Annotated in this window: 39 protein-coding genes and 1 pseudogene; 18 read left to right on the top strand and 22 right to left on the bottom strand. The window is 68.9% G+C overall.

The annotated features are described in order from the left end of the window. Window positions 1-75: 75 nt before the first annotated feature. Window positions 76-1,155, bottom strand: a complete 1,080-nt coding sequence (gene hppD, locus ASC93_RS17085) for a 4-hydroxyphenylpyruvate dioxygenase (RefSeq protein ID WP_056444680.1) — start codon at window positions 1,153-1,155, stop codon at window positions 76-78. 78 nt (window positions 1,156-1,233) lie between these two features. After that, window positions 1,234-2,139 carry a LysR family transcriptional regulator gene (locus ASC93_RS17080; protein ID WP_056444677.1) on the bottom strand — a complete coding sequence of 302 codons (906 nt, stop codon included), beginning with the start codon at window positions 2,137-2,139 and terminating at the stop codon, window positions 1,234-1,236. Between the two features lie 132 nt (window positions 2,140-2,271). On the opposite strand from ASC93_RS17080, the gene hmgA reads away from it, so the two are divergent. The 8 genes from hmgA to ASC93_RS17040 all read left to right on the top strand — a co-directional run bounded on the left by hmgA (window position 2,272) and on the right by ASC93_RS17040 (window position 9,148). Further along, complete coding sequence (gene hmgA, locus ASC93_RS17075; protein WP_082548112.1) at window positions 2,272-3,552, top strand: homogentisate 1,2-dioxygenase; 1,281 nt, start codon at window positions 2,272-2,274, stop codon at window positions 3,550-3,552. Between the two features lie 337 nt (window positions 3,553-3,889). Further along, a complete protein-coding gene (locus ASC93_RS17070) occupies window positions 3,890-5,200 on the top strand; it encodes a hemolysin family protein (protein WP_056444671.1) in 1,311 nt (436 codons plus the stop codon). 95 nt (window positions 5,201-5,295) lie between these two features. Next, window positions 5,296-5,616, top strand: coding sequence for a metalloregulator ArsR/SmtB family transcription factor (locus ASC93_RS17065; protein ID WP_056444668.1), 321 nt, complete (start codon window positions 5,296-5,298; stop codon window positions 5,614-5,616). 2 nt (window positions 5,617-5,618) lie between these two features. Beyond that, window positions 5,619-6,059 (top strand): YeeE/YedE family protein, encoded by a 441-nt coding sequence (locus tag ASC93_RS17060; RefSeq protein ID WP_056444667.1) that lies wholly within the window; start codon window positions 5,619-5,621, stop codon window positions 6,057-6,059. Further along, complete coding sequence (locus tag ASC93_RS17055) at window positions 6,056-6,526, top strand: DUF6691 family protein (RefSeq protein ID WP_056444664.1); 471 nt, start codon at window positions 6,056-6,058, stop codon at window positions 6,524-6,526. The genes ASC93_RS17060 and ASC93_RS17055 overlap by 4 nt, the downstream gene beginning before the upstream one ends. Next, entirely contained in the window at window positions 6,527-7,228 is a 702-nt protein-coding gene (locus ASC93_RS17050) for an MBL fold metallo-hydrolase (protein ID WP_056444660.1), read from the top strand. A gap of 220 nt (window positions 7,229-7,448) precedes the next feature. Then, a complete protein-coding gene (locus tag ASC93_RS17045; protein ID WP_056444657.1) occupies window positions 7,449-8,819 on the top strand; it encodes an amino acid permease in 1,371 nt (456 codons plus the stop codon). A 62-nt stretch (window positions 8,820-8,881) separates the two neighbouring features. Next, window positions 8,882-9,148 carry a cupin domain-containing protein gene (locus ASC93_RS17040; RefSeq protein WP_056444654.1) on the top strand — a complete coding sequence of 89 codons (267 nt, stop codon included), beginning with the start codon at window positions 8,882-8,884 and terminating at the stop codon, window positions 9,146-9,148. Here the strand turns inward: ASC93_RS17040 and ASC93_RS17035 are convergent. Both ASC93_RS17035 and ASC93_RS17030 read right to left on the bottom strand, forming a co-directional pair. Further along, complete coding sequence (locus ASC93_RS17035) at window positions 9,145-9,690, bottom strand: hypothetical protein (RefSeq protein ID WP_056444651.1); 546 nt, start codon at window positions 9,688-9,690, stop codon at window positions 9,145-9,147. The genes ASC93_RS17040 and ASC93_RS17035 overlap by 4 nt on opposite strands. 24 nt (window positions 9,691-9,714) lie before the next feature. Then, window positions 9,715-10,632 (bottom strand): PLP-dependent cysteine synthase family protein, encoded by a 918-nt coding sequence (locus tag ASC93_RS17030; protein WP_229412761.1) that lies wholly within the window; start codon window positions 10,630-10,632, stop codon window positions 9,715-9,717. A 267-nt stretch (window positions 10,633-10,899) separates the two neighbouring features. Between ASC93_RS17030 and ASC93_RS17025 the strand changes: the two genes are divergently transcribed. Then, window positions 10,900-13,740 (top strand): pitrilysin family protein, encoded by a 2,841-nt coding sequence (locus ASC93_RS17025; RefSeq protein ID WP_056444644.1) that lies wholly within the window; start codon window positions 10,900-10,902, stop codon window positions 13,738-13,740. A gap of 100 nt (window positions 13,741-13,840) precedes the next feature. Next, window positions 13,841-14,215: a group III truncated hemoglobin gene (locus ASC93_RS17020; RefSeq protein WP_056444641.1), complete on the top strand. Its 375-nt coding sequence runs from the start codon at window positions 13,841-13,843 to the stop codon at window positions 14,213-14,215. Window positions 14,216-14,230: 15 nt separating this feature from the next. On the opposite strand, the gene ASC93_RS17015 is transcribed toward ASC93_RS17020, so the two are convergent. After that, on the bottom strand, window positions 14,231-15,469 hold the full coding sequence (locus tag ASC93_RS17015) for a hypothetical protein (protein WP_056444637.1): 1,239 nt from the start codon (window positions 15,467-15,469) through the stop codon (window positions 14,231-14,233). A gap of 119 nt (window positions 15,470-15,588) precedes the next feature. After that, on the bottom strand, window positions 15,589-17,988 hold the full coding sequence (locus ASC93_RS17010; protein WP_056444634.1) for a TIM-barrel domain-containing protein: 2,400 nt from the start codon (window positions 17,986-17,988) through the stop codon (window positions 15,589-15,591). 189 nt (window positions 17,989-18,177) lie between these two features. Here ASC93_RS17010 and xth point away from each other — a divergent pair, with 189 nt between their 5' ends. Then, window positions 18,178-18,963: an exodeoxyribonuclease III gene (xth, locus tag ASC93_RS17005; protein WP_056444631.1), complete on the top strand. Its 786-nt coding sequence runs from the start codon at window positions 18,178-18,180 to the stop codon at window positions 18,961-18,963. A 3-nt stretch (window positions 18,964-18,966) separates the two neighbouring features. Here the strand turns inward: xth and ASC93_RS17000 are convergent, their stop codons facing one another. Continuing rightward, window positions 18,967-19,605: a TetR/AcrR family transcriptional regulator gene (locus ASC93_RS17000; RefSeq protein ID WP_056444630.1), complete on the bottom strand. Its 639-nt coding sequence runs from the start codon at window positions 19,603-19,605 to the stop codon at window positions 18,967-18,969. Between the two features lie 141 nt (window positions 19,606-19,746). Between ASC93_RS17000 and ASC93_RS16995 the strand changes: the two genes are divergently transcribed. The 5 genes from ASC93_RS16995 (at window position 19,747) to lpdA (ending at window position 25,990) form a co-directional block, all read left to right on the top strand. Further along, complete coding sequence (locus tag ASC93_RS16995; RefSeq protein WP_056444628.1) at window positions 19,747-20,727, top strand: alpha/beta fold hydrolase; 981 nt, start codon at window positions 19,747-19,749, stop codon at window positions 20,725-20,727. A gap of 217 nt (window positions 20,728-20,944) precedes the next feature. Beyond that, window positions 20,945-22,177 (top strand): 3-methyl-2-oxobutanoate dehydrogenase (2-methylpropanoyl-transferring) subunit alpha, encoded by a 1,233-nt coding sequence (locus ASC93_RS16990; protein ID WP_056444625.1) that lies wholly within the window; start codon window positions 20,945-20,947, stop codon window positions 22,175-22,177. 4 nt (window positions 22,178-22,181) lie between these two features. Further along, window positions 22,182-23,222, top strand: coding sequence for an alpha-ketoacid dehydrogenase subunit beta (locus ASC93_RS16985; protein ID WP_200958351.1), 1,041 nt, complete (start codon window positions 22,182-22,184; stop codon window positions 23,220-23,222). A 4-nt stretch (window positions 23,223-23,226) separates the two neighbouring features. Continuing rightward, on the top strand, window positions 23,227-24,585 hold the full coding sequence (locus ASC93_RS16980) for a dihydrolipoamide acetyltransferase family protein (protein ID WP_056444623.1): 1,359 nt from the start codon (window positions 23,227-23,229) through the stop codon (window positions 24,583-24,585). 10 nt (window positions 24,586-24,595) lie between these two features. Beyond that, entirely contained in the window at window positions 24,596-25,990 is a 1,395-nt protein-coding gene (gene lpdA / locus ASC93_RS16975) for a dihydrolipoyl dehydrogenase (protein ID WP_200958353.1), read from the top strand. Window positions 25,991-26,112: 122 nt separating this feature from the next. Here lpdA and ASC93_RS16970 read toward each other — a convergent pair whose 3' ends face one another. Further along, a complete protein-coding gene (locus tag ASC93_RS16970; protein WP_157201973.1) occupies window positions 26,113-26,442 on the bottom strand; it encodes a hypothetical protein in 330 nt (109 codons plus the stop codon). 162 nt (window positions 26,443-26,604) lie between these two features. Here ASC93_RS16970 and ASC93_RS16965 point away from each other — a divergent pair, with 162 nt between their 5' ends. After that, the gene (locus ASC93_RS16965) at window positions 26,605-27,192 is read left to right on the top strand and encodes an NAD(P)H-dependent oxidoreductase (RefSeq protein WP_056444613.1); all 588 of its coding nucleotides are present in this window, start codon (window positions 26,605-26,607) and stop codon (window positions 27,190-27,192) included. After that, a complete protein-coding gene (kefC, locus tag ASC93_RS16960; protein ID WP_056444608.1) occupies window positions 27,182-28,990 on the top strand; it encodes a glutathione-regulated potassium-efflux system protein KefC in 1,809 nt (602 codons plus the stop codon). Before ASC93_RS16965 ends, kefC begins: the two co-directional genes overlap by 11 nt. Before the next feature lie 129 nt (window positions 28,991-29,119). On the opposite strand, the gene ASC93_RS16955 is transcribed toward kefC, so the two are convergent. The 14 genes and pseudogenes from ASC93_RS16955 to ASC93_RS16890 form a co-directional block, all read right to left on the bottom strand. Next, entirely contained in the window at window positions 29,120-30,073 is a 954-nt protein-coding gene (locus tag ASC93_RS16955; protein ID WP_056444605.1) for a glycoside hydrolase family 43 protein, read from the bottom strand. Window positions 30,074-30,075: 2 nt separating this feature from the next. Next, entirely contained in the window at window positions 30,076-32,805 is a 2,730-nt protein-coding gene (locus ASC93_RS16950; RefSeq protein WP_056444603.1) for a TonB-dependent receptor, read from the bottom strand. A 94-nt stretch (window positions 32,806-32,899) separates the two neighbouring features. Then, on the bottom strand, window positions 32,900-33,943 hold the full coding sequence (locus ASC93_RS16945; RefSeq protein WP_229412760.1) for a LacI family DNA-binding transcriptional regulator: 1,044 nt from the start codon (window positions 33,941-33,943) through the stop codon (window positions 32,900-32,902). Between the two features lie 81 nt (window positions 33,944-34,024). Then, a complete protein-coding gene (locus ASC93_RS16940) occupies window positions 34,025-35,128 on the bottom strand; it encodes a sulfotransferase (RefSeq protein WP_056444597.1) in 1,104 nt (367 codons plus the stop codon). A gap of 9 nt (window positions 35,129-35,137) precedes the next feature. Beyond that, the gene (chrA, locus tag ASC93_RS16935; protein ID WP_056444594.1) at window positions 35,138-36,307 is read right to left on the bottom strand and encodes a chromate efflux transporter; all 1,170 of its coding nucleotides are present in this window, start codon (window positions 36,305-36,307) and stop codon (window positions 35,138-35,140) included. Then, window positions 36,297-37,286, bottom strand: a complete 990-nt coding sequence (locus tag ASC93_RS16930) for a DHHA1 domain-containing protein (protein ID WP_056444591.1) — start codon at window positions 37,284-37,286, stop codon at window positions 36,297-36,299. Before ASC93_RS16930 ends, chrA begins: the two co-directional genes overlap by 11 nt. A gap of 2 nt (window positions 37,287-37,288) precedes the next feature. Further along, window positions 37,289-37,933, bottom strand: a complete 645-nt coding sequence (gene cysC, locus ASC93_RS16925) for an adenylyl-sulfate kinase (protein WP_082548110.1) — start codon at window positions 37,931-37,933, stop codon at window positions 37,289-37,291. 63 nt (window positions 37,934-37,996) lie between these two features. Next, complete coding sequence (locus ASC93_RS16920; protein WP_056444588.1) at window positions 37,997-39,691, bottom strand: methyl-accepting chemotaxis protein; 1,695 nt, start codon at window positions 39,689-39,691, stop codon at window positions 37,997-37,999. A 222-nt stretch (window positions 39,692-39,913) separates the two neighbouring features. Continuing rightward, the gene (locus ASC93_RS16915; protein WP_056444585.1) at window positions 39,914-41,032 is read right to left on the bottom strand and encodes an ABC transporter ATP-binding protein; all 1,119 of its coding nucleotides are present in this window, start codon (window positions 41,030-41,032) and stop codon (window positions 39,914-39,916) included. A 15-nt stretch (window positions 41,033-41,047) separates the two neighbouring features. Continuing rightward, window positions 41,048-41,872, bottom strand: coding sequence for a carbohydrate ABC transporter permease (locus tag ASC93_RS16910; RefSeq protein WP_056444582.1), 825 nt, complete (start codon window positions 41,870-41,872; stop codon window positions 41,048-41,050). Further along, on the bottom strand, window positions 41,869-42,774 hold the full coding sequence (locus ASC93_RS16905) for a carbohydrate ABC transporter permease (RefSeq protein ID WP_056444579.1): 906 nt from the start codon (window positions 42,772-42,774) through the stop codon (window positions 41,869-41,871). Before ASC93_RS16905 ends, ASC93_RS16910 begins: the two co-directional genes overlap by 4 nt. A 7-nt stretch (window positions 42,775-42,781) precedes the next feature. Next, the gene (locus ASC93_RS16900; RefSeq protein WP_056444577.1) at window positions 42,782-44,089 is read right to left on the bottom strand and encodes an extracellular solute-binding protein; all 1,308 of its coding nucleotides are present in this window, start codon (window positions 44,087-44,089) and stop codon (window positions 42,782-42,784) included. 131 nt (window positions 44,090-44,220) lie between these two features. Then, window positions 44,221-46,242, bottom strand: coding sequence for a glycoside hydrolase family 2 TIM barrel-domain containing protein (locus ASC93_RS16895; protein WP_229412759.1), 2,022 nt, complete (start codon window positions 46,240-46,242; stop codon window positions 44,221-44,223). A 105-nt stretch (window positions 46,243-46,347) separates the two neighbouring features. Further along, window positions 46,348-47,251 (bottom strand): annotated as a pseudogene (locus tag ASC93_RS16890) (hypothetical protein); the annotation flags it as partial.

The raw sequence follows: 47,251 nt of genomic DNA, 5'->3' as shown, positions 1-47,251 counted from the left end.
TCAGTTAGTGGTAGCTAATCACCAACACGCTCAAGATACAAGGGTGGGCTCCCCGAGCCCACCGTGCCTAAGCGTTTACGCGGCGGTCTTGAGCGCCCCGCGCTTCAGCTGGTCGCGCTCGATCGATTCGAACAAGGCCTTGAAATTGCCCTCGCCAAAGCCCTCGTCGCCCTTGCGCTGGATGAATTCGAAGAACACGGGACCCAGCTGCGTTTCCGAGAAGATCTGCAGCAGCAGGCGCTGGCTGCCGTCCTCGGTCGTGCCGTCGACGAGCAGGCCGCGCGCCTTGAGCGCTTCCACGTCCTGGCCGTGGCCCGGCAGGCGCGACTCCAGCATCTCGTAGTACGTGGCCGGCGGCGCGGCCATCAGCGGCACGCCGGCGGCGCGCAGGCCGTCGACGGTCGCGAAGATGTCTTCAGTCAGCAGCGCGATGTGCTGGATGCCTTCGCCGTTGTACTTGAGCAGGAATTCCTCGATCTGGCCGCCGCCCGCCTTGCCTTCCTCGTTCAGGGGGATGCGGATCTTGCCGTCCGGCGCCGTCATCGCCTTCGACGTCAGGCCCGTGTACTCGCCCTTGATGTCGAAATAGCGGATCTCGCGGAAGTTGAACAGCTTCTCGTAGAAGCCGGCCCAGTAGCTCATCCGGCCGCGATAGACGTTGTGCGTGAGGTGGTCGATGAGTTTCAGGCCATGGCCGGCCGGGTGGCGTTCGGTGCCGTCGATCCATTCGAAATCGATGTCATAAATCGATTTGCCGTCCTCGAACCGGTCGATCAGGTACAGCGGCGCGCCGCCGATGCCCTTGATGGCGGGCAGGCGCAGCTCCATGGGGCCGGTCGGGATGTCCAGCGGCTGGGCGCCCAGTTCGAGCGCACGCGCATACGCCTTGTGTGCGTTCTGGACGCGGAACGCCATGCCGCAGGCCGACGGGCCGTGTTCCGCGGCGAAGTAATAGGCCGCGCTCTTCGGCTCGTTGTTGACGATGAAGTTGATGTCGCCCTGGCGGTACAGCACGACGTCCTTCGAGCGGTGCACGGCGACTTTCGTGAAGCCCAGCGCCACGAACACGGGTTCCAGCACGCCCGGGGCGGGCGAGGCGAATTCCACGAATTCGAAGCCCATCAGCCCCATCGGATTGTCAAACAGGTCGGCCATTGTGTTGTCCTCTTTCATTAAGTTGTCAGCTCCTCCACGCGCCGCTCGTGGCGGCGCGCCGGCGACGCGTCTGCGGGATCATTCGGCAAACACGTCGGCAATCAGCCCCCGCAGCCACTGGATGCCGGGGTCGTGGTTGAAGCGCCGGTGCCAGAAGACGTTCGTCTGCAACGTCGGCAAGGCGAGCGGCGGTTCGATCCACTTCAGGCCGAACGGGCTTGCCGCGCTCTCGGCCAGTTTCTGCGGCACCGTCACCACCAGCTCGCTCGTGCTGACGATGTACGGGACCGCGGTGAAATGCGGCACCCGGAACCGGGCGCCGGCCGTCACCCCGGCCTTTTCCAGCAATCCATTGATGCGGTCATAAGGGCTCTGGGCCGCATCGACGATCAGGTGCGGCGCCGCCACGAAGCGCGCCAGGTCCACCTTGCCCTTCGCCAGCGGATGGTCCTTGCGGAACATGCTCACGAAGGGCTGCCGGAACAATGCCCGGTGGTACAACGCTTCCGACACGTCCCCGAACGCGCCGATGGCGAGATCGACCCTGCCCGTCTCCATGTCGTCCTTCAGGGTGAGGCCGTTCGCCCGGACCGAGGCGATCTCCACGTTCGGCGCACCCGACCGGCAACGCTCGATCAGCACCGGCATGAAGTACACCTCGCCCACGTCCGTCATCGCCAGCGTGAAGCGGCGGCTGCTGGTGGCCGGGTCGAACCGGCTGCGCTGCGACAGGGCCAGCGCCACCTGGGCCATCGCGGCGCCGATCGGCTCGGCCATCTGCTGCGCGAGCGGCGTCGGCTGCATGCCGTACGCCGTGCGCACGAACAGCTCGTCGCCGAACGTGCGCCGCAGCCGCGCCAGCGCGTTGCTCACCGCCGATTGCGTCAGGCCCAGGCGCCTTGCGGCGGCCGAGATCTGGCGTTCGCGGTAGACCTCCTGAAATACCGACAACAGATTCAGGTCGATGCTAGAGGGTTCGATCATGCACGAGATAGTGTTATTGATGATCTAAATATTCTACATTTCTGTATTCACCTCGTAAAATCGGCCGCACTCCTCTAGAGTGTCGTAAACACCACGGATTCTGGAGATCTCTTGACTGCTTCGACCGAGTACATGTCCGGCTTCGGCAACGAATTCGCCACCGAGGCCCTGCCCGGCGCCCTGCCGGCGCACCGCAATTCGCCGCAGCGCGTCGCCTACGGCCTGTATGCGGAGCAACTCTCGGGCACGGCGTTCACGGCCCCGCGCAGCCACAACCGGCGCTCCTGGCTGTACCGCATCCGGCCCGCCGCGATGCACGGCGCGTTCGAGCCCATGAGCAACGGCCGCATCGCCGCCGGATTCGAGGGCGTCGCCCCGTCGCCCAACCAGATGCGCTGGAGCCCGCTGCCGATGCCCGACGCACCCACCGACTTCATCGACGGCCTCGTCACCATGGCCGGCAATGGCGCGCCGGCCGCGATGTCCGGCTGCGCCATCCACGTGTACGCGGCGAACCGCCCCATGCGCGGGCGCTGGTTTTACTCCGCCGACGGCGAGCTGCTGATCGTGCCGCAGCAGGGCCGGCTCGCGCTCGCCACCGAATTCGGGTGCATCGAGGTGGAACCGCAGGAGATCGCCGTGATCCCGCGCGGCGTGCGGTTTGCCGTCGACCTGCCGGACGGCGCGGCGCGCGGCTATGTCTGCGAAAACTTCGGCGCCCTGCTGCGCCTGCCGGACCTCGGTCCGATCGGCTCGAACGGCCTGGCCAATCCGCGCGACTTCCTCACGCCCGTCGCGCGCTACGAGGACGTCGAGGGGGATTTCGAACTCGTCGTGAAGTTCGGCGGCAACCTGTGGCGTGCCGGCATCCGCCACTCGCCGCTGGACGTCGTCGCCTGGCACGGCAACTACGCGCCCTACAAGTACGACCTGCGCCATTTCAACACGATCGGCTCGATCAGCTACGACCACCCGGACCCGTCGATCTTCCTCGTGCTGCAGGCGCCGTCCGACACGCCCGGCGTCGACACGCTCGACTTCGTCATCTTCCCGCCGCGCTGGCTCGCCGGCGAGGACACGTTCCGTCCGCCCTGGTTCCACCGCAACGTCGCGAGCGAGTTCATGGGTCTCGTGCACGGTGCCTACGACGCGAAGGCGGACGGTTTCGTGCCCGGTGGCGCCAGCCTGCACAATTGCATGAGCGGACACGGCCCGGACGCCGCCACGTTCGACAAGGCCAGCAGCGCCGACACGAGCCGCCCGCACAAGGTCACGGACACGATGGCGTTCATGTTCGAGACCCGCACGCCGCTCGTCGCCACGCCGTACGCGCTGCAGTCGCCCCAGCTGCAGGGCAATTATCAGGACTGCTGGGCGGGGATCGCGAAGCATTTCGATCCAGGGCAGCCCTGAAAGCCCGGCTGCAAGGCACTGTCGCCCGCGCGGCGCACCGCAGCCCCGCAAAGTACCGTCGCCCCCGCGGCGCACCGTCGCCCCCGCGGAGGCGGGGGTCCAATTTCGCTCGCCACCCCGCTGCGCCAGGGAACTTGGGTTCCCGCCTCCGCGGGAACGACGTAAAACCGGTCCGGGAACGAAATAAGCCGGTCCGGGAACGACGTAAACCGGTCCGGGAATCACGCTGGTTTGTCCGGTACATGGCTCGTCCTGTGCGACCTCCCCCGATTCCCCCATGCGATGATCGACCCGCCGGCAGGCGGCACGGGCCGTCCCGGCGGAGTTCGGGAAACGCATGGTCGACGTCGTCATCATCCTCGCCCTCATCCTGCTCAACGGCGTGTTCGCCATGTCCGAGCTGGCCATCGTCTCGGCCCGGCGCCTGCGCCTCGACCAGATGAAGGCCGGCGGCAATGCCGGCGCCGGCAGCGCGCTCGACCTGCATGAAGACCCGAGCCGCTTCCTGTCCACGGTGCAGGTCGGCATCACCCTCATCAGCATCTTCAACGGCGCGTACGGCGAAGCGTCGCTGACGGCACGCCTGACGCCCAGGCTGGCCGGGCTCGGCGTGGCGGACGGGTATGCGCGGTCCGTGTCCCTGGTCATCGTCGTGTTCGGCATCACGTTCGCCTCGATCGTGCTGGGCGAACTGGTGCCCAAGCGCATCGCGATCCTGTATCCGGAACAACTGGCGGCGGCGAGCGCGCGGCCGCTGCAGTTCCTGGCGCGCCTCGCGCACCCGTTCGTGCGGCTGCTGGCGATGGCGACGGACGGCATCATGCGCCTGCTCGGCATGCACCACCGCAAGGACGATACGCCGACCGAGGAAGAAGTGACGGGCATGATCAAGGAAAGCGCCGAGGCCGGCGTGTTCGAAAAGGCCGAGTACGACATCGCCGCGCGCGCCCTGCGGCTGGACGACTGGCACCTGCGCGCGCTGATGACGCCGCGCGTCGACCTGGAATTCCTCGACCTCGACCAGCCCCTGGAGCGCAATCTCGCCCGCATCGCGGACTCCCCGTACAGCCGCTTCCCCGTCTACCGCGGCGACCGCTCGCAGGTGCTCGGCATCGTGCGCGCGCGCAACCTGTTCGGGCAGGCCATCCGCGGCCAGTGCTTGCCGTGCATCGACATCGGCGCGGCCGTCGAGCCCATCCTGTACGTGCCGGATTCGAGCAGCGCCATCGACCTGCTGGAACAGCTCAAGCAGGGCCGGGTGGAACTGGCGATGATCGTCGACGAATACGGCGACATCCAGGGCATGGTCACGTTGACGGACGTGATGAGCGCGCTCGTCGGCGATGTGACGCCGACGGGCGACCACGGCGAACCGGACGCCGTCAGGCGCGAGGACGGCAGCTGGCTGGTGGACGGCGGCATGGTGCTCGACCGCTTCCGCCACCTGACCGGCACCGGCGTGCGCTTCCCCGACGAGGACGGCGGCGCGTACCACACGCTGGCCGGCTTCGTGCTGTACCAGCTGGCCGTGATCCCGCACGCCGGCGACCGGCTGGACTGGGACGGCTGGCGGTTCGAAGTCGTCGACATGGACGGCAACCGCATCGACCGCCTGCTCGTGGCGCAGCTCGCGGACCGCCGCGCCTGAATCCGGCGGAACCCTTGGCCGGTTTGGCGATCCTACGAGCGCAGGACGCCAAACAATCTATTGAAATATATATTGTAATCTTATAGACTGATTGCATGGACATCGCCACCACACCCGCGCCGGACGCCATGCGCGCCGCCGCCCTGCAGGCCGGGGGGCTGCTGAAGGCCCTCGCGAATCCGGACCGCCTGCTGCTGCTGTGCCAACTCACGCAGGGCGAGCAGCCCGTCGGCGCGCTGGAAGCCGCGCTCGACATCCGCCAGCCGACGCTGTCCCAGCAACTGGGCGTGCTGCGCCAGGAGGGCCTCGTCGCCACGCGGCGCGAGGGCAAGCAGATTTTCTACCGCGTGGCCAGTCCGGAAGCGCTGGCCGTGCTGCAGCTGTTATACCGGCTTTATTGTCCCAAGGAGGACTGATCATGCGCATCGACTGGCTTCACTTCACACCGTGGGCATCGCTCGCGGGCGGCATCCTCATCGGCCTGGCGACGGCGCTGCTGCTGCTCGCCAACGGCCGCGTCGCGGGCATCAGCGGCATCCTCGGCGGCCTGTTGCGGCCCGCGCGCGGCGACGTCGCCTGGCGCGTGGCGTTCGTCGGCGGCCTGTTCCTGGCGCCCGTCGTCTGGCTGGCCCTGCGCGCGATGCCGCCGGCGCAGATCGACCACTCGCCCGTCCTGCTCGCCGCCGGCGGCCTGCTCGTCGGGATCGGCACGCGTTTCGGTTCCGGCTGCACGAGCGGCCATGGCGTGTGCGGCATCGCGCGCCTGTCGCCCCGGTCGCTGCTGGCGACCGCCTGCTTCATCGGCGCCGGCGTCGCCACCGTCTTCGTCGTGCGCCACGTGTTCGGAGGCGCGCCATGAACGTCGTCACCGCCCTGCTGGCCGGCCTGCTGTTCGGCGCGGGCCTGATCCTGTCCGGGATGAGCAACCCGGCCAAGGTGCTCGCCTTCCTCGACGTGGCCGGCGTCTGGGACCCGTCGCTGCTGTTCGTGATGGCGGGCGCGATCCTCGTCGCCGCCATCGCCTTCCGCTTCGCGCGCACGCGCGTGCGGCCCCTGTTCGGCAGCGTCATCCACGTGCCGGGCGCGGGCCGCATCGACGTCCCGCTCGTGCTGGGGAGCGTGACGTTCGGCGTCGGCTGGGGCCTCGTCGGCTACTGTCCCGGCCCGGCGCTGACGGCGCTGGCCGTCGGCGGCCGCTCCACGCTGCTGTTCGTTGCGGCCATGGTGGCCGGCATGGCAATATTCGAGGTAGCCGAGCGTATCCGCGCCGGCACCGAGGCCAATCGTGGCGCTACCCGCGCCGCGGCCGGTCCACCAGGAGACTGAATGCAGACCAATCCGATCCAGTTGTTCGACCCCGTATCGTCGACCTACACCTACATCATCGCCGGTCCGGGCAGCGACGCCGCCGTCATCATCGACCCGGTCGACCACCATTGCGAGCGCGACCTGGCCCACATCGCGCGCCTGGGCCTGCGGCTGGAATACATCCTCGAGACGCACGCCCACGCCGACCACGTGACGTCGGCCGGCCGCCTGCGCCAGTTGACGGGCGCGCACGCCGCCGTGCCGAGCGGCTGCGGCATCCCGCCCGCCGAAGTGCAACTGCACGACGGCGACGTGATCCGCTTCGGCGCCGGCGAAACGGTCGCCGTGCTGCACACGCCGGGCCACACGGCCGGCAGCATGTGCTACGTCTGGCGCGGCAACGTGTTCACGGGCGACACGCTGCTGATCGACGGGTGCGGCCGCACGGACTTCCAGGGCGGCAGCGCAGGCGCGCTGTACGACAGCATCACCCATCAACTGTTCGCGCTGCCGGACGCCACGCGCGTATGGCCGGCGCACGACTACAAGGGACAGGCCGTGTCGACCATCGGCTGGGAAAAGGCGCGCAATGCGCGCGTCGCCGGCCGCAGCCGCGACGAATTCATCGCCTTGATGGACAACCTGCGCCTGCCGCAGCCGAAGCTGATCGACATCGCCGTGCCCGCGAACCGCAATCTCGGGCTGCCGCACGGCGTTTGAACGCTTGCGCGGTGTTGCAACCTGGCCAGTAGGGTGGGCACCCCGTGCCCACGCGGACGTCGGCATTACGCAAGCGTTCGCGTGGGCGGAGGGCCGCCCACCCTTGTATCTTGACTGCCGCGACAGGTTCTTTCGCACATACGGCCACAGTAAAACCGGCCGCGTGGTCACAGCCGCCACCGTTTCCATTAAAATCCTTGTCTTTTAGCAAGCGGACATCATGGCCTCCGACGACACCCGACTCCACCGCGGCCTCAAGAGCCGGCACATCCAGCTGATGGCCCTCGGCGGCGCCATCGGGACCGGGCTGTTCCTCGGCGTCGCGGAGACGGTCCGCCTGGCCGGGCCGTCCGTCCTGCTCGGCTACGCGATCGCGGGCCTCGTCGCCTTCCTGATCATGCGCCAGCTGTCCGAGATGATGGTCGACGAGCCCGTCGCCGGCTCGTTCGGGCACTTCGCCGACAAGTACTGCGGCCGCTTCGCCGGCTTCGTCTCGGGCTGGAATTACTGGGTGTTGTACGTGCTCGTCAGCATGGCCGAACTATCCGCCGTCGGCATCTACGTGCAGTACTGGTTCCCGGACGTGCCGACGTGGGTGTCGGCGCTGGGCTGCTTCCTGCTCGCGAACGGCATCAGCCTCATCAACGTGCGCGCGTTCGGCGAAAGCGAATTCTGGTTTTCCGTCATCAAGGTGGCGGCCATCGTCGCGATGATCGTCTACGGCGTGTTCCTGCTGGCCAGCGGCGGCGCCGGACCGCAGGCGTCGGTCGCGAACCTGTGGACGCATGGCGGCTTCTTCGCCCACGGCATCAAGGGCCTCGTGATGTCGATGGCCATCATCATGTTTTCGTTCGGCGGCCTCGAAGTCATCGGCATCACGGCGGCCGAGGCGGCCGATCCTGCGCGCTCGATCCCGCGCGCGACGAACCAGACGCTGTGGCGCATCCTCGTCTTCTACGTCGGCGCGCTGGCCGTGCTGCTGGCGCTGTACCCGTGGGACCAGATCGTCCCCGGCGCCAGCCCGTTCGTCCTGATCTTCAAGGCGCTGGACGCCGGCATCGTCGCGCACGTGCTGAACGTCGTCGTGCTGACGGCCGCGCTGTCCGTCTACAACAGCTGTGTGTACTCGAACAGCCGCATGCTGTACGGCCTTGCCGTGCAGGGCCATGCGCCGCGCGCGCTGCTGCGCGTGAACGAACGCGGCGTGCCGCTGGCGTCGCTGGGCGTGTCGGCGGTCGCCACCGCGCTGTGCGTCGGCGTCAACTACGCGGTGCCGGGCAAGGCGCTGGGCCTGTTGATGGGTCTCGCCGTCGCCGGCATGCTGATCAACTGGGCGATGATCAGCTGGTCGCACCTGCGCTTCCGCGCCGCCAAGCGCGCGGCGGGCGTGCCGACGGCGTTCCCGAGCCCGCTCTACCCGTTCACCAACTGGGCGTGCCTGCTCTATCTCGCCGGGATCGTCGCGATCATGTATGCGACGCCCGAACTGCGGCCGTCCGTGTGGATGATCCCGGCCTGGCTCCTCGTGCTGGCGGTGGGGTATCGCATGGCCGAGGGCCGGCGCGCGCGGCTGGCCCGCGCCGTGTCCTGAAGGGGACGGCGCGATCGGGCGGGACGCGCTACACTCGGCCCGTCACGACTTGCGAGCCTGGCATGGAACAACAAGAATTCATCGACATCCTGAGGGCGGAAGGCTATGCGGAACCCGTCCTCGTGCAGCGCGGGCCGGACGGCCGCCTCGACGACCACGCCCATCCGTTCGAAGCGAAGGGGCTGGTCCTGACCGGCGAGATGCGCATCCACGCGGGCGGCGAAATCAAGATCTACCGCGCCGGCGACGTGTTCCACCTGCGCCGCGCCGAGCCGCACCGCGAGAGCTACGGGCCGGCCGGCGTGGCCTACCTGTCCGGCCGCCGTTAGACCCCCGCCGCCTTGCCGCGCGCGCATTCGTCCGCCAGCACGAGCACGGGCTGCGCGCCGGGAGGGCGGAACACGATGGCGAAGCAGTCGAACCAGTCCTGCGGATCGGGGCAGCCGTCGGCCAGCATGGCGCGGTAGTCGTCCTCGGCCTGGTAGGCATAGATGACGACGACTTCGCCGGCCACGGGTCCGAACCACGCCTCGTCGTCCGCGCGCGGGCGCACGCCGTCGCCGTGGCGGCCGCTCCAGCCGTGCTGCGCCGGATCGAACAACAGCACTTCGCGCCCGCACACGGGGCAGGCGGCATGGACCGGCGCGACCGGCGCCGCCACCGTCTTGCGGCCGAACAGGCCGCGCCGCTCCTGCCGCCGCGCCGTGCGCAGCCTGAGTTCCCAGCTGCCGCACGGGCAGCCGAGCCGGCGCGCGAGGAAGTCCGGCCCGTGCCGCAGCCCGCGCACGGCGGGGGCTGCGACGTTGGCCAGCATGAACGGCGCCAGGTTGGCGGGGATGCGGGCACCGAGCAGGGCAAGCAGGTCGGACACCGCAGGCTCCGGGATCAGAAGGGATCAGAAGTACTTTGACAGATAGTACACGCCGGAGTCCGGGAACACGGTCACGACACGCTTGCCCGCGAGCCGCGGCAGCATCTGCGCGATGCCGGCCGTGACGCACCCGCTCGAACCGCCGGCCAGGATGCCCTCTTCCGCCGCGAGCCGCCGGCACCAGTCCAGCGCCTCGTCGTCGTCGACCTGCACCACGTCGTCGACGACGCGCGGGTCGAAACTGCCGGACGGCTGGCGCTTGCCCACGCCTTCGACGACGCTCGCGAACGCGCCCTCGGCGGGCGCGTCGGTGACGACCGTGCGGTAGGCCGAATGGCGGGGCTCCACGCCGATCACCGTCAGCCCCGGCTTCTGCTCCTTGAGGTAGCGGCCGATCCCGGAGATCGTTCCGCCCGAGCCGATGCCGCACACGAAGACGTCGATCTCGCCCGCCAGTTGGCGCCACAGTTCCGGGCCGGTGTCGCGGTAATGAGCCTCGCGGTTCAGGGCCGAGCGGTACTGGTCGAGGTAGTGGACGTCGGCGCCCTGCGCGAGGCGCTCGGCCACGGCCTGGTAGCCGCCGGCGGGGTCCAGGCCGTCCTCCGGCGCGCACAAATGCACCTCGGCGCCGTAGGCACGGATGCGCTTGATCTTTTCGATGCTCGTCGTCTGCGGCACGGTGACGTCGCACTGCAGGCCCAGCACCGCGCTGGCCATCGCGAGCGCGGCGCCCGTGTTGCCGGACGAGCTCTCGACGACGCGCGCCGTGCCTGGCGGCAGGCTCTTCAGCATGTGGCGCACCATGCGGTCCTTGATGCTGCCGCCCGGGTTCATGTATTCCAGCTTCGCCACCACGTCCAGGCCGGCGAACAGGCGGGCCAGCCTGACGACGGGGGTGTTGCCGATCGCGTCCATCACGGAAGATTTGACTTGGGATTCCACGCCGCTCCTTTCTTTGAGATTGCCGCTAAGAAAGACTAGCACAACAATTCATTCGACGGCGTCGGATTGAAATGGCGTGCGCGCGGCCAGGATGATGCCCGTACCATAACCGGCCACGGGGCATTCCCGCAAGCTATGTTCGTGCCGCCGTGACTGAATTGATTCAATGGAGCAAACGTAATGTCTGGGTGACAATGTGCGTATTTGTCCGATGGGTTCGTTTGCTAAGCTTCGTTTCCCAAGAAAACGATTCCAAAGGATGCACGCATGCCCTCTCTGTTCCGCGCCACGGTGCTCGCCGCTGCCCTGGCCGCCGCGCTCCCCGCCACCGCAGCCGTCGACCTGGGGGCGCAGATCCCCGTCGGCCCCCAGGTCAAGGTCGGCAAGCTGGCCAATGGCCTGACGTGGTACGTCCAGCGCAACGGCAAGCCCGAGCACCGCGTCGAACTGCGGCTCGTCGTCAAGGCCGGTTCCGTGCTGGAAGACGACGACCAGCAGGGCCTGGCGCACATGGTCGAACACCTGGCGTTCAACGGCTCGACCCATTTCAAGAAGCAGGAGCTGATCTCCTATCTGCAATCGATCGGCGTGAAGTTCGGTGCCGACGTGAACGCCTACACGGGCCTGGACGAAACGGTGTACATGCTGCCCGTGCCCACCGACCGCAAGGACAACGTCGAGACGGCCTTCACGGTGCTGGAAGACTGGGCCCACGGCCTGACGCTGAACGCGGACGACATCGACAAGGAGCGTGCCATCGTCCTCGAAGAAGCGCGCCTGCGCAAGGGCGCGGCCGAGCGTATGCAGAAAGCGCTGGCGCCGAAGCTGTTCAACGGATCGCGCTACGCGTTGCGCGAGCCGATCGGCAAGGAAGACGTGATCCGCAACGCGAAGCCGGACGCCCTGCGCCGCTTCTACCATGACTGGTATCGGCCCGACCTGATGGCGGTGATCGTCGTGGGCGACATCGATCCGGCCGACGCCGAGCGTCTCGTCAAGGCGCATTTCGGCGGGCTGGCGAATCCGCCGCACGAGCGGGTCCGCGCCTATCCGGACATCGCCGCGCGTGCCACGACCGAGGCGTTCGTGTTCGCCGACGACGAGATCCCCGGCAACGCCGTCACCATCCACTATCCCGTGCGCTTCGAACCGATCACCGGCACGTACGGCGACTATCGCAACAAGGTCGTGAACGGCCTGGCCACCCTCCTGCTGAACCTGCGCCTGCGCGAGCTGACCCAGCAGGCAAATCCGCCGTTCCTCGGCGCCGGCGCGAACACCGTGCCCCTGACGGCGCAGCACAAGGCGTTCATGGCGAGCGCTTCCCTCGGCGCGGGCGGCGCGGCGCCCGCCATCGCGGCCCTGGAGCAGGAGCAGCAGCGCGTGCGCCAGTTCGGCTTCACCGAGGCGGAGCTGGAGCGTGCGCGCAAGATGGCCCTGAGCGGGATGGAACGCGGGCTCAAGGAACGCGACACGACCGACTCGTCGTCCTATGTCGCCGAATACCAGCGCAACTTCCTCGCCGGCGAGTCCCTGCCGGGCATCGACGCCGAATTCCGCCTCGTGCAGGAATTGCTGCCGACGATCACGGTGGCCGACCTCAACGCCGCCGCGCGCAAGGCCTTCCCGGCCGACGCCGCCAGGCTCATCGTGTACGCGGGCAACACCAAGACGGGCCCCGCGCCCACGACCGCGCAGCTGCTGGCCGACGATGCCGCGGCCAGCCACGCGCAGGTCACGGACCACGCCGAAAAGAAGGTCGCGCAACACTTGATGGCGCGTCCCGCGGCGCCGGGCCGCATCGTGGCGGAGACCCGCGACGAGACGCTCGGCCTGACCCGCCTGACGTTGTCGAACGGCGTGCAGGTGATCCTGAAGCCGACGGCCTTCCGCAAGGACCAGGTGCTCCTCGGCGCCAAGCGCTTCGGCGGACAGACGCTGTTCGACGAACAGGACATCCCCAACGCGCGCGCCGCCAGCGGCCTGGCCGCCATGATGGGCCTGAAGGATTACGCGCCGGCCGACCTGCAAAAGATGCTGGCGGGACGCGATGCCGCGGTGACCGCCGGCCTGGGCGACTACACCGACGAGATCAGCGGCCACTCGGGCAGCGGCGCGGAAGACATGGAAACGATGTTCCAGCTGCTGTGGCTGCGCTTCGACGGCGTGCGCCGCGACGAGGCGCTGTACAAGGCCTACATGGGGTCCCTGAACGAGATGGTGCGCAACCGCGCCGCGGCGCCCGAACAGCGCTTCGGCGAAGCCGTCGCCGACACGCTGTACCAGGGCCACCCGTACGAGCTGCGCATGCCCAGGCAGGAAGACGTCGACAAGATCGACCTCGACCGGAGCCTCGCCCTGTACCGCCGGCGCTTCGCCAGCGCCCGGGGGATGACGTTCATCGTCGTCGGCGACTTCGACATGGCCGCGATGAAGCCGCTCGTCGCCGCCTACCTCGGCACGCTGCCCACGCCCGACCTGCCGCTCGCTTACCGCGACGTCGGGCTGCGCATCGCGAAGGGCGTCGTCAAGAAAGAGGTCCAGGCGGGCACGGAGCCCAAGAGCATCGTGTCGCTGACGTTCTCCGGGCCCGCCGCCTGGTCGCCGGCCGAGACGTTGCGCATGGGCGCGCTCATCGAAGTGATGAACCTGCGCGTGAACGCGGTGCTGCGCGAAAAGCTGGGACTGATCTATGCGGGCCAGATGGGCGGCGCCCTGCTGCGCATCCCGTACGAGCACTACGAAATCAGCGCGCAATTGCCGACCGGACCGGACAAGGTCGATCCGCTCGTGGCGGCGCTGTTCGCCGAAATCGACAGCGTCAAGGCAAACGGTCCGACCCAGGCCGAACTGGACAAGGTCAAGGCCAACTGGCGCCAGAATTTCATGCATTGGCAGCATGAAAACAACTACTGGGTGTCCAACCTCGAAGCGTCGCTGCTGGAAAACACGCCGCCCTCCCGCCTGCTGACGATCACGGACGAAGTCGAGAAGCTGACGGCCGCCGACGTGCAAGCGGCCGCACGGCGCTATTTCGACAAGGACAACTATGTCCAGGTCGTCCTGCAGCCCGAAGCGAAGCTGAAGACGGCCAGCATCGCCAAGTAAGCACCTGCCGCCGCGGGGCGTCGTTCCCGCGGCGGCAATAACTGCATTTAAGATGCATCTTTGCTAGAATGGGACATCATCTTTCCATTTCAAGCAACGCATGCCCTCCCCCGCCATCACCGAATCGTCGATCATCCAGCTGGTCGACACGTTTTATGCACGCGTGCGCGACGACGCCCTGCTGTCCCCCGTGTTCGAAGCGAAGCTGGCCGGGCGCTGGCACGAGCACATGCCGCGCATGTACGCGTTCTGGACCAAGGTCCTGCTGGGCACCGGCGAGTTCCAGGGCAATGTGTTCGGCAAGCACATGGCGCTGTCCGGCATCGAGACGGAGCACTTCGTGCGCTGGCTCACGCTGTTTCGCCTGACGGCCGTCGACGTGTTCGGCGTCGACGGCGCGACGGAGGCGCTGGAAGTGGCCCAGCGCATCGCGTCCAGCCTGCAACTCGGCTTTTTCGGCGACATCCGCGTCTGACGGCGTCCGCCGCGCTCACCCTTTGCAGACGAAACCGTAGCGCGTCATCGTACAGGCGTGCTGGAAGCACTGGCGCTCGTCGTAGCCGTGGGCCCGGCATTGCATCAGCGTCTCTTCGCGCCGCTCGCGCGGCGACGGCGTGAGGGCGGCCGGCGCACGGTCCCGCGTCTCGTCCCGCGTCTCGTCCCGCGCTTCGGCGTGGCGCACTTTCGCCACGGCGCGCTTGCGCGCGGACGCCGCGTGGCGTGGCGCGCGCCGGGGCGGTTCGACGTCGGCCGTCGCCGGGCCGGCCGCGGCGGGATGCGGCACGGCGGCCGCCGTCGCCGGCTCGGGCGCGGGCGCCGGCTGCAAGGGGGCATTCCCGACTTCCGGTTCGGGCGGCGCCGGGATCGGCCTCACCACGTCGGCAGCGGCGGCCGGCGCACCGGCGGCGAACGCCTGCGCGCCGCTGGCCGCCACGGGCGGCGCCGGTGCCGGCGTCGGCGTCGGCGTCGTATTGGCCACGACCACGAGCGCCCCGTCGACGCGGTTTTCCTCGTACAGCCACAATCCGCCCGCCGCCAGGCCGGCCAGCAGGCCGCCGGCGATGCTCCAGGTGACGAGGCGGCGCGTCCACATGCTGCTCCAGGCCGGCGTTTCGCGCAGGGACGCTTCCGCGCGCATGCGGGCGGCGAGCCAGTCGGCTTCCGCCTCGGGCTGGACGGGGCGCGGGATCGTGCCGGGATCGACGTGGGGTTCGGGTGGCCGCCGCGGCGGGACGTGGTTGCCGGGTGCCGGCGCCGCGGGCGTTTCGCGTGTTTCGGCTGGCGCGACGGACGGCACGGGCCGGTGGCGCGCATGCTGCCCCGGCAACGTCGCCTCCTGCGCCGGCGCCGCCGTTTGCGGGGGCTGCGTCGCTTGCGGCGGCGCGGAAGCCGGCGCCGCGGGCCGACCTTGCGCAGCAGGCGCGGGCCGCTCTTGCGCGGCGCGCTCGGCCCACGCTTCGATGGCCGCGCCGAGGCCGCGGGCCGGCGTGTCCGGCGCGCGCTGCATGGCGCCCGGGTCCGCCCGCTGGACGGCCGCGCCGGCCTCGGCGCGCTGCCCGCCGGGGCCGTGCCAGACGGCCGGCCGCGGCCCCGCGGCCGGCGCCGCGCGGACGTCGTCCGGCGCCGCCGGCGCAGGCGTCGGTGCGGCGACTGGCGGCGGGTCCGCCGGCTTCGACGCCGATGGCGCCGAGCCGCTTTCCTGGAAGTCTTGCAACAGTTGGGTCTTCATCGTGCGGTGCGCAATCCGGATAACCGGATGGGCAGTGTACCGAATCCCGTCCAGGCGCGGAGCGCGGCTGCCCGCGCGGATCGTGCCTGCTTTCCGGCAGGCACGATCCGTATGACCTCTTACAAGGTCACGACGACCCGCAGCGGCGCCGACCGGACGGCCGGCAGCGGCACGTCGAGCACGCGCCGTTTGGCGTCCCAGCGGAACGCCACGGGCTTGCCGCCGGCCTGCACGGCGCGCGGACGGGCCGCCACGTTGTGCACCTTCAGGTCGAAGGTGCGCGCGGTGGGCGTCGCCGCGGCGCCGGTCTCGGGCACGATGTCGAGCGCGAGGCGGCCGTCGGCCAGGCGGCTCGAGAAGCGCACCAGTTCGTACTTGCCGGATTCGTAGGCGTGCGCCGTGTGGCCGTCGTCGTCGTACAGGTGCCCCTCGGCCGCCGTCACGCCGGCATCGTGCCAGTAATGCAGGTCGAGCTGCGCCGTCGAATAGTCGCGCGTACTCTGCACGGGCTGCGCGAGCGGAACGAAGGCGCCGGCGCGGACGAACGTCGGGATGCGGTCCGGCCGGGTGGCCACCGTCTCGATGATGCCGCCGCGGTGCGGTTCGTCCGTATAAAAGTCGAACCACACGCTGCCCTTGCGCGGAAACACGACTTCCTTGCGCACGGCATTCGGTTCCGTCACGGGCGCGACGAGGAAGTCCGGGCCCCACAAATATGTGGACGCCACGGCGTTCGTCGGCAGCATGTCGTTGTCCGGGTCCTCGAACAGGACGGGACGCATCAGCGGCATGCCCGTGCGGCTGTCGTCGAACGCGGCCGTGTAGTTATACGGCAGCATGGCGTAGCGCAGGCGGATGGCGGTGCGCGCGAGCGCCTTCACGGCCGGCGTGCGGAACACGGCTTCCGCCGGCACTTCTTCCTGCGCGTGCGGGCGGAAGATCGGCTGGAACACGCCGTACTGCAGCCAGCGCACGTACAGCTCGTCGTCCAGCACGGGCCCCGCGAAGCCGCCCAGGTCGGAGTGCATGTACGCCTGGCCCTGCATGCCCATCTGCAGCGCGATCTCCATCTGCGACTGCAGGCCGTCCCAGCCGCGGCGGACGTCGCCCGACCACGGGATCATGCCGAAGCGCTGCGAGCCCGAATAGCCCGAGCGCATCAGGATGAACGGCCGCTCCTGCGGATAGTCGCGCGCGTAGCCGTCGGCGATCAGGTGCGCCCATTCGTGGCCATAGATGTTGTGGACCTGGTCCGCGCTGCCCGTCGCGTGGCGCGCGGCGGACGGATGCATTTCCGGCTCGCCCAGGTCGCCCCACCAGCCGGCCACGCCGCCCGCCTTGAGTTCCTTGTAGATGTTCCAGAACCAGTCGCGCGCCTGCGGCTTGAACACGTCGATGAGGCCGGTGTTCCCGAAGTAGAAATCGAAGGTGAACGGTTTGCCGTCCGCATCCGTCGCGAGCACGCCGTGCCGCACGGCGTCCTGCCAGCGCTTCGACGTCGTCAGCACGAACGGTTCCGTGATCACGACGGTGTTGACGCCCTTCTTCCTGAAGTCGGCCATCATCGCCTCCGGATGGGGGAAGCTGTCGCGGTCCCAGGCGAGGTTGCCCATCGTGCCCTTGATGGTCTTGCCGAACCAGTACAGGTCGAGCACGACGGCGTCCAGCGGGATGCCGTCGGCGATGAACTTGTCGACGACGGCGCGCGTCTCGGCTTCGGTGTGGTAGCCGAAGCGGCTGGCGAAATTGCCGAACGCCCAGCGCGGCGGCAGCGGCTGGCGGCCCGTCAGGCGCGTCGTCTCGTCCATCAGCTGGGCCCAGTCGTCGCCCGCGATCACCTGGTAGGTCTTGCGGCCGCCCATCACTTCGTAGCGCAGGGTGCCGTCCTTGCGGCTGTCGAAATCGAGCCAGCCGGCCTGCGGATTATCGAAGTGCAGCGCGTACTTGTGCGACGACAGCGCCATCGGAATGCCATAGCCCATCTGCGCCGCGTGGCTGCCGAACGCATAGGACGCCTTGTTGTACAGGCGCAAGCGCTGGCCGCGCCGGTTCATGCCGACCGCGCGCGAACCGGCGCCATACAGCGCTTCGTCGTCCTCGAGCGCGAAGTCGATGCTGTCCAGGTCCCCGGCGTGAGCGTAACCGTGCTTTTCGGCGACCAGCGGACGGCCCTTGTACGCATAACTGATGCGGAACGGCGATTTCTCGACCGTCACCGTGATGCCGTCCGTGACCAGCTGGATGCGGCCGTCCGCCTCCTTCACGGACGCCTGCGCCTGGCCGGGCGCCAGCACGACGGCGTGCGATACCGGGTCGAACGTCTCCCCGCGCGGCACGAAACTCGTCTCGACGATGTTGGCGTCGTACGGGCGGATCAGGTAGCGGCCGTCGCTGGTGGTAATGTCCAGCGTGCCATTGTCGTTCTTGTAGCCGAGGAAGGCGCGGTCCGCGTTCTGCGCCAGTGCGGGCAGGCTGGCGGCCAGGCACAGGGCGAGCACGGCGTGGGGGATGGGTTTCATGGTCTCCCGTCTCGTTGTCGTTGTTGGAATCGGGAATTTTAACCGGTTAACGTAGAAAAGCTACAACCAAGGGCTTGTACGCACATATTCTTGTACAATATTACGTAGTTTGACTACTTTCCCGCTTCGTGCGGCGCCGGCGGCGTTCTCGGGTCAGAATAGCGGCAACGACAACCCATGAGAGACCCCATGCGCATCGCCACCTTCAACGTCAACGGCATCAACAGCCGCCTCCCCGCCCTGCTGCAATGGCTGGAAGAGACGCAGCCGGACGTCGCCTGCCTGCAGGAACTCAAGGCACCGCAGGAGAAATTTCCGGAGATGGAGATCCGCGCGGCGGGTTATTGCCCCATCTGGCACGGCCAGAAGAGCTGGAACGGCGTCGCGATCCTCGCGCGCGGGACGGAGCCGCAGGAACTGCAGCGCGGCCTGCCGGGCGACCCGGAAGACGAGCAAAGCCGCTACATCGAGGCCATCGTGAACGGCATCCTCGTCGCTTGCCTGTATCTGCCGAACGGCAATCCGGCTCCCGGTCCCAAGTTCGATTACAAGCTGCGCTGGTTCGCGCGCCTGCACGTGCGCGCGCAGGAACTGATCGCGACGGGCGCCCCGGTCGTCATCGCGGGCGACTACAACGTCATGCCGACGGAACTCGACGTGTACAAGCCCGAGCGCTGGCTCGACGACGCGCTGTTCCGCCCGGAGACGCGGGAAGCGTACCGGCGCCTGCTCGACCAGGGCTGGACGGACGCGCTGCGCACGATGCATCCGGATGAGGTCATCTACACCTTCTGGGATTATTTCCGTGACGCGTACGGCCGCAATGCCGGCCTGCGCATCGACCACCTGTTGCTGAGCCCCGCGCTGGCGCCGAAACTCAAGGCCGCGGGCGTCGACCGCGACGTGCGCGGGCGCCCGAAACCGAGCGACCACGCGCCCACTTGGATCGAGCTGGACTGGCCGAAACTGGCCTGAGCGTCAGGCCGCGGCCGTGCCGCGCGCGGGCGCCCGTCCCAACACCATGCCGAGGCGCAGCGCGCTGTCGGTGACGATCTCGATGTCGGGCGTGTAACCGTCCTCGATCCAGCGCAGCGCGATGTGGATCACGCCGCCCACGATGCCCGCTTCCAGCAGCGGATCGGCCGGCACGCCGGGCGGCACGACGAGGCGGCCGACCTGTTCGCCGATGGCGCGCAGCGCGCCGTCGAAGGCCTTGTCGACGGCGCGGCTGACGCCGCGGATCTCGACGAGGAACACGCGCGCCGAGCGCGGCTCGCGCTGCAGCGCCGCGAAATAAGTGTGCAGCATCGCCCGCGCCCGCGCGACCCGGCTGCGGCCGGCCTGGTGCGCCGCCTCGGTGATCTCGCCCAGCACGCTGTACGTGACGGCGTTGAACGACGCGATCAAGAGTTCTTCGCTGTTGGCGAAGGATTCGTAAAAATAACGTTCGGTGAGCCCGGCGGCTTCGCAGACCGCCTTGACGGTCGACAGGCGATAGCCGCGCTCGCCATACACGGCGACGGCCGCCCCGATCAGCTGGGCGCGCCGCTGGGCGCGGCGTTCGTCTTGCGGAACACCACGATAGGGCCGGGCCGGTTGTAAAGATTCTGGAGGCATCCTTCTATTTTCGCACAGAACATTCAGCATCAACTTGTGACAATATATGGTGTCAATATTACACGATCCGCGACGCGAGACGCCATGCTTCGGCGCGCCGACCGTCGCCGACCGGAGCCTCCTCGAGAAAGCGATCAAGCGATGATTATCGTCCTGTCCTTCCTGGCCGTCGCGGCCCTGTTCGTCGCGCTGGCTTGCCTGTTCACCGTGTACATGAAGCGCAAGGTCGAAGCCCTGTTGCCGCCGACGGGACGCTTCATCGACGTGCCCGGCGCGCGCCTGCACGTGCGCGAGTTCGGCGGCGACCCCGGCGCGCCCGCGATCCTGCTCGTGCACGGCCTCGCCGGCCAGCTCGACCACTTCACCTACGGCGTCGCGGCCCGCCTCGCGGGACGCCACCGGGTCGTCGCCGTCGACCGGCCCGGCGCCGGCTTCTCGACGCGCGCGCCGGGCACGCCGGCGGACCTGCGCACCCAGGCCGCCATCCTCGCCGCGCTGATCGACACCCTGGCGCTCGATGCGCCGCTCGTCGTCGGCCATTCGCTGGGCGGCGCGCTCGCCCTCGCGCTCGCGCTGGATCATCCGCGCCACGTGGGGGCCCTGGCCCTCGTCGCGCCGCTGACGCACATGCAGGACGAGGTGCCGCCCGTGTTCGACGGCCTCACGATCCTGTCGCCGCTGTGGCGCCATATCGTCGCGTGGACGCTGGCGACCCCGGTCTCGATCAAGAACGGGCGCGCGGCGCTGGACGCGGTGTTCGGCCCGGAACCCGTACCGCACGATTTCCCGACGCGCGGCGGCGCCCTGCTCGGCCTGCGCCCCGGCGCCTTCCTGTCCGCGTCCGACGACCTGCGTTCGCTGCCCGATTGCCTGCCCGCGCAGCAGACGCGCTACGGCGAGCTCGACGTGCCCGTGGCCATCCTGTACGGCAAGGACGACCATATCCTCGACCCGCAGGCGCACGGGCAGGCGCTGGCCGACAAGGTGCGCGGCGCGCGCCTGCAGCTGATCGCGGGCGGCCACATGCTCCCCGTGACGAACCCGGAGGCGACCGCCGCCTTCATCCTCGCGGCCGCCGCCGGTTGCCGCAGCGACCGGAGCGCCGCCGCCGCGCAGGGTTGACGGTCGGGCGGCGGGTCCGCATTCCCCTTGTGCGAATCGGCGCGCCTTCGCTGCGCCGCATGCTAAGGTCCCGGCCTGGTGCGGCAGGCATGCGCGCGGCGATCCCGCGCCGGCATGCTGCATGGCAGCACGAAAATTCCTTGCGCGCGCTGGCGTGCGCTGTCTTTCCGGAATTAATATGTTGCTGCCGCACACACCTTACCAAGGGGGAGCGTTTATGAGCCAGAGTCAACCTCTGTCGCTGCACGTCCCGGAGCCTACCGGCCGTCCGGGTTGCAAGACCGATTTTTCGTATCTCGACATCCACCCGGCCGGGTCGACGCCCCGGCCGCCGAGCGACATCCGCTACCAGGACACGGCGCCCCTCGCGTCCGGCCTGATCCGCGTGCTGGACGACGACGGCAATGCGGTCGGGCCCTGGGACCCCGGGCTCGATCGGGACACCCTGCGCTTCGGCCTGCGCACGATGATGAAGACGCGCATCTTCGACGCGCGCATGGTCATCGCCCAGCGCCAGAAGAAGCTGTCGTTCTACATGACGTCGCTCGGCGAAGAAGCCATCGGCAGCGCCCACGCCCTCGCGCTGCGCGACGGCGACATGTGTTTTCCCACGTACCGCCAGCAAAGCCTCCTGATGGCGCGCGAATATCCGCTCGTCGACATGGTGTGCCAGCTGCTGTCCAACGAAGCGGACCCGATGAAGGGGCGCCAGCTGCCCGTCATGTATTCGGTGAAGGCGAAGGGCTTCTTCACCATTTCCGGCAACCTCGCCACGCAGATCCCGCAGGCCGTCGGCTGGGCGATGGCGTCCGCGATCAAGGGCGACACGAAGATTGCGTCCGGCTGGATCGGCGACGGCGCGACGGCGGAAAGCGATTTCCACACGGGCCTCACGTTCGCCCACGTGTACCAGGCGCCCGTGATCCTGAACGTCGTCAACAACCAGTGGGCGATCTCGACGTTCCAGTCCATCGCCGGCGGCGAGAGCGTCAGCTTTGCCGCGCGCGGCGTCGGCGCCGGCATCGCGTCGCTGCGCGTCGACGGCAACGATTTCCTCGCCGTGTACGCGGCGTCCTGCTGGGCCGCGGAACGGGCCCGCGGCAACCTCGGTCCCACCTTGATCGAGTGGGTGACGTACCGCGCCGGTCCGCACTCGACGTCGGACGACCCGTCGCGCTACCGCCCCGCCGACGAATGGACCTATTTCCCGCTGGGCGACCCGATCGGCCGCCTGCGGCGTCACTTGATTAAAAAAGGCTGGTGGTCGGACGCGGAACACGAGGCCCTGCAGGCCGCACTGGAAGCCGAGGTCGTGGCCGCGCAGAAGGAAGCGGAGCGCCACGGCACGCTGATCGACGGCCGCGTGCCGAGCGCCGCGTCGATGTTCGAGGACGTCTACAAGGACATGCCCGAACACCTGCGCCGGCAACGCCAACAACTGGGGGTGTAAGGTGATGCGCGACATCGACAAGGACATCAAGACGACCCCGATGACCATGATCCAGGCCCTCCGTTCGGCCATGGACGTGATGCTCGGGCGCGACGACAACGTCGTCATCTACGGCCAGGACGTCGGCTACTTCGGCGGCGTGTTCCGCGTCACGGACGGCCTGCAGGTCAAATACGGCAAGCACCGCTGCTTCGACGCGCCGATCTCGGAAGGCGGCATCGTCGGCACGGCCGTCGGCATGGCGGCGTACGGGCTGCGGCCCGTCGTCGAGATCCAGTTCGCCGACTATTTTTATCCTGCTACCGACCAGATCGTGTCCGAGGCGGCGCGCCTGCGCTACCGCTCGGCGGGCGATTTCACGGCCCCGCTGACGATCCGCATGCCCTGCGGCGGCGGCATCTACGGCGGCCAGACGCACAGCCAGAGCCCGGAAGCGTTCTTCACGCACGTGTGCGGCCTGCGCACCGTGATGCCGTCCAATCCATACGACGCGAAAGGCCTCCTCATCGCGTCGATCGAGAACGACGACCCGGTCATCTTCCTCGAACCGAAACGGCTGTACAACGGCCCCTTCGACGGCCACCACGACCGCCCCGTCGTCTCGTGGGCCAAGCATCCCCGGGGCGAGGTCCCGGACGGCTACTACACGGTCCCGCTGGACAAGGCCGCCGTGTTCCGCGAAGGCGCCGACCTGACCGTGCTCACCTACGGCACGATGGTGTGGGTGTCGGAAGCGGCCGCGCAGGAGACGGGCATCGACGCGGAGATCATCGACCTGCGCACCTTGTGGCCGCTGGACCTGGAGACGGTCGTGGCGTCGGTCAAGAAGACCGGCCGCTGCGTCGTCGTCCACGAAGCGACGCGCACCAGCGGCTTCGGCGCGGAACTCGCCGCCCTCGTGCAGGAGCACTGCTTCTACCACCTGGAAGCGCCCATCGAACGCGTGACCGGCTGGGACACGCCGTACCCGCACGCGCAGGAATGGGCGTATTTTCCGGGACCGGACCGCGTGGGCGCGGCATTCAAACGTGCGATGGAGGCCTGAGCAGATGGGTATGCATGTCATCAAGATGCCGGACCTGGGCGAAGGCATCGCGGAAGTGGAAGTCGTCGCATGGCGCGTGCAGCCGGGCGATGCCGTCGTCGAAGACCAGGTCCTGGCCGACGTCATGACGGACAAGGCGACCGTGGAGATACCGTCGCCGGTGCACGGCACGGTCGTCGCGCTGGGCGGCAAGGTGGGCGAATCTTTGGCGGTGGGCGCGGAACTGATCCGCCTCGACGTCGAGGGCGCGGGGAATGCGCCGGCGGCCGCGCGGCCTGCGCCCGCCGCCGACGAACCGGCCGCCCTGCCGCACGGATTCGTGCCGGAACCGGCGCGCGTGGCGGAAGCGGCGGCCAGCGTCGCGCAGGCCGCACCGGCCGTCGCCGCGGCCCCGGCGCGTCCCGCACCCGCACACGCACACGGACCCGCACACGCGCCTTCGCGCGCGCCGGCGCCGGCCTTGCGCGCGGCGGGCGAACAACCGCTGGCCGCGCCGGCCGTGCGCAAGCGCGCCTGGGACCTGGGCATCCAGCTGCAATACGTGGCGGGCAGCGGTCCGGCGGGCCGCATCACGCACGCCGACCTCGATGCGCACGTGGCGGGCCAGCGGCGCGGCCACGCGGCCACTCCCGACGGACGCTATGCGGAACTGGACGGCGAAGAGGCCGTCCCCGTGATCGGCCTGCGCCGCAAGATCGCGGAAAAGATGCAGCTCGCGAAGCGCCAGATTCCCCATTTCACGTACGTCGAGGAAGTCGACGTGACGGAGCTGGAAGCCTTGCGCGGCCAGCTGAACGCGCGCTACGGCGAGGACCGCGGCAAGCTCACCCTGCTGCCCCTTCTGATGCGCGCCGTCGTCCTCGCCGTGCGCAGGTTCCCCGACGTGAACGCGCGCGTGACGGAAGAGAGCGGCGACCAGGCGAACGTCGTCACGCGCTACCAGCCGGTGCACATCGGCATCGCGACGCAGACCGACGCCGGCCTGATGGTGCCCGTCGTGCGCCATGCGGAAGCGCGCGACCCGTGGGCGAGCGCCACGGAAATCGCCCGGCTGGCCGACGCGGCCCGCCACGGCAAGGCGGGGCGCGACGAACTGTCCGGTTCCACGATCACGATCACGAGCCTCGGCGCGCTGGGCGGCATCGTCAGCACGCCGGTCATCAACCATCCGGAAGTCGCGATCGTGGGCGTGAACCGCATCGTCGACCGGCCCGTGATCCGCAACGGCGGCATGGTGGCGCGCAAGCTGATGAACCTGTCGTCCTCGTTCGACCACCGCGTCATCGACGGCATGGTGGCGGCCGAATTCATCCAGGCGATCCGCGGCTACCTCGAGTCGCCGGCCACCCTGTTCGTGGAGTGAACGCATGGTACTGAACATCGAAACCACCACCCTGCTCGTCATCGGCGGCGGCCCGGGCGGCTACGTCGCGGCGATCCGCGCCGGCCAGCTGGGCATCCCGACCGTGCTCGTCGACGGCGCGGACCTCGGCGGCACGTGCCTGAACATCGGCTGCATCCCGTCGAAGGCGCTGATCCATGCGGCCGACGCCTTTCACCAGGCGGCGAGCTACGCGGGCGAGTCGCCGCTGGGCATCCGCACGGGCGCGCCGGCCATCGACATCGCGCGCACGGTCGCGTGGAAGGATGGCATCGTCGAGCGGCTGACGGGCGGCGTCGGCGCGCTGCTGAAAAAGAACGGCGTGAAGGTCGTGCAGGGCTGGGCGCGCATCCTGGACGGCAAGACGGTCGAAGTGGCGGCCGGCGACGACGTGCTGCGCATCCGCTGCGAACACCTGCTGCTGGCCACGGGCTCGACACCCGTCGAACTGCCGTCCATGCCGTTCGGCGGCAACGTCGTGTCGTCGACGGAGGCGCTGGCGCCGGCCACGCTGCCCGACCACCTCGTCGTCGTGGGCGCCGGGTACATCGGCCTGGAACTCGGGATCGCCTACCGCAAGCTGGGGGCGCGGGTCACGGTCGTGGAAGCGGCCGGACGCGTGCTGCCGGCCTACGACGACGAACTCGTGAAGCCGGTGGCGGCGAACCTTGCGCGGCTCGGGATCGCCGTCCACCTCGAATCGAGCGTCCTGGGGCTGGCCGACGACGGCCGCGGCGTGCGCATGAAGAACGGCGGCGGCGAGGAGACCGTGCTGGCGGCGGACCGCGTGCTGGTGGCCGTCGGCCGCCGTCCGCGCACGGAAGGCTATGGGCTGGAAAGCCTGCTGCTCGACATGAACGGACGCTTCGTCCGCATCGACAACCAGTGCCGCACGTCGATGCGCGACGTGTGGGCCATCGGCGACCTGACGGGCGAACCGATGCTCGCGCACCGCGCGATGGCGCAGGGCGAGATGGTGGCCGAGATCGTCGCCGGCAAGCGCCGCCATTTCACGCCGGCCGCGATTCCCGCCGTCTGCTTCACGGACCCGGAAGTGGTCGTCGTCGGCATGACGCCGCAAGACGCCGCGCAGGCGGGCGTCGATTGCATCAAGGCGAGCTTCCCGTTTTCCGCCAACGGCCGCGCGATGACGCTGGAGTCGACCGACGGCTTCGTGCGCGTCGTCGCGCGCCGGGACAATCACGTGATCGTCGGCTGGCAGGCCGTGGGCGGGGCCGTGTCCGAGTTGTCGACCGCGTTCGTGCAGTCGATCGAGATGGGCGCGCAGCTGGAAGACGTCGCCGGGACGATCCACGCGCATCCGACGCTGGGCGAGGCGGTGCAGGAGGCGGCGCTCAGGGCGCTAGGACACGCGCTGCACATCTGACCACGCGCCGCACGCAGAAAAGCGCGGGTGGCCATGCGTCGCCCCCGACACATTCCACCCGCGCCGCGCACCAGGCCGCTGGCACGCCCCCGATCCCGGACCAGGCCGGGCCTTGCTCGATGTCAGTCGCGCTTGCGCTTGCCCGCGTCCTCGGCCTCTTCCGACTGGCGGCTGCCCGCGTTGCCGGTGCTCAGGCTGCCGATGCCGCCGAGTCCCGTCTGCAGTTCGCCCGCTTCTTCGCCGACATAGCCTTCGCCGTCGCGGTCGGCGTCGTTGCTCAGCAGATCGTCCGTGCGGCCTTTTTGCAGGTTGCCGCCCGTATCGGACCGTGCGCTGGTTCCTGAGTCGCCGGTGCCGCCGGCGCCCAGCGTGCCGGCCGCGCTCGTGCCGTCCTTCGTCACCTGGTCGTAGTTGCGCCCTTTGGCATCCTTGCCTTCGCTCTGCATGGACATGAGGTTCTCCATTCGTTCGCGTCGACGACCATCTTGATCCTCCCGGCGCGGGCCGGCTATAGGCATGCACCCGGCTGGCTTGTAGGACATGTCGGGCGAGAATGACGCCAGGCACGCATGCGGGATATGCTATAAAACGGTGTTGCATAAATAGAACAACGCATGAACGAACCGAACATCCTCGTGATCTACGCCCACCCGGCGCCGCACCGCTCGCCCGTCCACCGCCGCCTGGCCGACACGGCGCGCGCGCTGCCCGGCGTCGAGGTGCGCGACCTGTACGACATCTATCCCGACTTCGACATCGACGGCGACCACGAACGCGCCCTCTTGCGCGCGGCCCGCCTGCTCGTCTTCGTGCATCCGTTCCGCTGGTACGGCATGCCGTCCCTCGTGAAGGAATGGATGGACGTCGTGCTGCAGCCCGGCTGGGCGTATAACGACGACAACCACGAGGGCGAATGCGCGCTGCGCGGCAAGAGCTTCTGGCTCGTCACGACGACCGGCAGCGGGCCGGAGGCCTACGGGCCCGGCGGCCTGCACGGCCGGCCGTTCGCGGACTTCCTCGCGCCATACGAGGCGACGGCCGCGCTGTGCGGCATGGACTGGATCGCGCCGCTCGTCATGCACGGGGCGGCGCAGGTGTCCCCCGACGCCGTCGACGCCCACGCGGCAGAGTTCCGGCACCGGCTGGAAGGCTATGCCGGCCTCGCGGCGGCGGGACAGGCGGAGCGCGGTCATGGAACATAATCTGCTGCAGAACGCGGTCGTCTACCTGGGCGCCGCCGTGCTGGTGGTGCCGCTGGCGAAGCGGCTGGGCATGGGCGCCGTGCTGGGCTATCTCGTGGCCGGCATCGTGATCGGCCCGTTCGGCCTGCGCCTCATCGCGGACGGCGAGGACGCCCTGCACTTCGCCGAATTCGGCGTCGTGCTGCTGCTGTTCCTCATCGGCCTGGAACTGGAACCGAGCCGGCTGTGGGCGTTGCGGCGCCCGATCTTCGGCTGGGGCGGCGCGCAGGTCGCCGGGGTCGCGGCGGGGCTGTTCGGCGCCGCGCTGCTGGCCGGGATCGAGTGGAAAGTGGCCCTGATCGCGGGCCTCGGCCTGTCGCTGTCGTCCACCGCGATCGCCCTCGCCTCGCTGGAAGAACGCAACCTGATGCCGACGCCGGCCGGCCAGGCCGGCTTCGCGATCCTGCTGTTCCAGGACATCGCGGCGATTCCGATGATCGCCATCGTGCCGCTTCTGGGCGTGCCCGAATCGGCCGGCGGCGGGGGCAATGCGTGGATCGCGGCGCTCAAGGTCGCGGGCGTGCTGGCGGGCCTCGTGGTCGCGGGCCGCTTCCTCCTGCGGCCGCTGTTGCGCATCATCGCCAAGACGGATGCGCGCGAGATCTTCACGGCGTTCGCCCTGCTGCTCGTGATCGCGATCTCGCTGCTGATGCAATGGGTCGGCATGTCGATGGCGCTCGGCGCCTTCATGGCCGGCGTGCTGCTGGCCGACTCCGAATACCGCCACGCGCTCGAGACCGACCTGGAACCGTTCAAGGGCCTGCTGCTCGGGCTGTTCTTCATCGCCGTCGGCATGTCGGTCGACTTCGAGGTCTTCCTCGCCCAGCCGGCCCTCGTGCTGGGCCTCGTCGCGGGCTTCCTGGCCATCAAGGTCGCGGTGCTGTACGGGCTGTCGCGCGGGCTCGCCATCGCCCGCGGCCAGCACCTGCAATTCGCGCTGCTGCTCGCGCAGGGCGGCGAATTCGCGTTCGTCGTGTTCGGCGCGGCCGCCACCGCGCGCGTGTTCTCACCAAGCGTCGCGTCGATCCTGGTCGTCGTCGTCGCGCTGTCGATGGTCGTCACGCCGCTCGCGCTGATGGCCTACGACCGCCTCGCGGCCCGCCGCGAATGCGCGGGGCGCAAGCGCGACGCCGACCGCATCGAACCGAACGAGGACCATGTGATCGTCGCCGGCTTCGGCCGTTTCGGCCAGATCGTCGGCCGCTTCCTGCACGCGAACCACGTGCGCCTGACGGTGCTCGACCACGACCCCGACCAGATCGAGGTGCTGCGCAACTTCGGCTTCAAGGTGTTCTACGGCGACGCCACGCGGCCCGACCTGCTGCGTGCGGCCGGCGCCGCGAAGGCGCGCGCCGTCGTCGTCGCCATCGACGACATCGAGGACAGCCTGAAACTCGTGGACGCCGTGCGGCGCGACTACCCGGACCTGCCCGTGTTCGCGCGCGCCCGCAACGTCACCCATTACTACCAGCTGATGGACCGCGGCGTGGAGCTGATCGAGCGCGAGACGTTCGAGGCGGCGCTGCGGCTGGGCCGCTCCGTGATGACGGCGGGCCTGGGCCAGAGTGCGTACGCGACGCGGCAGGCGGCGCTCAAGTTCAGGCGCTACAACAAGCAGACGCTCGACACGGTGTACCCGTATTACAAGGACCGGGAGACGTTCGTGTCGATGGCCAAGCAGGCGCGCGAGGAGCTGGAAGCGATGATTTCGCGGGATCGCAAGGCGTTCGATGAGGAGACAGGCAGCGACTGGGACTAAACGTGGCGCGCGCGTAGGGTGGGCACCCTGTGCCCACGCGTAGCGTACGCGTGGAGCAAACGTCCGCGTGGGCTCGGGGAGCCCACCCTACGCTCCTGGGTTCCCGCCTGCGCGGGAACGATGGTGAGGCTACGGCGCGGGTTGCTCCGTCCACGTGGGTCCCCGCGTCGACGGCGTGCCGTCGTTCCAGTCGAGGCGGTCGATGCACATCCGGCGCGCCGTCCGCGCCGGGTCCCAGGCGTGGTACACGATCCACGTCGTGGTCCCGTCCGGGGACACCGCGAACGAATTATGCCCCGGCCCCAGCAGGCCGCCGCCCTTCGGCGTGCGCATCAACAGGGCTGCCTCGCCGCCGGCGGGCCGCGTGTACGGTCCCAGCGGATCGTCCGCGACGACCCAGCTGACGCCGTAATTGTCGCGCTCCCACGCCCCGCCGCTGTAGAAGCAGAAGTAGCGCCCGTCGTGGCACAGCACGGCCGCGCCCTCCACCGTGTGCCAGTCGTAGACGCCGCCGTACATCGCGCGGCCCTTGCGGAACACGTGCCAGTCCGCGTGCGGGCGCACGACGACGCGCGGTGCGCCGGCCAGGGTCGTCATGTCGACGAGCCGGTCGACGACGATGCCCGTGCCGACGCGGTCATCGCCGTCCGTCTCCAGAAAATCGACGCAGTAGAACAGATACCACTGCCCGTCCCGCGCGCGGAACGGGTGCGCGTCGATGGCGAACGGCCGGTCGGGCACGAGCAGCTTGCCGCTGTCGGCGAACGGGCCGGCCGGGTGGTCGGCGACGGCCACGCGCAGCTTCTGGTCCGTGCCTTCCGCTTTTGATCCGGCCGAGTAGTACATGTAGAAGCGGCCGTCGTGGCTCGCGACTTCCGGCGCCCAGTAGTGGGTCTCCCCGATCGGCAGCAATGCATGGCCGACGGGTTCCCAGTCCACCAGGTCCGTCGAACGCAGCACCGGCACCTGGCGCCCGTCCGCGGCGCCGGGCGCCGTGCCGTAGGCGTAGTAGACGCCGTGGTGGCGCAGCACGAACGGGTCGGCCATCACGTCCGGATACACCGGGTTGCGGTACGTCTTCATCGTCACAACGAGAAGCGCAGGCCGACGCCGTACGTCGTCGGATTGTAGCGGATGTCGCGCGGGATCATCGGCGACGCCAGATAGCTCTCGTATTTTTCGTGCGTCAGGTTGATGGCGTCGAACTGCAGCGACACGTTCTTGTCGATGGCGTACGACACGCTCAGGTCGACGAACGTGGTGGCCTTGACGATGCGGTCCATGTTGAAGCGCGGCTCGGCGATCTGCTCCACGTACGCGCCGCGGTGCGTGGCCGTCAGGCGTCCCGTGATGCCGTTGCCCTCGTACAGCAGCGCGAAGTTGTAGTTCTTCTTCGCGACGTTCGTCAGCGCCGCCGTGCGGTACTCGGTGCTCGTTGGCGATACGAGAACCTGGTTGTCGCCGTCGATCCACGTGTAGTTGAACTGGGCGCCGAAGTTGTTCCACGGGCCGGGCAGGAAGTCGAAGAATTTCTGGATGCCGAATTCGGCGCCGCGCAGGGTGCCGGTGCCGGAATTCTGCGGACGCGTCACGCGATAGTTCTGGCCGCCGATGACTTCGTCCGACTCCATGTTCTGCAGGTAGCCGCTGATGTCGCGGTGGAACAGCGCGATCTGCGCGTAGCCGTTTTTCGGGAAGTAGTATTCGAGCGTGGCGTCGGTGTTGACGGAGCGCGTCGGCCGCAGGTTCGGGTTGCCGGCCGTGCCGGTGCCCGGCGCGTTGACGGTGGGCGGAATCAGCGACAGCGCGGGATTCAGCGACGCGAAGTCCGGCCGCGTGATCGTCCTGCCGGCCGACAGGTGCGACTGCAGGTTCTCGCGCCAGCCGACGACGGCCGCAACGCTGGGCAGGAAGTTGTTCTCGGTCGAGCTGACGGCAATCGGCGTGACCGTGTCGCCGATGCGGCTGTTGCCGTTCAGGTTGCGCGCCACGCGGACGTAGCGCCCGCCGAACGTGCCGGACAGGTCGATCGTGCCCGCCTTCGTCTTCCAGCGCGCCGCCAGGTACACCGTGTTGGTGCTTTCGCGCTGCTCGAACGTGCGGGTCGGGTCGTCCGCCACGCGGCCCGGCGCGGCGCCGTAAAACGTCCGCACGGCGTCGGCCTGGTCGATCAGGAAGTCATGCGACGGCGTCAGCCACGGGCCGCCGAGGCGATCGAGGCCCGGTGCCAGCGATTCGAACCCGGTGCCGAACGCGGCCACCGGATTGGCGCGCACGGCGCCCGCGATATCGCTGTGCCCCTCCGCGCCGTGGAAGCTGGCGCGGTGGTTCGACAGGCGCAGGCCCGCGTCGATGCCGGACAGGAAGCCGTCGCCGAGGCGGTACGACGCGTCGCCGCGCCACTGCACCTGCTCGCCCTTCGAGATGCCCCAGTTCTGCACCATCCCGCGCAGCACGAACGCGCTCGGATCGCGCAGCGCGTTGGGGCTCGTCGGCGTGCTCACGCTCGAGTAGCCGCCGTGGCCGTCCGCGCCGTAGGTGTAGACGCCCACGCTGGCGCCGGGGATCTGCTGGTCGACGATCACCGTGTCGTTCACGAACGTCGACCTGGTCCACGCGAAGTTCGAGCCGGCCTTCCACGGTCCTTCGCGGTAATTCAGGCCCACGTTCAGGAAGTGCGACGTCGTGTGCTCCTTCACGCCCCACGTCGACGTCGCCGTGTACGGGTCCCAGTCGTACGGGCCGCCGAACTGCTTCGCCTGCGCGTACGCCGACTGGATCGGACACACGACGCCCTCCGGCGTGTTGCAGTAGTCGCCCTGCGGCGCCAGCTGCACGTTGTACAGCGTCGGGGTCCACGTCGTGATGGCGAGGATGTAGTCGACGGCGCTGCGCGCGCGGTAGCCCGTCCCGAGGTACTGGACGTTCGCTTCCAGCGTCGGGTTGACCTTCCACTGCAGGGCGCCATGGATGCTGCCGCGGTCGCGGTCGCCGGCGTTGTAGATGCCGCCCACGTTCGGCAGTTCGCCGAGACGCGCGCCCGGCGTCAGGGGCGCGAGCGGCCCGTCGTTCAGGCGCGTGCCCACGCCGTTCGCGTCGACCGAGTGCACGCGGTCCGGCCGGTCGACCCATTGCACGGGAAAGCCCCAGTGCTCGCGGTTGAACGCGACGTCGAACAGCGCGCCGATCTCGCCATAGCTCGTGTTCCAGCGATTGCTGGCCGAGAAGCCGCCGCCCGGGTTGTTCTTCGTGTCCGTCGCGCTGGACCCCGTCACCTTCTGGCGCCGGTCTTCCACATAGCCCGTGACGCTCAAGCCCTTCAGGTCGAACGGCTGGCGCAGGCGCACGTCGATGCCGCCCGCGATGCCGCCTTCGAGCTGGTTCGGCGTCGCCGTCTTGTACACGTCCAGGCCGCCGATCGACTGCACCGGCAGGTCCTGGTACTGCAGGCGCCGGCCGTTGCCCGTGAAGATCTCCATGCCGTTCAGGGTCGTCACGACGTCCGGCAGGCCGCGGATGATGACCTGGCTCGTCTCGCCCCGGTCGCGCCCGACCTGCACGCCGGCGATGCGCTGCAGGGCGTCGCCGGCTGCGCGGTCGGGGAACTTGCCGATGTCTTCGGCGTTGATCGAGTCGACGACCTGCACCGAGTCGCGCTTGATCGCCTCGGCGCTGCGGATGCTGCCGCGCAGGCCGGTGACGGTGACCTGCTGGATCGGGGCGGGCTGCGGCGCGTCGCCGGTCTGGGCGCCGGCCGCCTGCGCCAGCAGCACGAGGATGGCCGCGCACACGGGCCGGAGCTGGAACGTGGTCATGCGATTCTCCCGATTATTAGTAATAAGTTTTATCGGGAAGCTAACGCAAACCTAACGTGAACGACGCACGCTTGAACCCGCCAAAAAGGGGTGTTCAGACCGGTGGCGGGGCCACGGAATCGCGTACCACCAGAGGGCATTCCATCTTGATGACGGCCCTGGCGGTGTGGTTCGCGCGCACTTGCGCGATGAGGGAATCGGCGGCCCAGCGGCCCATTTCGTAGTTTGGCAACAACACCGTGGTCAGCGGCGGATGGGTGTAGCGGGCGATGTCCTGGTCGTCATAGCCGACGATGGACAGGTCGCGCGGCACCGCGAGGTTGCGTTCGCGGGCGGCGTCGAGGGCGCCGATCGCCATCAGGTCGTTGGCGCAGAACAAGGCGGTCGGACGCTGCGCCAGGTCCAGCAGGCCCAGCGCGTGTTCGTAGCCGGCCGCCACCTGCCAGTCGCCGGAACGCACGAGCACGGGATCGAACGGGATGTCGGCCGTGGACAGCGCCTGCCGGTAGCCTTTCAGGCGCTCGGCCGCGGCCTCGATCCAGTGCTCGCCGTTGATGAAGCCGATGCGGCTGTGGCCGTTTTCGATCAGGTGCATCGTGGCCGCGTAGCCGCCCAGCAGTTCGCTGGGCACGACGGCGGCGCGGCCCCGGTCGCGCGTGTGGCAGTTCAGCAGCACGGCCGGCGTGGCGGCCAATGCCGCCGGCACCGTCACGGCGCGCGTGAAAATCGTCGAATAGATCACGCCCAGCAGCGCGGGATGGTCCAGCATGCGCGCGAACACCGCCGCTTCCACCTCGGGATCGCCCCGCGTGGCGAACACGGCGACGAGGCAGTCGTGCTCCCAGGCGCCATCCTTGGCGCCGTCGATGGTCTGCATGGCGTGCGGGCTCGTCGTCAGTTCGTCCGTGAGATAGACGATCAGGTTGCGCGCCTGCGCCTGTGCCGCGGCCAGGTGCGCGTGCCGCTCGACGGGGTAGCCCAGCTCGCGCGCGATGCGCAGCACGGTCTCGCGCGTAACCCTCGACACCTTTGCGCCGCTCATGTGATTGATGACCAGCGACACCGTCGACTGCGACACGCCGGCCAGCTTGGCGATGTCGGTCATCGTGGGACGGCGGGTGCGGGGCGGCCTGGTCATGGCGGTCGTGTTGGCGAAATCGATTTCGACAACACGACATTATCACTAATTATTACCTGTCGCCAGCACGTGGATGCGCGACTAGTCGGTCACCTCGAACGCCTCGTTCAGCTCATCCAGCCTGTAGGGTGCGTTGCCGGCGCCGCCCCGCTCCAGCCGCGCCCGCACCTGCGCCAGGTAATCGGCGCGCGCCTTGCGCAAGACGTAGTCGCGGAAGTTCGCCTGCTCGAGCTCCCGCCATGCCGCCTGCCTCGCGTCGTGCGAACGTTCCCGGGCCGCCTCGAACGACGCTTCGGTGACGACGGCGTCCGCCGGCGTCATCGACTCGTAACCATAGCCGCGCATATGGTCCCGCGCCAGCGTTTCGATCACGCGGATGTCGTCGAGCGACAGTTGCTGCTTGAATTTGTCGGCATTGGCCGGAATCGGCGCAAAGCAGTTCGATTCCCACAGCGCGGACATCCTCGCGATCTTGCGTGCCTCCGGCGAATGGGCGACGTCGAGCATATCCGGCAGGAACTCGATGCCGATGAAGCCACAGATCGTCCGCAACGTGGCTTCCTGGTCGGTGAGGAAATCTTCATAGCGTATCGTCAAGGCGCGCTCGGGATAGCGTTCCAGCAGCGCGCGCGCCGCGTCATGCGCCTGGACCCAGGTGCGGGCGTTGAGGGTGCTGTCGAAGTCGTGGATGATGGCGCGATTCATCGATGCCACCTGGCCGCGCGGATCGCGCACGACGTTCAGGAACAGCATGTCCGGGTAGAGGCGCATCAGGTCGTCGGCGTAATGGACGCTGTCGAGCGACTTGTCCATGACGATTTTCGCGCCCGTCCGCTCGCCCGACCGGAGCAGCAGCTCCCAGACGATGCGATGCACGCTGCGCGGTTCGTGGCGGAGCCGCTCGAAGATCTCGACCGGGTCGTACACCATGTCCGGCCACTTGACCATGCTGACCGCCTGCAGTCCGACGACGTCGACGACGAGCCTGAAATAGGCGCGGTAGTCTTCCAGGTCGCCGTACAGCGGCACGAGCGGCATGAAGTCGACGATGTGCAGCGGATACGGCGAGTGGAACTCGGGATTGAAGTTCAGCCGCAGCCGCAGCGCGTGGCTGCCGCAGCGGCGCAGCGGCATCATCAGCAGCGGGCGGGGGCGCTTGTTCTCGACTGCCGTGTTCGAATCCATACTCTCTCCTCAGAATAGAAAATAACCGATCGCGCCGCACAACGGCACGACCCAGAATGCTTCGACCCGCCAGCGCAGCAACAGCAGCAGCGCCAGCACGAACAATACGGGCGACAGCCAGACCGGCGCCGCCATTTTTCCGATGGCGAATGCCGCCGCGACCACCATGCCGGCGCCCGCCGCGCGCACCCCGCGCAGCGCCGCCCGCACCGCACCCGATGCGTACCAGCGATTCAGCCGGTGCGCGCAGCCGACCATCAACACCGCCGTCGGCGTGAAGACGCCGACGGTCGCCGCGACCGCGCCGGCGATACCGGCCACCTTCAGGCCGATGAACGCGGCACCGATCAGCACGGGACCGGGCGTGAGCTGGGTCATTGCCATCGCATCGGCGAATTCCCGCCCCGTGACCCAGCCATAGCCATCGACAACGGTATGCTGCAGCACGGGGATCGACACGTAGCCGCCGCCGAACATCAGCAGGCTCATGCCGGCGAAGGCGGCGAGCAGCTTGGCCAGCAAGGCGGCCTGCGCGCCGACCAAGGGCACGAGTACCAGCGGCGTCGCGAACAGGATGCCCGCGTTGCCACGCGCCTGCTGGCGCGGCGCCGGCGCGTACGCACCGCCGTCTTCGCGGAACCAGAAGCGCCCGACCAGCGCCGAGGCCACGACGATGGCCGGCGTCACCAGCAGGCCGGAACAACACAACAAGAGGACGACCGCGGCCCCGGCCAGCAGCGCCTCGCGCCAGCCGCGCACCGAGACGCGGCACATGCGCCAGGCGGCGCCAAGGACGACCGCGGCGACGGCGGGCATGATCCCCATGAAGAGCCGGTCGATCTGCGGCAGCCGGCCCCAGCGAAAATACAGGGAAGCCAGTACCACCATGAACACGAAGGCCGGCAGCACCGCGGCACACACGCATACGCACGCGCCCATCGCGCCGCGCAGGCGGTAGCCGACATAGGCCACGGTATTGATCGCCACCGGACCGGGCAGGATGGACGCGAGCGTGACGCCGTCGAGCACGTCCTGGTCCGTCAGCAGCTTGCGTTGCGCCACGACGGCGTTCTGCATGACCGACACCATCGACATGTAGCCGCCGAAGCTGGAGCAGCCGACCCGCAGGAACAGGGCGCACAGGGACGCGAGCGACGGCGGGCCCGCCTCATCCCGCATGCGCCAGCCCTCCGCATGCGGCGAAATAGTCGGAAAAGGCGCGCACGAAACGGTCGATGTCGGCGGCCGGCAGGCCGTTGATGCCGGCCGCGGCGCGCCGCCCGCCGCCGCCGGCGAAATGCTCGCACAGGACGTTGGCGGCATGCGTTCCCGGCGCGCCCGAGCGCACGCTGACGACGAACCTGCCGTCCGAGCCTTCGGTCAGCACGGCGAACGCGCGCGCGCCGCCGGCAGCCGCCAGCCGGTTGGCGAAGACCCCGGAGATGCGCCGCGCCCAGCAGGCATCGGGGAGCACGTAGACCGCGCCGTACTGCCATTGCCATTGCGGCTGCAGGCCGCTCATGCGCGCGGCGTCGTCGCGATAACCTTCGACCAGCATGCGGTACCGGTCCGACGCCTCGATGAATTCGAACGGATCGACGTAGGGACTCAATGCCCGATACAGCGCGTCCGGCGCCATGTGCAGATCCTCGACGCATTCGCCGTAGGCGTTATAGTTCAGCACCGTGCCAAGTTCCGCCAGCGCCGCGATCCGCGCTTCGGACAGGCCCATGTCCGAAGCCAGCGCACGCGCCGGCCCGGCCAGGTTGTCGCCGAACGCGGCGGCGATGGCCCATGGCCGATAGCGCCCCACGAGCTGACGGTCGACCAGCAGGCTGGTGCACACCGTCGGCGCATCGTCCCAGAACAGGCGCAAGCGCGGATGCGCGAACGCCTGGCGGGCCGAATGGTGATCGAACCAGGTCACGTGCGCCCCGGCGTCGAGGACGCGCCGCAGCGACGCCGCATTCGCATCGACCGCGATGTCGAGCACCGTCACCTCGTCGCCGGCGTCGCAGGCGACCCGCTGCAGCAGCGCGACGTCGCGCTTGATGCCGGTGACGAGCATACTCTCGCCCGGATAGGCCAGGCGCCATTGATGCTGGGCGCAGATGCCGTCGGCGTCGCCATTGAACACGTCGAGACGTCGCGCGGTCATGGTCAACCCAGACGCGGGATGAGGTGCTCGTACAGGGCGCGGGTCGCCTCGTCGATCGACATCGCCCCGGTGTCGACGGTGACGTCCGGATTCTCCGGCGGCTCGTAAGGCGCGGACACGCCGGTGAAATGCGCGATCTCGCCGGCGCGCGCACGGGCGTACAGGCCCTTGGGGTCGCGCGACTCGCACACCGTCATGCAGGTGCTGACATGGGCCTCCACGAACCGTTCCGCGCCGATGATGTCGCGCGCCGCCTTGCGGTCCTCGCGCAACGGCGAAATGAACGCGGTCACGACGAACAGGCCGGCTTCGTTCATCAGACGCGCCACTTCGGCGGTGCGCCGGATGTTTTCGCGCCGGTCGTCGGTCGAAAAGCCCAGGTCGCGATTGAGACGATGTCGGACGTTGTCGCCGTCGAGCACGAAGCTCGGATGGCCGCGCTCGAGCAGCAGTTTTTCCAGTTCGTAGGCCAGCGTCGACTTGCCCGCGCCGGACAGGCCGGTCAGCCAGATCGTCCCCGGCACGTGTCCGAAATACCGGTGCCGGTGAGCCGCGGTCACCTTGCCGGCATGCCAGTAGATATTCGAACCCGCCGGCGCAGGCCCGTGCTTCACTTCCGCTTCGTGTACCGCCACCTCGTTGCGCATCGCCACTCCCCTGTGAATAGCTGAACTCCGGCCGTCGGGAACTTCCCAGTCGGGCCGCGCTTCCTAGCGCGCGGCGCGCCGCGCCAGGGTCAACGCGGTGCCGCGATTGGGCTCGAGCCTTGTCACGGATGCGAGCGGCGGTTCCGCGCGCGCCGCATCGGCACGCCCCGGCGCACGCTGGGCGCCGGACAGCAGGAACACGCCGACCACCTTGGCCAGGTGATCGGCCTGCTCCTGCATCGATTGGGCCGCCGCAGCCGCTTCCTCGACGAGCGAGGCGTTCTGCTGGGTGACGTCGTCCATCTGCGCAATCGCGAGATTGACCTGTTCGATGCCCGACGCCTGCTCCTCGCTCGCCGCCACGATCTCGGACATGATGCCGGTCACGCGCTTGATGCTGTCGACGACTTCGTGCATCGTCGCGCCCGCTTCCTCCACGAGCTTGTTGCCGGAATCGACCTTCTCGACAGAATCGGAAATCAGCGTCTTGATTTCCTTGGCCGCCGCCGCGGAACGCTGGGCGAGGTTGCGCACCTCGGAAGCGACGACCGCGAAGCCGCGTCCCTGTTCGCCGGCGCGCGCCGCTTCGACCGCGGCATTCAGCGCCAGGATATTGGTCTGGAACGCGATGCCGTCGATGACGCCGATGATTTCCACGATCTTCTGCGCCGACTGGTTGATCGCACCCATCGTGTTCACCACTTGCGACACCACCTCGCCGCCCTTCTCGGCGACGTGGGAGGCCGACAGTGCCAGGCTGTTCGCCTGGCGCGCATTGTCGGCGTTCTGCTTCACGGCCGAGGTCATCTCTTCCATGGAGGATGCGGTTTCCTCGAGCGCGCTGGCCTGCTGTTCGGTGCGCGCGGACAGGTCGAAGTTACCGGCCGCGATCTGGGCGGAGGCCGTCGCGATGGTATCGGTGCCGGTGCGCACCTGGCCGACGATATGGTCCAGGCTGTCGCGCATGGACCGCATGGCATACATGAGGCTGGAGTTATCGCGGGGATAGGTCTCGATCTCGACCGACAAGTCCCCCGCCGCGATCTCGCCGGCGACCCGCACCGCGTCGGCCGGCTCGCCGCCGAGCTGGCGCAGCAGGCCCCGCGTGATCAGCCAGGCGGCCAATACGCCCGTCACCAGCGCCAGCACGCCGAACCCGATCAACATGGAGCGCGCGCCGGCATAGGTTGCGTCGGACGCGTCCAGCTGCACGTCGTTCTGACGTGCTTCCAGGGCGGCCAGTTCCCGCATCAGGGCCCACCACTTCTTTTGCACCGGCCGGAAGTCGAATCGCACCAGCTTGTACGCCTCGTCCTTCTTCCCGTCGAGCGCGAGCTGGACGGCGCGCGGATAGTATGGTGCGGCGAGCGTCGCCTGCTCGGCGATCTGCGCCATCAGTTCCTTTTCCTTCGGCGACGTGCCGGCAATGGTCGCGAACATTGTCTTGAGCTTTTGCTCTGCGTCGGCATACTTCTTCGCCTGCTCCGCGACGCGGTCGACCTCCATCTGGACTTCCTTCGTGTTGTCGCTTTCCAACAACGAGAGATTGCGCAGCGCCAGCGCACGCTCCGTGACCGTCATGTCCATCGTGGCCACGAGACGGGCTTCGACGTCGTTGACCTTGATGATTTCGTCCACCCGCGCCTTGATGGTCGCCATCCGGTTCACACCGAGCACCGTGACGACGAGAAGCAACAGGGACATCAGGCCGTAACCGATCCCCAGCCGGGTCGCAACCCGCAAATGGTTAATGTTCATGCCGCAACCCGAAAGAAAAACTCCTGGACCACGGCACCGCCGGCGCACGAATCATGCATAACTGCCCCCAACAAGGTTATTTGATTCAAAGCATCATATAACCAAAAAGTTCCGATAGGCAACTACTTTGTTCAATAACAAACTTGTTATTATTTGTGAGAATTGGCGGCCGAAAATCGTGTAGATGGAGGCGTCGTGGGAAGCGGGGGCGCGGCGGCCGGCCTAGGACGCCGCGGCGGCGCGCTCGCGCAGCGCCGGCAGCGCCGCGCCCTGCTCGTCGAACAGCCAGGCCCGCGCCGGATCGAAGCGCAGGCGCACCGGCGTGCCCGGCGCCGGCAGCGGGACGTCCGGCGGACACTTTGCCGCCACCATGCCCTCCACGCCGTCGACCTGCACATACGCGAGCGTCACGTCGCCCAGGTATTCGGCGAGTGCGAGGCGGCCCGGGATGCCGGTGTCGCCCGCCACGTCCAGGCGCAGGTGCTCGGGCCGCACGCCCAACGTGAGCGCGGCGCCGGCGCGGGCCTGGCTCGCATCCGCCGCCACCTGCGCCATGCCGCCGCCGGGCACGCGCACGGTCGCGAGGCCGCCCGTGTGGCCGGCCAGCGTCGCGGGAAACGCATTCATGCGGGGCGAGCCGAGGAAGCCCGCCACGAACAGGTTCGCCGGCCGCTCGTACAGCTGCAGCGGCGTGCCGACCTGCTCGATGCGGCCGCCGTTGAACACGACGATCTTCTGGCCGAGGGTCATGGCCTCCACCTGGTCGTGCGTCACGTAGATCATCGTGGCCCGCAGGTCCTTGTGCATGCGCGCCAGTTCCACGCGGGTCTGGGCGCGCAGCGCGGCGTCCAGGTTCGACAGCGGTTCGTCGAACAGGAAGACTTCCGGCTTGCGCACGATGGCCCGGCCGATCGCCACGCGCTGCCGCTGGCCGCCGGACAGCGCCTTCGGCTTGCGCTCCAGCAGGTGGGCGATCTGCAGGATGTCCGCCGCGTGGCGCACGCGCGCGACGATCTCCGGCTTCGGCACCCTGGCCAGCTTCAGTGCGAATCCCATGTTCTCCGCCACCGTCATGTGCGGGTACAGCGCATAGCTCTGGAACACCATCGCGATGCCGCGCCGCGCGGGTTCGATCGTGTTGCTGACGACGCCCCCGAGCTCCAGCGTGCCGTCCGTGATGTCTTCCAGGCCCGCGATCATGCGCAGCAAGGTCGACTTGCCGCAGCCGGACGGCCCGACGAAGACGACGAACTGGCCGTCCTCGATATCGAGGTCGACGCCCTTGATGACGGGGTTGTCGCCATACGTCTTGCGGATGCCGCGCAGCGTTACCGATGCCATAAAATCTCCAACTCCTTATCCTTTCAATCCGCTCGCCGCGAGGAAGCCCTGCGTCACGCGGCGCTGGAACAGCACGTACGCGAGGGCGACGGGCAAGGCGCCCAGCAGCGCGGCCGCCATCAGCTGGGCATAGCGTACACCGAACGCGTCGTACGTCTGCGTGAGCCCGAGCGGGATCGTCATCATGTCGTTCGACGTGACGATGATGAACGGCCACAGGAAATTATTCCAGGCCGCGATGAACGTCACGATCGCCATCGCCCACACGATGTTGCCCGAGATCGGCAGGTAGACGCTCCACAATACGCGCAGCGGCCCCGCGCCGTCCATCACGGCGGCCTCGCGGAAATCGGCGGGAATCGCGTCGAAGAACTGCTTGAACACATAGATCACGACCGGCGACACCACCTGCGGCAGCACGATGCCGGCATACGAGTTGATGAGCCCCAGCTGGTGCATCGTGCGGAACAGCGGCACGAGCAGCGCCTCGAACGGCAGCAGGAAACCGAGCATCGCGATGCCGAACACGATGCCGCGGCCGCGGAAGCGCAGCTGCGAGAACGCGTATGCGGACGTCAGGCTGATCGCCATCGTCACGACGGTCACCAGCAGCGCGACGACGAAACTGTTGACCAGCCAGCGCACGACGTTGCCGGCGCCCAGCGTGCGGCGGTACGCGTCCAGCGTCCACTCCTGCGGCAGCCAGTGGAACTGGGTCGCGACCGTTTCCAGCTCCGGCCGCAGCGACGTGGAGAGCGCCCACAGCAGCGGGAAGGCCCACAGCGCGGCGAGCACGATGGCGCACGCGGCACCGAGGATGGTCCAGATCGATGCCTTCATGCGTCCCTCCGCGCCAGCCACCGGGCGAGCCACGCCTGCAGCAGCGACAGCACGATCACGATCGCGACGAACGCCATCGCCACCGCCGCCGCGTAGCCGGCGTCGCTCTGCGTGAACGCCGTCTCGTACATATAGTGCAGCGCCACGCGCGTCGTGTTGAACGGCCCGCCGCTGGTCAGGATATACGTCTGCCCGAAGACTTTCAGGGACGCGATCAGTTGCAGGATCACGGCCGTGGAGACGACCGGCCGCAGCGCCGGCCACGTGATCGTGCGGAACAGCGTGAAGCCGCGCGCGCCGTCCAGCGCGGCCGCCTCGTACAGCTCGGCCGGGATGTTGCGCAGGCCGGCGAGGAACAGGAGCATGTTGAAGCCGACCGTCCACCAGATCGTGCCGATGGCGACGGCCGGCAGCGCCCAGTGCGGGTCGGCGAGCCACGCGCGTTCGCCGCCGAGGATGTGGTTGACGACGCCGGACGACGGCTGCAGCATCCAGTCGGCGATCAGGGTCATGACGGAGATCGGCAGCACGAACGGCAGGAAGAACGTGCCCTGCAGCCAGCCCTGCGCGCCCGTGAAGCGGTCGACGAGCATGGCCATCAGCAGGCCGAGGGCGCACAGCGGGATCACCGTCAGCAGCGCAAAATAAAACGTGTTGCCGACCGAATCCCAGAACGACGGGTCGTTCAGCAGGGTGTGATAGTTGTCCAGGCCGATGAAGGCGCTGGTGCGCGTCAGGCTGCTCTCCGTGAGGCTGAGCCAGAGCGTTTCCAGCGCGGGCAGGAAGAAGAACAGGCCGAAGGCCGCGAGGAACGGCGCCAGCAGCAGCCAGGCGGGCAGCGCGTCGCGCCGTGCCGTCGTGGGGCCGGCGCTGCGTGTCGAGGTGATGTCGGCGCGTCGCATGCGGGCCTCAATAGCGCGGCGGACGCTTGCGCACGAGGCGCGCCGCCTCCGTCTCGAACCGGTGCACGGCCTGCGCCGGCGTCAGGTAGCCGTACAGCGCGGCCGGCAGGAATTTCGACGCGATGGCTTCCAGCGGCCCGGCGGCCCCCATGTACCAGCCGTCCGGATCGTACACGACGTCGTGCGCGGCCTGCGCGTACAGCGCGTTCGGCATCAGGCTCTTTGCGGCCTCCGACTCGGCCACCGGCCTGTACGCCGGGATGTGGCCGCCCTCGGCCCAGCCCAGCGAATGCTTGCTGACATAGGTGACGAAGCGCAGCACCGCCCGCACCTTCGCCGGCGACGGTTCGTGGCCGGGATTGGCGGGCAGCGCGAACCCGTGCGAATCGGCCCACGTGGACGCGTTCGCGTACATCCGCGGCAGCGGCACGATGCCGTAGTCGAAGCCGAGCGTGCCGGCTTTCGTCGCGCGCACCAGTTCCGGCACCTCCCACACGCCGTTCAGCATGAAGGCGGCGTTGCCGCCCATGAACTGGCTCGTCGACGCCGGATAATCGAGGCCGGCCTGCGCATAGCCGCGCGTGAACCAGTCGCTGATGCGCGCCAGCGTGGCGGCGCCCGCCGGGCCGTACGTGAAGCGGCCGTCCCTGATGATCGTGACGTTCTGCTGCGCCAGCATGGCCAGCCACAGGCGCCAGATGGCGTAGGAACTCTGGCTGCTTTCCATCGTGAGGCCGCGCCGGCCGGTGCGCTCGGTGGCGGCGCGGAACGCGTCCGTCAGCGCGTCGACGCCGACGATGGGTCTCAGGTTGCCGCCGGCATCCAGCAGGCCCGCCTTGCCGGCGAGCGTCTTGTTGTAGTACAGGACGAGCGGGTGCACGTCCAGCGGCACGGCGTACGTGCGGCCCTCGTACTGCGCCTTGGCCCACTGGCGCGCCAGGTAGTCGTCCCCGCGCAGGCCGGCGGCGGCCAGTTCGGCGAGAGAAATCGGCCGCAGCACGCCGCCGCCCGCCAGGTTGACGATGCGCGACAGGTGGATCGTCGCGACGTCCGGTCCGGCGCCCACGACGGAGGCCGTGATCAGCTTCGTATAAAAGGGTTCGCCCCATCGCAGGGTCGTGCTGACCACGCGCACGTCGTGCTGGCTGGCGTTGAAGTCGTCGACCAGCGAGCGCATGCGCGCGCCGTCGCCGCCCGAGAGCAGCGTCCACATCCTGACTTCGACCTGGGCCCGCGCGGGGGCGCAAACGCCCGCCAGCACGAGGAACAGGGTCGCAACCAGCGCGGCGGCGCGCGGGAATCCGCGTCGCGCCACGTCGTCTCCTTGTTAGTGTCTGCTCCAGTAAGGTGGGTGACCCTCCGCCCACGCGTGGTGCCAACATATCGCAAGCGTCCGCGTGGGCACGGTGTGCCCACCCTACCGGGACTTTCGAGTGGAGCGCCGGTTCAGGCCACTTTCCGCCGGGCACGCGCTCCGGGAGCGCCGCGCCCGCGTCGGTCGAAGCCCGGCGGACCCGCGGCCGGGCCGGGCTCCGTCGGCGGCAAGGTCGGGGGGACGTCGGGCTCCGCCACCTGCGGGGGCTGGCGCTCTCCCGGATAGGCTAACACTTCCGCCGTTTCTCCGACGCGCGTCCACTCGACCGGGAAATCGGGCCCGCGCCTGGCACGCCAGCGCTGGCTGTGGCCGAGCGGGTCGAGCACCCAGTCCTGCAGGTGCGCCTGCGGCCCGCGCGTGGCCTGCGCCAAGGCCTCGATGGGCGCCTTCGGCACGCGGTCCTCGGTCAGCAGGCCGTTCTTTTCGAGGAAGGTGTCGGTGAGCTGGGTGTAGCAGAAGCCGGACAGCGGCCGGCACGCGTGCACCGCCGTCATCAGCAGCTGGTAGCGCGCCAGCAGTTCCTTGCCGTCCCGCGCGACGGAATAGCCCCAGCCCGCCTCTTCGCCGGGCTTCAGCATGGCGATGCCGCCGAATTCGGACAGGAACAGCGGCCGGCCGAGGCCCGTGAAACCGTCGATGACGAGCCGGCGCCGGTCGGGCTGCACGTGTTCCAGCGTGTAGGCGACGGCGTCGCGGCTGCCGTAGCGTTCCAGCAGCACGGCCGGGTCCTGCTCGTAGTCGTGCACGCAGACGAGGTCCCCGCACGGCATCTCCCAGCCGTCGTTGCCGACGACGGGCCGGGTGCCGTCCAGCGCCCGCGTCATGTGGTACAGGGCGCGCACGAAGTCGACCTGGCGGCGGTCGTTCATCAGTTCCGGCACGCCCCACGATTCGTTGGTCGGCACCCACGCCACGATGCACGGGTGCGAGACGTCGCGCTCGACCAGTTCCTTCCACTCTTCCATCACGCCGTGGATCGTGGCGCTGGAAAAGCCGTACGCGGACGGCATCTCGCCCCACACGCACAGCCCGAGCACGTCGCACCAGTACAGCCAGCGCGGGTCCTCCGACTTCTGGTGCTTGCGCACGCCGTTGAAGCCGAGGCGCTTGATGAGCAGCACGTCGTGGCGCAGCTGGTCGCTGGACGCCACCATCAGGCTGTCCGGCCAGTAGCCCTGGTCGAGCACCATGCGCAGGAAGTACGGGCGGCTGTTCAGCACGAAGCGGTCGCCCTCGACGCTGACCGTGCGCAGGGCCGTGTAGCTCTGCACGCTGTCGATCGGGGTGCCGTCGGCCGCGCGGATCTCGACCTCGGCATCGATCAGCTGCGGGCTTTCCGGGCTCCACATCCACAGGCCGCGGGCGTCGTCGATGCCGGGATCGGGCAGCTGGAAGATGCGCGACAGGCGCGGCCCGGTCAGCAGGCAGCGGTCATTGACGAGCAGGCGCCCGCCCAGTTTCAGGGTGACGTTGGCCATGCCGCCTTCCGGCACGTGGGCGATGTCGGCGTCGAGCCGGATCTGCCACCGCGCCACGTCGGCCGTCCAGCGCAGCTGCGCCACGTGGGCGCGCGGCACCTTTTCGATCCAGACGGTGCGCCAGATGCCGCTGGTGCGCGGATACCAGATCTTGTGCGGCTCGGCCTCCCAGTCCATCTTGCCGCGCGCCTTGTGCATGTCCTGCGGGTCGTCCTCGGCCTGCACCGCGATCTCGAGGATCGAGCCGTCGAGGTGGCGCGTGACGTCGATGGAAAACGGGCTGTGGCCGCCCCGGTGCTCGACGGCGAAGCGGCCGTTGATCCAGACGCGGGCGCGGTGGTTGACGGCGCCGAAGTGCAGCATCAGCCGCTCCTCGGGCCCCGGCACGAGGCCGGGATCGAGGGAGATCTGGCGCTTGTACCAGACGCGCCGCCGGAAACCGCGGTCGTGCACGCCGCTGGCGCGCGCCTCGGGCGGATAGGGGACGACGATCGTGCGGTCGAACGGCACCTCGGCCGGATCGACGTAGACGGCGGCGTCGTCCAGCATGGCCTGCCATGGGCCGTCGAGGCTGCGCCAGGCGGCGCGCCGCAATTGTGGGCGGGGATATTCCACGTTCGCGCTCCTTGTTCTCGCTCCTTACGACCTACTCTATGAGCCGCCTCCCTCGCTGGCAAGGGCTTTCACGCACCGTTACAAAGCGGTGACAAAGGCGTCGCGTCAGCGAGACAGGCGCGCCACCGACACCCTGCGAAACACCGCCCGGTGCCCGGCGCCGCCCATCGCCACCAGGCCCAGCCGCGCCTCCCGGCCGAGGCGGTGGGTCCACGTCCCGCCGCCGACCCAGGCGTTGCCGTCCCGGCTCGAATACGCCGTATAACGTTCTTCCCCCCCGCTCCGGTGGACATCGAGCCGCAGCCACGTCGTCGCGCCCGGCGTGCCGGCGACCGTGTTGCCGTAGCGCGGATAGTGGGCCGGCACGGGCGCCATCTCCTTCGCGAACTCGACCTGGCGCAGGCCGCCGTGCGCCAGCTCGACCAGCTTGACGTAGTTGTCGTCGTCGCGCATCACGACGAAGCCGGCCTGCACGGCCGTGGCGCAGCAGGCGTCCGGCACGTCCAGCCGCACGACCGCCTCGACACGGTAGTCGCCGTCCGGCAGCGGCGTGCGCAGCACGCTGGCCGTGTTGGTGTCCACGTGCAGGTCGGTGGCGGCCGTCGCCAGCGTCAGGCCGGTGCGGCCGAGCGACCACGCGGCGTCGGCGGGCGGCCGCAGCCACGTCCAGCGCGCATCCGGCGTCGGGCCGCGGAACGTGTCCGTCCACAGCGCGCGGACCGATTCTGCCGGCGCGGCCGGGGCGGCGAACGCACGGGGACGCGCACCGGCCGTCGCCGCCGGCGCCGGACGCGCCGCGTCGCTGGGGGCGCCGGTCGCGACGGGCCAGCCGTCCACCCAGTCGATGCGGTCGAGCAGCGCGAGACGGCGCGTCAGCTTGTCGCGCGCGCTGAAGAACGGCTCCCCGGCGTCGATGCCGTGGTAGATCGTCCACCACTGCCCGGCCGCGTCAGGGAACACGGTGTTGTGGCCGACGCCGATCCAGCGGTTGCCGTTCTGGAACAGCACC

The organism is Massilia sp. Root335 (genome assembly GCF_001425685.1).
Classification (GTDB): domain Bacteria; phylum Pseudomonadota; class Gammaproteobacteria; order Burkholderiales; family Burkholderiaceae_D; genus Telluria; species Telluria luteola.
This window is presented reverse-complemented; position numbering and strand designations above follow the sequence as displayed.

Excerpts from the sequence above, each read along its gene's own strand:
- hppD (WP_056444680.1), bottom strand. The coding sequence starts at position 1,155 with ATGGCCGACCTGTTTGACAATCCGATGGGGCTGATGGGCTTCGAATTC.
- ASC93_RS17080 (WP_056444677.1), bottom strand. The coding sequence starts at position 2,139 with ATGATCGAACCCTCTAGCATCGACCTGAATCTGTTGTCGGTATTTCAG.
- hmgA (WP_082548112.1), top strand. The coding sequence starts at position 2,272 with ATGTCCGGCTTCGGCAACGAATTCGCCACCGAGGCCCTGCCCGGCGCC.
- ASC93_RS17070 (WP_056444671.1), top strand. The coding sequence starts at position 3,890 with ATGGTCGACGTCGTCATCATCCTCGCCCTCATCCTGCTCAACGGCGTG.
- ASC93_RS17065 (WP_056444668.1), top strand. The coding sequence starts at position 5,296 with ATGGACATCGCCACCACACCCGCGCCGGACGCCATGCGCGCCGCCGCC.
- ASC93_RS17060 (WP_056444667.1), top strand. The coding sequence starts at position 5,619 with ATGCGCATCGACTGGCTTCACTTCACACCGTGGGCATCGCTCGCGGGC.
- ASC93_RS17055 (WP_056444664.1), top strand. The coding sequence starts at position 6,056 with ATGAACGTCGTCACCGCCCTGCTGGCCGGCCTGCTGTTCGGCGCGGGC.
- ASC93_RS17050 (WP_056444660.1), top strand. The coding sequence starts at position 6,527 with ATGCAGACCAATCCGATCCAGTTGTTCGACCCCGTATCGTCGACCTAC.
- ASC93_RS17045 (WP_056444657.1), top strand. The coding sequence starts at position 7,449 with ATGGCCTCCGACGACACCCGACTCCACCGCGGCCTCAAGAGCCGGCAC.
- ASC93_RS17040 (WP_056444654.1), top strand. The coding sequence starts at position 8,882 with ATGGAACAACAAGAATTCATCGACATCCTGAGGGCGGAAGGCTATGCG.
- ASC93_RS17025 (WP_056444644.1), top strand. The coding sequence starts at position 10,900 with ATGCCCTCTCTGTTCCGCGCCACGGTGCTCGCCGCTGCCCTGGCCGCC.
- ASC93_RS17020 (WP_056444641.1), top strand. The coding sequence starts at position 13,841 with ATGCCCTCCCCCGCCATCACCGAATCGTCGATCATCCAGCTGGTCGAC.
- ASC93_RS17015 (WP_056444637.1), bottom strand. The coding sequence starts at position 15,469 with ATGAAGACCCAACTGTTGCAAGACTTCCAGGAAAGCGGCTCGGCGCCA.
- ASC93_RS17010 (WP_056444634.1), bottom strand. The coding sequence starts at position 17,988 with ATGAAACCCATCCCCCACGCCGTGCTCGCCCTGTGCCTGGCCGCCAGC.
- xth (WP_056444631.1), top strand. The coding sequence starts at position 18,178 with ATGCGCATCGCCACCTTCAACGTCAACGGCATCAACAGCCGCCTCCCC.
- ASC93_RS17000 (WP_056444630.1), bottom strand. The coding sequence starts at position 19,605 with ATGCCTCCAGAATCTTTACAACCGGCCCGGCCCTATCGTGGTGTTCCG.
- ASC93_RS16995 (WP_056444628.1), top strand. The coding sequence starts at position 19,747 with ATGATTATCGTCCTGTCCTTCCTGGCCGTCGCGGCCCTGTTCGTCGCG.
- ASC93_RS16990 (WP_056444625.1), top strand. The coding sequence starts at position 20,945 with ATGAGCCAGAGTCAACCTCTGTCGCTGCACGTCCCGGAGCCTACCGGC.
- ASC93_RS16985 (WP_200958351.1), top strand. The coding sequence starts at position 22,182 with ATGCGCGACATCGACAAGGACATCAAGACGACCCCGATGACCATGATC.
- ASC93_RS16980 (WP_056444623.1), top strand. The coding sequence starts at position 23,227 with ATGGGTATGCATGTCATCAAGATGCCGGACCTGGGCGAAGGCATCGCG.
- ASC93_RS16970 (WP_157201973.1), bottom strand. The coding sequence starts at position 26,442 with ATGTCCATGCAGAGCGAAGGCAAGGATGCCAAAGGGCGCAACTACGAC.
- ASC93_RS16965 (WP_056444613.1), top strand. The coding sequence starts at position 26,605 with ATGAACGAACCGAACATCCTCGTGATCTACGCCCACCCGGCGCCGCAC.
- kefC (WP_056444608.1), top strand. The coding sequence starts at position 27,182 with ATGGAACATAATCTGCTGCAGAACGCGGTCGTCTACCTGGGCGCCGCC.
- ASC93_RS16955 (WP_056444605.1), bottom strand. The coding sequence starts at position 30,073 with ATGAAGACGTACCGCAACCCGGTGTATCCGGACGTGATGGCCGACCCG.
- ASC93_RS16950 (WP_056444603.1), bottom strand. The coding sequence starts at position 32,805 with ATGACCACGTTCCAGCTCCGGCCCGTGTGCGCGGCCATCCTCGTGCTG.
- ASC93_RS16945 (WP_229412760.1), bottom strand. The coding sequence starts at position 33,943 with ATGACCAGGCCGCCCCGCACCCGCCGTCCCACGATGACCGACATCGCC.
- ASC93_RS16940 (WP_056444597.1), bottom strand. The coding sequence starts at position 35,128 with ATGGATTCGAACACGGCAGTCGAGAACAAGCGCCCCCGCCCGCTGCTG.
- chrA (WP_056444594.1), bottom strand. The coding sequence starts at position 36,307 with ATGCGGGATGAGGCGGGCCCGCCGTCGCTCGCGTCCCTGTGCGCCCTG.
- ASC93_RS16930 (WP_056444591.1), bottom strand. The coding sequence starts at position 37,286 with ATGACCGCGCGACGTCTCGACGTGTTCAATGGCGACGCCGACGGCATC.
- cysC (WP_082548110.1), bottom strand. The coding sequence starts at position 37,933 with ATGCGCAACGAGGTGGCGGTACACGAAGCGGAAGTGAAGCACGGGCCT.
- ASC93_RS16920 (WP_056444588.1), bottom strand. The coding sequence starts at position 39,691 with ATGAACATTAACCATTTGCGGGTTGCGACCCGGCTGGGGATCGGTTAC.
- ASC93_RS16915 (WP_056444585.1), bottom strand. The coding sequence starts at position 41,032 with ATGGCATCGGTAACGCTGCGCGGCATCCGCAAGACGTATGGCGACAAC.
- ASC93_RS16910 (WP_056444582.1), bottom strand. The coding sequence starts at position 41,872 with ATGAAGGCATCGATCTGGACCATCCTCGGTGCCGCGTGCGCCATCGTG.
- ASC93_RS16905 (WP_056444579.1), bottom strand. The coding sequence starts at position 42,774 with ATGCGACGCGCCGACATCACCTCGACACGCAGCGCCGGCCCCACGACG.